Source organism: Streptomyces sp. NPDC060049 (assembly GCF_042736715.1).
Lineage (GTDB): Bacteria > Actinomycetota > Actinomycetes > Streptomycetales > Streptomycetaceae > Streptomyces.
Genome location: NZ_JBHWVV010000022.1, coordinates 1 through 56,057, shown reverse-complemented (window position 1 = coordinate 56,057; position 56,057 = coordinate 1). Strand labels below are relative to the sequence as shown.

The window sequence follows — 56,057 nt, the reverse complement described above, 5'->3', positions numbered from 1 at the left end:
GTCGGGCTCGGGGGCGCCGGCCCAGGCCTCGATCTCGCCGTGGCCCGCCACGCAGTGCTCGTACAGCGCGGAGAGGAAGGCGGACGGGCCGCGCGGCTTCTTCTGCGTCGGGCCCCACCAGTGGCCCGAGGCCAGGAGGAGCGAGCGGGGCCGGGTGAAGGTGACGTAGCCCAGGCGCAGCTCCTCGACGGCCTTGTGGGCCTTCAGGGCCGACTTGAACGCGCGAAGGCCCTGCGAGGTCCATTCCGGGGCGGGCGGGAGGGTCGGCGCGTCGCCGCGCAGGGCGTACGGCAGGACCTTGGCGTACGAGGTCCAGGCCTCCGGCGCCTTCTCCTTCGGGAAGGACCCGGCGCACAGGTCGGGGACCACCACCACGTCCCACTCCAGGCCCTTGGACTTGTGGGCGGTGAGCACTTTGACCGTGTTCTCCCCGCCGGGCAGCGCGTGGTCCAGGCCCTTCTCGTACTGGGCGGCCGTGCGCAGGAAGGCGAGGAAGGCCAGGAGGGACGCCTCGCCGTCGAGGGAGGCGAAGCCGGCCGCCACGTCCATGAAGCTCGACAGGGTCTCCCGGCGGCGGGCTGCCAGCGCGTGCGGGGACGCCGCCAGCTCCACGTCGAGGCCGGTCGCCGACAGCACCCGGTGCAGTACGTCCATCAGGGGGTCCGCGAGTGAACGCCGCAGGTCGCGCAGCTCCTGCGCCAGGTGTGCGAACCGGACCCGGGCGGCGGCCGAGAAGGGCAGCTCGTCGGGCGCGGAGCCGTGGTGGGAGCCGGAGCCCGAGCCGTCGAGGAACGTTTCGAGCGCGTCCGCCAGCGAGACGATCTCCGCCGGGTCGACGCCCTCCACCGCCGCCGCCAGGCGGTCGTCGTCGCCGTCGCCGCCGGCCGGCGCGCGGGCGGCCAGCGTGCGCGCCCGGCGGCCCAGCAGCGCCAGGTCCCGCGCGCCGATCCGCCAGCGCGGCCCGATGAGCAGCCGCACCAGGGAGGCGTTGGCGCCGGGGTCCTGCAGGACCTCGCAGACGGCGACGAGGTCCGCGACCTCCGGGAGGTGCAGGAGACCGGCGAGCCCGACCACCTCGACGGGGACGTCGCGCTCGACGAGCACGGCCTGGATGCGCGCGAAGTCGCCGGCCGAGCGGCACAGGACGGCGATCTCGCGCGGCTCCGTTCCCGTGCGGACCAGATGGGCGACGGAGTCCCCGAGCCAGTCCAGTTCCTGCGCGTGCGTCTCCAGCAGAGCGCAGCGCACCGTGCCGTCGTACTCGGCGCCCGGCCCGGGACGCAGGGCCTCGACGCCCTCGTGCATGGCGCGGAGCGGGGCGGCGAGCTCGTTGGCCAGTTCGAGGAGGCGGCCGCCGCTGCGCCGGTTCTCGCTGAGGGAGAAGCGCGTGGCGGGGCTCCCGTCTGCGTGCGGGAAGTGCTCGGGGAAGTCGTCCAGGTTGGCCACGGAGGCGCCCCGCCAGCCGTAGATGGCCTGGCAGGGGTCGCCGACGGCGGTCACCGCGTGCCCGGTGCCCGCGCCGAACAGCCCGGACAGCAGCAGCCGCTGCGCGACGGAGGTGTCCTGGTACTCGTCGAGCAGCACCACGCGGAACTCCTCGCGCAGCAGCGCTCCCACCTCGGGCCGGGTGGTGGCGAGCTGCGCGGAGAGGGCTATCTGGTCACTGAAGTCGAGGAGGTCGCGCGAGCGTTTGGCGGCGCGGTAGCGCTCGGTCAGCTCCAGCAGTTCGAGGCGGCCGCGCACGGCCTCGGGGACCTTGCGCAGGTCGTCGTTGCTCAGTTTGGTGTCGGCGAGGACGGACAGGAGCTCCGTGTCGTAGGCGCGCAGCCGCTCCGGCGGTACGAGGTGCTCGGAGAGCTCGCCGTCGAGCGCGAGCAGGTCGCTGACCAGGTCGGGAAAAGATTTGGTGAGCGCCGGATAGGGGCCGGGGGCCTCGCGGAGCACCCGGGCCGCGAGCTGGAAGCGGGTGGCGTCGGCGAGCAGCCGGGCGCTGGGCTCCAGCCCGATGCGCAGGCCGTGGTCCTTGAGGAGCTGTCCGGCGAAGGCGTGGTAAGTGGAGATGCGCGGCTCGCCGCCCGCCGAGTCGGCCTCGGCCGGGGAGGGGTCCGGATCGCTGATGCCGGCCCGCGCGAGGGCCCCGCGCACGCGCTCGGCGAGCTCGCCCGCGGCTTTGTTGGTGAAGGTCAGGCCCAGGACCTGCTCGGGGGCGACCGCGCCGGTGCCGACCAGCCACACGACGCGGGCGGCCATGACGGTGGTCTTGCCGGAGCCGGCGCCGGCCACGATGACCTGCGGGGCGGCCGGGGCGGTGACGCAGGCCATCTGTTCGGGCGTGAAGGGGATCCCCAGGAGCTCCTTGAGCTGCTCGGGATCGGTGAGTACCGGTGGGACGGGCGGACGCGCGGACACGTAAAAAGGCTAGCCGCCCCCACCGACAGTCCCCGCCGCCCCGGACATCGCTTCCGGATCGTGCCCGAGCCGCGGCTACTCCACGGTCTGGCGTCCCTCCGGCCGGGCGCTGCACGCGCCCCGGAAGGAGCAGTGGTCGCAGTGCTTGCCCGTGGCGGGCGCGAAGCGCTCCTCGAGGACCCGGCCGGCGGCGGTGGCGAGCAGGTCGCCGACCCATTCGCCGGAGGCACCGCCTTCCAGCGCCTGCTGCGCCTGGATCTTGGGGACCGTGTCGCCGCCCTCGCGCTGGGCGGCGCCCTGGCGCAGCTGCACGAGCTCGGCGCCGCCCGGTTCGGGGCGCAGTCCCTCGAAGACCTCGTCGACCGCGCCCTCGCGCACGGCGAGCTGGTAGACGGCGAGCTGCGGGTGGCGGGCCACCTCGTCCTTCGTCGGCGCGGACTTGCCGGTCTTGAAGTCGACGACGTACGCGCGCCCCTGCGGGTCCGCCTCGACCCGGTCCATGGAGCCCCGGACCCGGACGGCGTACTCGCCCGCTTCGAGGGTGACGTCGAAGTCGTGCTCCGTGGCCACGGCAGCCCGGCCGCCGCGGTCGGTGGCGTGCCAGCGCAGGAAGCGCTCCAGGGCGGCTCGGGCGTTGTCCTTCTCCTGCCTGGACTTCCAGGGGGCGTCGAAGGCGAGCGAGTCCCAGACGGTGTCGAGGCGTTCCATCAGGACGGCGAGGTCGGCGGGGGTGCGGCCGGAGGCGACCTCGTCGGCGAGGACGTGGACGACGTTGCCGAAGCCCTGGGCGGCGGTGGAGGGGGCATCGGCCTTGACCTCGCGGCCCAGGAACCACTGGAGGGAGCAGGTGTTGGCGAGCTGGTCGAGGGCGGAGCCGGACAGGGCGACGGGGCGGTCCCGGTCGCGGAGCGGAACGCTGCTGCGGGTGGGCTCGTACAGGCCCCACCAGCGCTGCGGGTGCGCGGCGGGGACGAGCGGACGGTCCTCGTCGTCGGTGAGCACGGCGAGGCGGGCCAGGCGCCGGGCGGCGGCCTCGCGCAGCGCGGGCGAGGCGGCCGGGTCCACGGTCGTGGCGCGGAGCTCGGCGACGAGCGCGGGGACGGCGAGGGGACGGCGGGGGCGGCCGGTGACGTCCTTGACCGGTACGCCGAGCTCGGTGAGGAAGCGGGATGGCTGGTCGCCGTCGTCGGCCGGGGCCTTGACGGCGGTGACGACGAGGCGGTCGCGGGCGCGGGTGGCGGCGACGTAGAAGAGACGGCGTTCCTCGGCGAGGAGGGCGCCGGGAGTGAGGGGCTCGGCGAGGCCGTCGCGGCCGATGCGGTCGGCTTCGAGGAGCGAGCCGCGGCGGCGCAGGTCCGGCCAGAGCCCTTCCTGCACTCCGGCGACGACGACGAGGGACCACTCCAGGCCCTTGGAGCGGTGCGCGGTCATGAGGCGGACGGCTTCGCGGCGGACGGCGCGCGGGGTGAGGGTGTCGCCGGCGATGTCCTCTGCTTCGAGCTGTTCGAGGAAGTTGAGCGCGCCCGCCCCGCCGGTGCGCTCCTCCGCGCGGGCGGCGGTGTCGAACAGCGCGCAGACGGCGTCGAGGTCGCGGTCGGCGTTGCGGCCGGCGGGACCGCCCCGGCGGGCGCCGCGCTCCAGGCGCTGCGGCCAGGGGGTGCCGTCCCAGAGGGTCCACAGGACCTCCTCGGCGGTGCCGCCGCCCGCGAGGAGTTCGCGGGCCTTGCGCAGCAGCAGGCCGAGGCGCTGCGCGCCGCGGGCGTAGGCCGGGTCGTGCGCGACGAGCCGCTCGGGCTCGGCGAGGGCGCGGGCGAGCAGTACGTCGGACGGCGCGGGCGTCTTGATCCCGGCCGCCCGCTCCTCGTCGCGCAGCGCGCGGCCGAGGCGGCGCAGATCGGCGGAGTCCATCCCGCCGAGCGGCGAGGCGAGCAGCACGAGCGCGGCCTCGACCCCGATCCACCCGGCGTCCTGGCGCCCGCCGACCTCGTCCGACGGGGCCGGAGAGGCCGCCTCGCCGGGTGCGGCCGCCTCGGCGGGTGCGGCCGCCGGCCCGGCGGCACCGGTCTCGACCGCGGCCGCCTCGTCCGGAGAGGCCGCCTCGGCGGGTGCGCCTGCCTCGGCGGGTGCGGCCGCCGGCCCGGCGGCACCGGTCTCGACCGCGGCGGGGGCGGAGGCTTCCCGCCCGTCCGTTCCCGGGGCCGCGTCGGCGCCCGGTTCCATGGCCGTGCCCGCGCCCGGAGCCGCCTGCGCGCCCGCCAGGGCGAGGGTGCGCAGGGCCGTCAGGAGGGGGGACACCGCGGGTTCGTGGCGCAGCGGGATGTCCGTGCCGTCCGTCTCGGCCGGGACGCCCGCCGCGATCAGGGCGCGGCGCATCTGCGGCAGGGTGCGTCCGCCGGCGCGGACCAGGACGGCCATGTCCTGCCACGGCACGCCCTCCTCGAGGTGTGCCCGGCGCAGGACGTCGGCGATGTTGTCGAGTTCCGCGCCGGCCGTCGGGTAGGTGAACACCTCGACCCGGCCGCCCTCGCGGGTCGGGGCGAGCGCGCGGTGGGCCCGGACGGCCGCCGAGGGCAGGCGCGGCATCGGCATGCGCGCGGTCAGCTGCCGGGTGGCGGCCAGGAGCACGGACGAGGAGCGGCGCGAGACGGTCAGGGCCCGGACGGCCGCGCCCTGGAAGGAGGTCTCGAAGTCCAGGATGTTGTTGATGTCCGCGCCGCGGAAGGCGTAGATCGACTGGTCCGGGTCGCCGAAGGCGGTCAGCCGGCCCGCCGGCCCGGCCAGCGCGCGCAGCAGGCGCAGCTGCGAGGCGTCCGTGTCCTGGTACTCGTCGACGTAGATCGCGTCGTACATGGACGACACCGCCGGCGTGCGCTCCGCCAGCAGCACCGCCCGGTGGAGGAGTTCGGCGTAGTCCAGGGTGCCCTGGAGGTCCAGGACGTCCAGGTACTCGGCGAGGAAGGCCGCGGCCGCCTTCCAGTCGGGCCGGCCGAGGCGGGAGGCGAAGTCGGAGAGGGCCGAGGGTCCGAGTCCCAGTTCGCGCGCACGGGCCAGCACGGCGCGGACCTCGTCGGCGAAACCGCGCGTGGTCAGCGCGGCCCGCAGGTCGTCCGGCCAGCGGATGGAGCGGATCCGGCGCTGGCCCTCCAGCAGGGTGCGGACCATGACGTCCTGCTCCGGACCGGACAGCAGCCGCAGCGGGTCCGCGAACAGATCGGTGTCCTGGTGGGCGCGGACCAGTCCGTAGCAGAAGGAGTGGAAGGTGGTGGCCTGCGGGGCGCGTGCGCCCCCGAGCCGCAGGGCGGTACGGTCGCGCAGTTCCACCGCGGCTTTGCGGCTGAAGGTGAGGATCAGGACGCGGGCGGGATCGGCGCCGGCCTCGACGCGGGCCGCGACCGTTTCGACCAGCGTGGTCGTCTTTCCGGTGCCGGGTCCGGCCAGGACCAGCAGCGGGCCGCCGGTGTGCTCAACCACCGCGCGCTGTGCTGCGTCCAGCACCAGGGGATCCACCCGCTGCGGCCCGGTACGCACGAGGCGGTACGCGTCCGGGGTCCGCGTACGCCGCCGCCCGGTGCGGGGGCCGTCGGAGGAAGAGGTGTTCACGTGGGGTGCCGGTCCTGGTGGGTCTGCCGTCGCAGCGGTCGCTGCCGTGGTGAGGGCGAGGGCCGAAGCCGAAGCCGAAGAGGCAACGCTACGGCAACCCGTGCGGCCCGTGCAGTCTCCTCCGCGGCCCGTGCGGTTCTCTGCGCGCCCGCGTCCCGACGGCGGCCGGAGGCGCCGTCCCGGCTGCCATCCGGTCCCAGGCATCCCTCGTACGGGGCTTCGTACGTCCCTTCGGCCGCCCGTTCGGGCCGCCCATGGCCGAAGCTGTCACATGTGACCTTCGTCCCGTCCGGCCGTCCCGTCCCAGCGCGCCCGCCGCATGTCCAGCCGCGGTTCTCCGCCGCCGGTCAGGCGCAGCGGGGTGGACTCGGCGCGGTAGTGCTCCAGCGCGCGCGGCTCGCTGCCGGGCAGCGGGCGGCCGTCGGCCCGCACCACGCGCCACCAGGGCGCGGCTCCCCCGTACAGCGCCATGACGCGGCCGACCTGGCGGGGTCCCCCCTCGCCGAGCCACTCCGCGACGTCGCCGTACGTCATCACCCGGCCGGGCGGAATCCCCTCGGCCGCCTCCAGCACCCGCTCCGCGTAAGCCGGCAGCTCTTCGCTCATTCGGCCCATGGTGCCGCACTGGAACGACGAGGGTGTGGAAGCTCGAGTTCCGCACCGGCTCGCACCCTGCTGCCCCGGGCCGCCGCCAGTCCGTGCCACCATCTTCCGGGCGGTGACGCGTGATACGTGATCAAGAAGAGACGGTAGTGACGGGAAGGGAGCAGGGTGTGAGCCCTCCGGACGGAGACTCCAGAGGCGCCGGCGACTCCAGGGGGGCCGCGGACGCCAAGGACTCCGCGGACGCCAAGGGCTCCACGGACGAGGGCTCAACGGACAAGGACTCCACCCACCGGGGCTCCACGGACGAGGTCTCCGGCGGCTCCACGGACAAGGACTCCACGGAGCAGGTCTCCACGGACAAGGACTCCATCGGCTCCGCGGACGCCGGGGTACCGCACGCCCACACCCCGGCGGCCGTCGACCAGGTAGAGGTGGACGAGCCGCTTCTGGCCGCCCGCGTGCACCGCCCCTCCGACCTCGTACGGCTCCTCGTCGGCATCTTGGGCATCGCCCTGGTCCTCGCCATCGCCGCCTTCGCCCAGCGGACCACGGCGGGCCTGGAGCAGGACATCAGCAACGGCACCGGCCAGGCGCCGGACGTGCTGATCAAGGTCGCCGGGCTCGTGTCCAGCATCGCCGTGCTCCTCGTGCCGGTGGCCTTCGCCATCGAGCGGCTGATCAAACGCGACGGGCTGCGCATCGCCGACGGCGTGCTCGCCGCCGTCCTCGCCCACGGCGTCACCCTCGCCACCGACCTGTGGGTCTCCGCGGCGGCCTCCGAGACCATCCAGGACGCCTTGACCCGTCCCACCGGAGCCGGCGGCGCCCTCACCGATCCGGTGCACGGCTACCTCGCGCCCGTGATCGCGTACATGACGGCCGTCGGGATGACACGGCGGCCGCGCTGGCGCGTCGCCCTGTGGGTGGTCCTGCTGCTGGACGCCTTCGCGATGCTCGTCAGCGGCTACACCACGCCCTTCTCGATCATCCTGACCGTGCTGATCGGCTGGAGCGTCGCGTACGGAACCCTGTACGCGGTCGGCTCGCCGAACGTCCGGCCCACCGGGCAGACCCTCCTCGCCGGACTGCGCCGGGTCGGCTTCCAGCCGGTCAGCGCGATGCGCGCCGAGTCCCCGGAGGGGCCCGACAGCACGGAGGTCAGCGACCGCGGCCGGCGCTACCACGTCACCTTGGAGGACGGCCCGCCGCTCGACGTCACCGTCGTGGACCGGGAGCAGCAGGCCCACGGCTTCTACTACCGGGTCTGGCGCCGCCTCACGCTGCGCGGCATCACCACCCGGCGCAGCCTGCAGTCGCTGCGCCAAGCCCTGGAGCAGGAGGCGCTGCTCGCGTACGCGGCCATCGCCGCCGGAGCCAACGCCCCCAAGCTCATCGCCACCTCCGAGCTGGGTCCGGACGCCGTGATGCTCGTCTACGAGCACCTGGGCGGCCGGAGCCTGGACCAGCTGGCCGACGAGGAGATCACCGACGGCCTGAGCCGCAACGCGTGGCAGCAGGTGCGCGCCCTGCAGTCGCGGCGGATCGCGCACCGGCGGCTGACCGGGGACGCGCTCGTGGTGGATCGTTCCGGCAGCATCACGCTGACCGACCTGCGGGGCGGCGAGATCGCGGCCGGCGACCTCGTGCTCCGCATGGACATCGCCCAGCTGCTCACCACCCTCGGCCTGCGGGTCGGCGCCGAGCGGTCGGTCGCCTCCGCGGTGTCGGTGCTCGGTCCGGACGCGGTGGCGGACTGCCTGCCGCTGCTCCAGCCGATCGCGCTGAGCCGCTCCACGCGGGCGACGCTGCGCAGGCTCGCGCGCGAGCGGGCGGACCGGGAACGGGAAGCGGTACTGGAGTCCTCGCGGGCGTCGAAGGCGGCCCGGGAGGCGGACTCCGCCTCGCCGACGGCGCGCTCGGCCGCCGACCGCAAGGCGGAGAAGAAGGCGCTGGACGACGCGCTCGACGGGGCCCTCGAGGAGGACCTGCTCAGCCAGATCCGCCAGCAGGTGCTGCTGATCCGCCCGCAGGCGCCGGTGGAGCCGGCGCGGCTGGAGCGGATCCGGCCGCGGACGCTGGTGTCGTTCATCGCGGGCGCCTTCGGCGCGTACTTCCTGCTGACGCAGCTCGCGCACGTGAACTTCGCGACGATCGTCTCCGAGGCGCGCTGGGGCTGGGTCGGGGCGGCGCTGGCCTTCTCGGCGCTCACCTACTTCGCGGCGGCGATGAGCCTGCTGGGCTTCGTTCCCGAGCGGGTGTCGTTCCTGCGGACGGTACTGGCGCAGGTCGCCGGATCCTTCGTCAAGCTCGTGGCGCCGGCGGCGGTGGGCGGTGTCGCGCTGAACACCCGCTTCCTGCAGCGGGCGGGCATCCGGCCGGGGCTGGCGGTGGCCAGTGTCGGCGCCTCCCAGCTCTTCGGACTGGCCAGCCACATCCTGCTGCTGCTGTCCTTCGGCTATCTGACGGGGACGGAGAAGACCCCGGAGATGACCCCGTCCAGGACGGTCATCGCGGGTCTGCTCACGGTCGCGGTGCTGGTGCTGGTCGTGACGGCGGTGCCGTTCCTGCGCAAGTTCGTCGCGACCCGGGTGCGGGCCCTGTTCGCGGGAGTGGTCCCGCGCATGCTGGACGTGCTCCAGCGTCCGCAGAAACTCACGACGGGCATCGGCGGGATGCTGCTGCTGACCGGCTGCTTCGTCATGTGCCTGGACGCCTCGATCCGCGCGTTCGGCGGGGGCGAGGACATCAGCTACGCGAGCATCGCCGTCGTCTTCCTGGCGGGCAACGCGCTGGGCTCGGCGGCGCCGACGCCGGGCGGCATCGGCGCGGTGGAGACGACCCTGACGCTGGGGCTGATCGCGGCGGGGCTGGAGAACCAGGTGGCGATCTCGGCGGTACTGCTGTTCCGGCTGATGACGTTCTGGCTGCCGGTGCTGCCGGGGTGGATCTCCTTCAACTTCCTGACGCGCAAAGAGGCGATCTGAGAGGGCCGCTCCGCGAGGGGCTCCGCGGGCGCCTTTCCGGCGGCTCCGCGCGCTCCGAAAACCGGGGACTTCGCCGGCGCCCCCTGCCTAGGGTGGCCGGATGAACGATATGAAGATCATCTCGGACCGGAGCGCGTGGCAGGTCGGCTTCGAGGAGCGGGTACTGGCCGGGTACCGGGCCGCCGGGTGCTCGGAGCCGCTGGCCCGGGCCCTGCTGGCACAGGAGACCCAGGGGATCGACGGCTGGACGCTCGCCACGGACGGCACCGGCTGGATCGCGGTCGCGGTGACGCGGGACAACGGGGCGACGGTGGGCAGGATCCACGACCTGACGGTGCCGGCGGGCCGCGAGTGGGCCGAGCAGTGGTGCGCCGAGCGGGGCGCGCGGCGGGTGGAGGTCCGGGTCACCGGCGGAGCGGGGGAGTTCGCCGACTACCCCGTACGGCAACAGATCCGGATGCGTGCGGCGGCCGAGCGGCCCGAGCTGCCGGCGGGTCTGACCGTCCGGCGGCTGACCGAGGCGGAGTACCCCGGCTGGTACGCCGGCGAGGAGGCCGGATACATCGCGGACATCGTCCGGGCAGGTGCCCTTACCCCGGAGCAGGCCAAGGCGAAGTCCGACGAGGACTTCGCGCGCTACCTGCCGCAGGGCTACCTGACACCGGGGCACGCCTTCTACGCCATGGAGGCCGGCGGGCAGGTGGTCGCCGCCGGCTGGGTCAACCACGGGTTCCTGCCGGGCGTGACCTTCGGGTTCTCGCTGGAGGTGTACGAGGAGCACCGCGGCAAGGGCTACGGCCGGGCGGCGATGGCCGTGGGCGAGTGGGCCGCCCGGCAGGGCGGTGACGAGGCGATGATGTTCAACGTCTTCGGCGGCAACGACGTCGCGATGGGCCTGTACGACAGCACGGGTTTCGTCGTGCTGAACGAGCTCCGCTCGATCGACCTCTGAACCGTCCGGCCGGGTGCTCTGGCCGCTCTGGGTGCTCCGGCCGCTCTGGCCGAAAGCATGAGGTGCCGACCCACAAGGGACCCATATGTTACATAAGGGGGAATATCGGCCACGGGCCAGCCAGGAGAGCACAATGCGTTCAGTGATCGTCATCGGTGGAGGGATCAGCGGTCTGGCCGCCGCGTGGCAGTTGCGCGGCCAGGCGGACGTGACCCTGTTGGAGAGCCACGCCAAGCTCGGCGGGAAGCTCCGTACCGGCACCATCGCCGGGATCACCGTCGACGAGGGCGCGGATTGCCTCACGGCCCTGCGCCCGGAGGCCGTCGAGCTGGCCACCGCCGTCGGACTGGGCGGCGACCTGTGCGACCCGGCGAAGGCGCCCACCACCCTCTGGACCAACGACGCCCTGCGCGCGCTGCCGGCGGCCCACGTGATGGGCGTCCCCACCGACCCCTCCTCACTGGTCGGCACCGGCCTGCTCTCCCCCGAAGGCATCGAGCGCTTCGCCGCCGAGGAGACGCTCCCGGCCACCCCGCTCACCGAGGACTGCTCGGTCAGCGCGTACCTGGCCGCCCGCTTCGGCCAGGAGGCCGTGGACCGCCTCGTCGAACCCCTGCTGGGCGCAGTCCACGCCGGCCTCGCCGACCGGCTCTCGCTGCGCGCGGCCATGCCCCGGATCGCGGCCCTCGCCGAACAGGGCACCCCGCTCCTGCCGGCTCTGCGCCGGATGCGCGCGGCGGGCGACCGGAGCCCGGCGGCCGTCCCCGTCCGGGGCGTCGCCGGCGGCGTCGGCCGCTTCCCGGCGGCGGTCGCGCAAGCCTGCGGCGCCCTCATCCTCACCGGTACGACGGCCCGCTCGCTCCAGCGCACCGCCGGCGACCGCTGGCGCGTCCAGGCGATGACCGGCGACGGCCCGCTGACGATGGAGGCGGACGCGGTCGTCCTCGCCCTGCCCGCCTTCGCGGCGGCGGAACTGCTGCGCCCCCACTCCCCCCTCGCCGAGGCCGAACTCTCCTCGATCGCGCACGCGTCGACGGCCGTGATCACCATGGCCTTCTCCCGCGCCCAGGCCCCGGTCCTCCCCGAGGGCAACGGCTTCCTGGTCCCCGCGGTCGACGGCCGCACCCTGAAGGCCGCGTCCTTCCTCTCCAACAAGTGGTCCTGGCTCGGCGACGCGGCCCCCGAGACCTTCGTGCTGCGCGCCTGCGTCGGCCGGGTCGGCGAGGACGAGCCGCTCGGCCGCCCCGACCGCCACCTGGTCCGCTCGGCCATCGCCGAACTGCACCACGCGGTGGGTCCGATGGGCGAACCCCTGGCCACCCGCGTCACCCGCTGGGACCGCGGCCTGCCCCAGTACGACGTCGGTCACCGCGACCGCGTCGCCCGCATCCACGAGGCCGCCGGCAAGTTGCCGGGCATCGCCCTGTGCGGCGCGGCCTACGAGGGCGTCGGCGTGGCCGCCTGCGTCGCGACGGGCCGCGCGGCGGCCGGTCGGGTACTGGCCCGGGCGTAGCGGGGGCAGTGACCCGGATGGGTCAGCGCGGGGGCGCACCGGACGGGCGGCCCACAGGATGGGGGCATGCCGACAAGAGTCCTCCGGGGCGCCGCTGCCGCCGTCACCGCCGCCGCGCTGCTCGCCGCCAGTGCCTGTTCCGACGGCGGCGGCAAGGAGAAGAGGGGCAAGGACGGCGCCGCGCAGGGGGCCAAGAAGCTCGAGTGGGGGGAATGCTCCGCCCCCTCCGCGGCTCAGGGCGGCGGGCCGGTGCCCGGCAAGGACTGGCAGTGCGCCGTCCTCGAAGTGCCCCTCGACTACGCCGACCCCGGGGGCGAGACGATCGAGCTCGCGCTCATCCGGGCCAAGGCCCGCGACAAGGACAAGCGGATCGGATCGCTCGTCTTCAACTTCGGCGGCCCCGGCGGTTCCGGCGTCAGTACCCTGCCCGGCGCGGCGAGCGAGTACGCGGCCCTGCGCCAGCGGTACGACCTGGTCGGCTTCGACCCGCGCGGGGTCGGCCGCAGCGCGCCCGTGCTGTGCGAGGACGACAAGCAGTTGGACGCGTACTACGCCTCCGACTCCACCCCCTCGACCCCGCAGGAGGAGAAGGCCTTCCTCGCCGGCACCGAGGGGTACCAGAAGGCCTGCGAGAAGAACTCCGGCAAGGTGCTGCCCCACGTGGGCACCGAGAACGCCGCCCGCGACCTGGACCGGATCCGTCAGGCCCTCGGTGACGAGAAGCTCCACTACTTCGGCATCTCCTACGGCACCGAGCTCGGCGGGGTCTACGCCCACCTCTTCCCCAAGAACGTCGGCCGAGCCGTCTTCGACGCCGTCGTCGACCCGACGAAGACCTCGGAGGAGGGGGCGCTCGGCCAGGCCAAGGGCTTCCAGCTCGCGCTCGGCAACTTCGCCCAGGACTGCGTGGACCGCGGCGACGCCTGCCGCCTGCAGGGCAGCACTGCCAAGGAGATCGAGGCGAACGTCATCAAACTGCAGAAGGACCTGGCGGCGAAGCCCATCGCCGGTATCGGCGACCGGCAGCTCACCGAGACCTCCGCCACCAACGGCATCGCCCAGGCCCTGTACTCCAAGGAGCTCTGGCCGCTGCTGGAACAGGGACTGGACGAGGCCGAGGGCGGGCAGGGACAGCTGCTCCTGGCCCTGTCGGACGCCCTCAACGGACGCAACGAGCAGGGCCGGTACAGCAACATCGGCGCCGCGAACACGGCCATCAACTGCGCTGACTCCAAAGAGCGTTACACCCTGGCGCAGACGAAGGCGAAGCTGCCGGACTTCCGCGCCGCCTCGCCCGTCTTCGGGAACTTCCTCGGCTGGGCCATGATGAGCTGCACCGACTGGCCCGTCGCGGGCGCCTGGAACACCCCGGACGTCTCCGCCCCGGGCTCGGCCCCGATCCTGGTGATCGGCAACACCGGTGACCCGGCGACCCCGTACGAGGGCGCGCGCAAGATGGTGGAGCGGCTCGGCCCCGGTGTCGGCGTCGAGCTCACCTACAAGGGCGAGGGGCACGGCGCGTACAACAGCGGCGACACGTGCGTGCAGCAGGCGGTGGACTCCTACCTGCTGGACGGGAAGGTGCCGCCCGCGAACACCGTCTGCACCGCCCCGTAGGAACGACGAAGGGGCCGTACCCCGGCGGCGGGGTACGGCCCCTTCGGTGACCGTTTAGTAGACCGGCTTCTCGGGCTCGATCTGGTGGACCCAGCCGATGACGCCGCCGCCGACGTGGACGGCGTCCGCGAAGCCCGCGGACTTCAGGACCGCGAGGACTTCCGCACTGCGGACACCCGTCTTGCAGTGCAAGACGATGCGCTTGTCCTGCGGCAGGTCCTGGAGGGCGGTACCCATCAGGAACTCGCCCTTGGGGATCAGCTTCGCGCCGGGGATCGAGACGATCTCGTACTCGTTGATCTCGCGGACGTCGATGATCTCGATCGGCTCGTCGTTGTCGATCCACTCCTTGAGCTGCTTGGGAGTGATCGTCGAGCCGAGCGCGGCCTCCTGGGCCTCCTCCGACACGACGCCGCAGAAGGCCTCGTAGTCGATGAGCTCGGTGACGGTCGCGTTCGGACCGCAGACCGCGCAGTCGGGGTCCTTGCGGACCTTGACCTGGCGGTACTGCATCTCCAGGGCGTCATAGATCATCAGGCGGCCGACCAGCGGCTCGCCGACGCCCGTGAGGACCTTGATGGCCTCGGTGACCTGGATGGACCCGATCGAGGCGCAGAGCACGCCCAGTACGCCGCCCTCGGCGCAGCTCGGGACCATGCCCGGCGGGGGCGGCTCCGGGTAGAGGCAGCGGTAGCACGGGCCGTGCTCGGACCAGAACACCGAGGCCTGGCCGTCGAAGCGGTAGATCGAACCCCACACGTACGGCTTGTTCAGCAGCACGCAGGCGTCGTTGACGAGGTAGCGCGTGGCGAAGTTGTCCGTGCCGTCGACGATGAGGTCGTACTGGCTGAAGATCTCCATCACGTTCTCGGCTTCGAGCCGCTCTTCGTGAAGGACCACGTTGACGTACGGGTTGATGCCCAGCACGCTGTCGCGGGCCGACGCGGCCTTGGAACGGCCGATGTCCGCCTGGCTGTGGATGATCTGGCGCTGCAGGTTCGACTCGTCGACCTCGTCGAACTCCACGATGCCCAGCGTGCCGACGCCGGCCGCGGCCAGGTACATGAGGGCGGGCGAGCCGAGGCCGCCCGCGCCCACGGCCAGCACCTTGGCGTTCTTCAGGCGCTTCTGGCCGTCCATCCCGACATCCGGGATGATCAGGTGCCGCGAGTACCGGCGGACCTCGTCAACGGTGAGCTCAGCAGCTGGCTCTACCAGCGGTGGCAGCGACACGGGCACTCCGTAGATGGGGAGCATCCCCGCAGAGCAGGGAGCAAACTGAATGGTTGTTCTCCCCGTAACACTGCCACGGCCGCCTTCATTCCAAGACACCCGTCCCGATGCGCGAGACGATTTCGTCCCAGTACCCGGGCATCGACGCCCAGGGATCCCGGTCGGCGGCCCCGCGCCGGTCGGTGAACCAGACGGTTCCCGCGCCCTGCCAGCGGGCGATCCGGACCGCCTCCTCCAAGTGCGTGCGCGGCACGCCGTGGACGAGGTGGCAGAACCGCTCCGGAGCATGGTCCGCCGTCCATTCCGCCACCTGCGACCAGCGGTAGTCGGCCCAGCTCCCGGAGAAGGTGACCAGCTGGTCGGCGCTCTCCACATAGCCCTCGTACGGCTGGGTGCCGTGCCCGAGAACGATCCGCAGGCCGTCCCCGAGCCCCCGCAGGGTGTCCGTGACCCGCCGCACGGAGGCCAGCTCCGCCTTTCCGCCCGGGACGTCCGCGAGGTAGAAGCCGCCGACGCCGTACCAGTCCCGGAAGCGGTGGGCGTCGGAGACGAGTTCCGCGAAGGAGCGTTCCCCGTCCCGCATCGCGAGATGGCCGAGGACCGCGCCGCCCGCGCCGCGGAGCTTCGCGGCGGCCTCCGTGCAGTGCGGGTCGGGCCGGCCGCCCGGCCCGTCCGCGACGTTGAGGACGGCCCAGTGCAGCGGAGTCCCGGGCCGCGTCAGCTCGGCCCACTCCGCCGGGGCCAGCAGCGGGTGCGCGTAGCCGGGGGCGCCGAGGCCGATGCGGCCCGTCCCGGTGGCCGGGCCGGCCGCCGGAGTGGTCAGATGCGGCACGCCGCCTCCATCCAGATGTCCGCGAGGGACTCCTCCAGATTGATCCGGGGCCGCCAGCCGAGCCGGTCGCGGGCTGTGCGGACATCCGCCTGCTGCCAGGCCCCGCAGCCGTCCGGGTAGGGGTACGGGGGCTGCGCCGCCGCCGCGGCCAGCTGCTCGGCCGTGGCCTCGGAGCGCGGGGAGCCGATGGCCGCGAGTCCCTGGGGCCGGCCGGGGTGGCCGTGCTGCTGGGGGTGCTGCCCGTGCTGTGGCACGTCGAGCTCGTGCAGCGAGCCGCCGTATCCGGCGACCCGCGCCAGCACGGAGGCCGCGTCGCGCAGCCGGACCGCGCGACCGGTGCCGATGTTGACGACGCCCTGGGCGGCCGACAGCGACGCGGCGTGCACCGCCCGCGCCACGTCCCGCACGTCGACGAAGTCGCGCTGGACGCCGAGCCCGCTGAGCTTCAGCTCGCCGTCCCCGGACTGCATCGCGCGCCGCATGGCCTCGGCGAGCCGGCCGAGCGGGGACCCGGCCGGGGTGCCGGGGCCGACGGGCGAGAAGACCCGTAGGACGACGGCGTCCAGCCCGGAACCCAGCACGAGCTCGGTGGCGGCCAGCTTGCTGACGCCGTACGGCCCGCCCGGTCTGGGCACGGCGTCCTCGGCCGTCGACGAACCGGGCTGGCTGGGCCCGTACTCGGCGGCGCAGCCGAGCTGGACGAGCCGGGCGCCGCAGCCGCTGCGGCGCAGCGACTCGCAGATGGTGGCGACGGCGACCGTGTTGTGCCGGGTGAGTTCCCGGGCGCCGCCGCGGGTGGCGCCCGCGCAGTTGATGACGACGCCGGGATGGACGGCGTCGAGGAACCGGGTGAGGGCGCCGGGACTGCCGGTGGCGAGGTCGAAGCGGACGTCGGCGTCGTCGCCGCGGCCGAGCGCGGTGAGCTGCACCGCGGGGTCGGCGAGCAGGCGGTCCGCGACGTAGCGCCCGAGGTAACCGTTGGCTCCGATCAGCAGCACCCTCATCGCGCGGCCCCTTGGTTGGTTGGCTGGCCGGTCATGTCCTGTTTCTCCTTGCTGGTGGGTCGGTACGGGGGGTCTGGTACTTCGGTGTCCGCTTCCGCCGGGCCCGAGCGGCTCAGGGCCGCGCGTGCGCGGAGGCCCGCGAGAGCGCGAGGGCGGCGGGTACGAGGAGTCCCGCGGCGGCGGCGAACGGAGCCGCCGGGAACGGGAGCAGGGCGAGGCCGAGGGCCAGTGACGCGGCGAGCGCTCCGCGCGGGGCGCCGTGGCCGAGCAGCAGCCGGGTCAGGAACAGCAGCACGGCGAGCGGTACGGCCACCGGCAGCGGCGCACCGGTCAGCGCGGCCGCTCCCGCGGCGGCGGCGGTGAACAGCGCGAGCGTGCCGAAGAGCAGCGGCCGCACCCCGTCGGCGAAGTCCTCCAGGGCCCTGCTCCCGGCCAGCCGGCGCCGCGCGCGGGCCGCGAAAACGGCGCCTGCCAGGTGCGCGGGGGCGACGGCCACGGCCAGGGCGAGCCCGAGCGGGGTCCCGTTCCGGTGGACGGCCCAGCCGAGGGCGGCCGCGGCGAGCAGGTACACCGGGGCCGGGAAGCGGCCCCCGGCGGCCCGGCCCGGCCGTCCGAGGGCGGCCACGGTGGCGAGCACCGCGGCGGCTCCGGCCCAGGGCATCGCGGCGCCGGCCGCGCCGAGGGCGAGGGCCCCGGGCAGCAGGGCGTAGCCGAAGCCCCGTACCGCCTCGGGGCCGACCGCGATCCCGGTGTGCGGGGCGGGCGGGCTCTGCGCGCGGGGGGTCCGGGCGTAGAGCTCCTCCGCGAGGGAGAAGACGTCCCGGTGGCGGAACCGGGCGGCGGTGCGGTCGGTGATGCCGTGCGCCTCCAGCCCGGCGGCGATCTCCAGCGGATCCACGGCGCGCTCGCAGAGTTCACGGTGGCGGTGCAGCAGTGCTTTGACGGGATCCACGCCGACCCGGCGGTGCGGCGCGGGGCCGGCGGGAACGGCTTCGTCCAGGGGCGGGGACGTCATACGGCGGCCTCCGGACTCGCGACGGGTCCGGCGCCCGGGCCCGTGGCCGACGCGACGGCCGCCGAGGTCTGGACGGCGGCCCACGTGGGGGTGGCCCAGTGGCCGGGGACCCTGGCCTCCGGGGGCTGCGCGAACGGCACTGCGGCGTCGGCCCCGTCGGGGCGGGCGGGGCCCCGGGCGAGCAGCCACAGGTAGGACTCGTTGAAGGCGGTGACGTTCTGCTCGACGGTGAAGAGCTCCATGGCCCGCGCCCGGGCGGCCGCCCCGAGCCGCTGGGCCCGCTCGGGGTCCCCCAGCAGCGCGACGCAGGCTTCGGCGAGCGCGCGCGGATTGCGCGGTGGCACCACGAGCCCGGTCCCGCCGATCACCTCGCAGACGGCGCCGACGTCGGTGGACACGGTGGCCCGGCCGCAGAACATGGCCTCGGCCAGGGCGACGGGGAAGCCTTCGATGACGGAGGAGAGCACCACCACCCGCCCGGCGCCGTACGCGTCGGCCGGGGTGGGGGCCTCGGGTCCGCCGATCTCCTCGAAGGTGACCGGGCTCTCGCCGACCGCGTGGGCGTCGGCGGCCTCGTCGGGGAAGAGCTGCGCGGCGAGCGAGCGGCAGTCCGCGAGGTACTGGACGGCCGTCGCCCCCGCGGCGACGGCCGTCGAGAAGACGCGCAGCCGGGTGCGCGGAGCGGCCTTGCGCACGTCGACGAAGGCGTGGAGCAGGGCGATCAGGTCCTTGGCGGGCTCGATCCGGCCCACCCACACGAGCGTGTCGGGGTCCCCGGAGGCCGGGTCCTCGCCGACGGCGGCGAATCGGTCCGCCTCCATCCCGGGGTAGACGGTGCGCAGCCGCTCGCGCGAGGCTCCGCAGCGCTCCTGCCAGCGCCGGGCGTGGGCGTTGCCGGGGGTGAGCAGATCGGCCTCGGTGTAGATCTCGCCGGCCAGCCGGGTGTGGAAGGCGGCGAGCAGGGCCCGTACGGCCGGACGCTCGTCCTGCGAGGAGTGCTCCAGGTAGTGGGCCCGGAGCTGGACGCCGTACTCGGTGACGAGGAGCGGCACTCCGAAGAAGCGTTTGGCCAGCAGTCCGGGCAGCGCCGCCACTCCGCCGGCCGCCGCGTGGCAGACGTCGACCTCGCGCAGGCCCTCGTACCAGTCCAGGGACAACGGCCGCAGCAGTCGCTCGAGTTCGTCGACGAACTCGAGCAGGTCCGCCACCTGCGCCCGCTGTACGGTCCTGCTCGCACCCGGGGCCCGACAGGCGGACTCCACGGCCCGCACGGCCGTCTCGGAACGCAGCGCCGCGCACAACCCGCCCTGGTCCCAGGCGAGTTCGGCCAGACCGTACAACCCGTCGGCGAACCGCCCGGCGTCGGCCCCGCAGATCCCCCGGACCAGTTCGGTGAAGGCGGCGGTGAAGCGGCGGCGCTCGCGGCGCCCGTAGCTGCGCCCGTCATCGGCCGGCGCCCACAGCGGGGCGGTGCTGACGCGGGTGACGTGGGCGGGGAGCGGCACCCGGCCGCCCTCCTCCTGTCCGGCGCTGCGGCTCAGGGCGTAGAGCTCGAACTCGTGCTGCGGGAGTCCGCGCACCAGCCGGTCGCACCACAGCCTGGCCTCTCCCGTCGCATACGGATAACCACCTTCCGTCAGCAGTCCGATCCGCACGAGTGGCACCCCCGATCTCCCGTTGCAGGCGGTCTCCGTAGGTCCGGCGACCCGCCGGGTACGAACTCAAGCGGATATGCCGAAGGCGCGGCGGACGGTTGTCCGCCGCGCCACCGGAAGGGGTGAAGAGTCGTAACTTTCCCGTACGGTTCGCGTTCGAGCACGCTAAGACTGGGGGAAGCCGCCAGGAGCCCGCGAGCGCCCTGTCGGAACCGGGTGCGTCGAGCGGGCGCCGGCCGGTTCGGCGCTCGGCGCCGGACGCCGGATCCCCGCCGGGACGGCGGCCGCCCCTGCGCACCGCCGGGAGGATCGGTCAACTACCGGGGAACACCCAGGGGTTGGGCTTGCACTGGATGTCGTTGATGTTCAGGGACTTCGTCTGCTGCTGCATGATCGGCGCGAGCGCGCCCGGTGTCCGGCAGTTCGCGTGCCCGTGTCCGAGCCGGTGGCCGACTTCGTGGTTGATCAGCATCTGCCGGTAGGCGAACATCTCGTCCGCGCCGAACGTCGCCGAGCCCTGAGCCCAGCGGTACGCGTTGATCATCACGCGGTCGGTCGAAGCGGAGTCGCAGGAGACGTTGTCGACGGTGGTGTCCAGCCCTGACTTCGCGCACCAGACTCCGGTGGTCCCGGGACTGGCGAGCGTGATCACGAAGTCGGCCTCGCCGCCCGGCACCCGCTCGAAGGTCATCGCACCGCCGTGCCCCCAGCTGCGGTCGTCGCTCAGGGTGCGGTGGACGGCCTCGGCGAACAGCTGCGGGTCCAGGCCGAGCCCTTGCTCGACGTCGACGCGGTAGCGGACCTTGCGGCCCTTGCCGGTCGCCGGCGCCAGCCCGGGCACGGTGTCGAAGACCCCCGACCCCTTGGCCTTCTCGTCGATGGGGAGCTGCTGCGCCATCTTCTGCTCGTACGAAAGTTCCGGCGCGGCCTGGACCGCTCCGGAGGCCTGCGGCGTCGGGCGGCCGTCGGAGCGGGAGACGGCGGAGTTCCCCTGGGCGGAGTGCCTGTTGGCGTCGTCGGAGGCGCGCGCGGCGGTCTTGCCGCCGTCGTCCTCGGAGATCGCCTGGCCCGCGACGACGACGGCGAGCACGGTGGTGACGGCCGCGGCGGCCATGCCGGTGTAGGTGCGGACCTTCACGCCCCGGCCGGAGCGCGGCTCCGGAACGGCGGCGGGGGCCGGGGCTGGGGTTGGGGCGGCGACAGTGGCGGGGGCCGGGGAGAGCGGCTGACGGGGCCCGGGGATCCGGCGGTGGGACCCCGTCGAGGTGACCGGGTCGGCCGGGGCGAAAGCCCCGCCGGGGCCGGGCACCGGGATCCGGCGGTGCGAACCGGTGGCGGTGCGGGCGTCCTCGGCCACGGAGATCCGGCGGTGCGAGCCCGTGGCGGTGACCTGCGGTTCCAGGGTGACCTGCGGGAAGCCGACTGCCGGGGTGCCGAAGGCCGGGGTGTCGCTCTCGCGCACCGGCCACGGGGCGTACCCGCCGGCGCCCCAGCCGCCGCCGGGCTCGTACTGCTCCGGGTGTCCGCCGCGCGCGCCGGTCACCGGCTCGGGTCGGGGCGATGGCACGTACCCCTGATGGGTGACGGCGGGTTCGGCCCACGCGGGGGCGGCGGCGCCCGGAGCCGCGGCCGTCCGCGCGTCCGGTCGCGGATGACCGGGGCCTGGAGCCGGCGCCGGCTCCTTGCGACTATGTCGTCCCACGGTCCTCAGCCCTTGCCGTCTTCGTCGGTGTCCACGTCCGGTACCGGCTCGGTGCCGCGCACGTCACCGGCATCCTCCAGCAGCTCCCGGAAGGCGGCCGCGACCACCTCGGGGTACTCCATCATCGCCACGTGCCCGGCCTCGGGCAGGCACACCAGCCGCGAGTGGCGGAAGGCCGCCGCGGCCTTGCGCGCCATACGGTACGAGACCAGTTGGTCCCGGCCACCGTAGACCAGGAGCGTCGGAGCGAGAACCCGCTGCGCCTGGCGCCACAGCCCGTGCTGTCCGCCGAGGGTGTAGGCGTCGACGATGCCGCGCGAGGAACGGGTCATGGCGTCCCAGAAGTACGGGAGCGCGAGCCGGCGCTCCATCTCCTCGACGGCGGCCGCGAAGGCCTCGGACGTCACCCGCGAGGGGTCTCCGTAGCAGAGGGCCGTCACCCCCCGGGTGCGCTGCTCGGCGCTCATTTTGCGGGTGAGGCGGTCGAGGAGCCCGGCCACGCCGGGTACGGCGAGCAGCGCGGTCGGCACGGCCGTCCTCTGCACGCGCAGCTCGGGCAGGGCCGGGGACACCAGCGTCAGCGTGCGCACCAGGTCCGGCCGGCCGGCCGCGACCCGCGTGGAGACCGCTCCGCCGAGGGAGTTCCCGAACAGGTGCACCGGCCCGCGCCCGGCGGCGTCGAGGTGGCGGATGACGGAGCGCGCGAGACCGGTCACGGAGTAGTCCCGGTCGGCGGGCGGCGGGGACCAGCCGAATCCGGGCAGGTCGAGCGCCTCGCCGTCGACGGAGTCGGCGAGCTGGGCCATGAGGGCGGACCAGTTCTGCGAGGACCCGCCGAGCCCGTGGACGAAAAGAGCGGCCGGCAGGCCGGCGCGCACCGGCGGGCGGACCCGTACGTGCATTTCCAGCCCGGGCAGCCGGTCGGTGCGCAGCTGCTCCCCTTCGGCCACCCGCACCACTCCCACCTGGGAAGACGACGCGGCGGTGGACCGTACACCCGGCAGCTCGGTCGAAGACATGGGGGCAATGTTACGAGACGATCACGCCGCTCCTCTTGTGTTCGCCGTCACACGCGCTTATCGGGCCGCCTAGCGGGGTATCCGCGATCCTCCTAGGCTCATAAGTACGGAAAGGGGAGTCCCATGACCGTCGACCCTGCGGAACCGGAAACCTTCCAGGCAGAGCAGCCGGAATCCCTCGACCCGGAGGCTCCCGAGGCGGACGCGGCGGAGCAGCACGCGGAGTTGAACCCGCGCGAGGACGACCCGCTGACCGAGGTGGACGTCGACGGAGCCGCCGACGGGGACGCCGTGGAGCAGGCCCGGGTGGTGGCCCTGGACGAGGAGGACTACCGCTGAAGCGCCGTCGGGCCGGCGCCGGGCCACCGCTGACCAGCGTCTCCGGGGGTAACCGGCGGTCCGTACCGCGAGAAAAGTCGGCTTGGACCCTCCAGATTCGGTTACCGAAAAGTACGATGGCGGGCGCGGCGTAAGGCGCACTGTGTTCTAAAGAAAGTGGGAGGCGGCGTGACAGCCATCGAGCAGACCGAGGCAGCGCGTCCGCGGGGCACGCGACTTCCGCGCCGGGCCCGGCGCAACCAGCTCCTGGGCGCGGCCCAGGAGGTGTTCGTCGCGCAGGGTTACCACGCCGCGGCGATGGACGACATCGCCGAGCGCGCCGGGGTCAGCAAGCCGGTGCTGTACCAGCACTTCCCGGGGAAGCTCGACCTCTACCTGGCGCTGCTCGACCAGCACTGCGAGGCACTCCTGCTCGCCGTGCGCACCGCGCTGGCGTCGACGAGCGACAACAAGATGCGCGTCGCCGCGACCATGGACGCCTACTTCGCCTACGTCGAGGACGAGGGCGGCGCCTTCCGGCTGGTCTTCGAGTCGGACCTGACGAACGAGCCGGCGGTGCGCGAGCGCGTGGACCGCGTCTCGCTCCAGTGCGCCGAGGCCATCTCCGACGTCATCGCCGAGGACACGGGCCTGTCGAAGGACGAGTCGATGCTGCTGGCCGTGGGTCTGGGCGGGGTGTCGCAGGTCGTGGCCCGATACTGGCTCTCCAGCGAGAGCCCGGTCGCGCGCGACACCGCGGTGGGGCTGCTGACCTCCCTGGCGTGGCGCGGAATCGCCGGGTTCCCGCTGCACCCGACGGACGTCTGAGCCGCGCTGACCGGGGGCTGTTCGCTGCGAGCGTTTCCGCCGCGCGGCGGACACGTCGCCTCTCCGGGCTAATGTGGACCGGGTAACGGCGCGGCTGATCGCGCGAACCGGACCGTCGGAGGGACAAGGCCGTGGAGGTCAAGATCGGCGTGCAGCACGCACCCCGGGAGATCGTGCTCGAGAGCGACCTGAGTGCCGAGGAGCTGGAGAGCATCGTCACCGCCGCCCTGTCCGGCTCGGCGCCGCTGCTCACCCTCACGGACATCAAGGGCCGCAAGGTCCTCGTGCCGTCCGACCGCCTGTCGTACGTCGACCTGGGCGAGCCCAACGTGCGCAAGGTCGGTTTCGGAGCGCTCTGAGAAGCGCACCGCAGATCGTCGGAACGGCCCGGTGGATGACTCCGCCGGGCCGTTTCCGTGCCCTCCGCTTCGGGTAGGACCGCAGTGGGACAACACCCCGGTACGCCCCTGTCACTTTGAGAGGAACCCGCATGCTGCTGATCGAGGCGCTCGGCTCCGCTCTCCTGGGCCTGGCCCTGTCCGGAGCGGCCGTGCGGTACTTCGCCCGGCGGCTGCCCTCGGCACGGACGGTGCTGGTGAGCGGGGTGTCGGGAGCGCTCTTCGGGGCCTATCTGACGCACACCTCGCTGGGCCCGGGACACAACACCCTGCTCGCGACGTTCATCGGCGGCGTCCTGGTCTCCGCGGTGGTCCTGTCGCTGCTGCTACGGCCTGCCCAGCGCATCGGGAGGCCGTCCCCCCGGGGTCCGTTTTCGGTTCCGACGCGGGGCTGAGCGGCGCCGCTGAGCGGCCTGACCGGCCCCCTGACGACTCGGCACGACATGCGTCGGCCCCCGCGCGTAAAGATCCCGCGCGGGGGCCGACGCATGTGCGGGGGCGGCGCTACGCCGCGAGGCCCAGGGCCGCCATGCGCTTGGTGTGCGCCTTGGTGATCCGGGCGAACATCTCGCCGACGGCGGCGAGGTCGAAGCCGGCCGCCATGCCGTCGACGCCGCCGACCAGCATGGTGGAGAGCGCGTCGCGCTCGGCGACCACGCGCTGCGCCTGCGAGAGCGCCTCGCCCATCAGCCGGCGGGCCCACAGCGCGAGCCGGCCGCCGCAGCGCGGGTCGGCCTCGATCGCGGCGCGCACCTTCTCGACGGCGAAGCCGCCGTGGCCGGTGTCGTCGAGCACGCTCACGACCAGTCCGCGGGTGTCCGTGTCCAGGTGGGTGGCGACCTCACGGTAGAAGTCGCTGGCGATCGAGTCCCCGACGTAGGCCTTGACCAGGCCCTCCAGCCAGTCGGAGGGAGCGGTCTGACGGTGAAAGTCGTCGACGCCCTTCGCGAAGGGCTCCATGGAGGCGGTGGGGTCGGCGTCGATCGCGGCGAGGCGGTCGCGCAGCCGCTCGAAGTGGTGGAATTCGGCGGAGGCCATCTTCGCGAGCTCGGCCTTGTCCCCGAGCGTGGGCGCGAGTTTCGCGTCCTCCGCGAGGCGCTCGAAGGCCGCGAGTTCGCCGTACGCGAGCGCCCCGAGGAGGTCCACCACGGCGGCGCGGTACTGCGGCGAGGCGGAGGCCGTGGCCCAGTCCTGGGCGGCGATTCCGGCTGCCCCGGAGGGGGCGCTCTCGTCGGCGGGCGATGCGTTTTCAACGGTCGACATGCTCCGCACAATAGCTCGCCGAAACGCACCACGAACCACCTGCTCAGTCCACGTAAACGCGCCTACCTGGTGAATTCACCCGACACAGCTGCGAGATTCCGGGGTACAGTGGTAATGCGCCTGCCGAACACTCGGCGGGCCATCCGAATGAGGATGCCCGGTCGGTGGCCCGATCGGCTCCACCCGACCGCCCTCGGCGAGATGCGTGCGTTCATACGCACCGCGTCCCGCGAGGGGCCCCCTCAGCGGCATAAAGCGCCTGAGCGAAGGCTCGTGGTCCCGCGCAGCTTTGCACGGCCCTCCCGAAATCTGGGCGGGCGCAGTCCTGCAAGCCCGGCACGGTACGACCCCCCTCGCCGCCTCGCGCCGCGTCTCACAGAAGAGGCAGCACCCTGACTACGTTCCGAGACCTCGGGATCTTTCCCGAGACGGCCGAAGCCCTCGAGGCCGTCGGCATTGTGACCCCCTTCCCGATCCAGGAGATGACCCTCCCCGTCGCCCTCACCGGCACGGACGTCATCGGCCAGGCCAAGACCGGTACCGGCAAGACGCTCGGTTTCGGCCTTCCCCTGCTGGAGCGGGTCGTCGTCCCCGCGGACGTCGAGGCGGGCCGGGCCAAGCCCGAGCAGCTGACCGACGCCCCGCAGGCCCTCGTGGTGGTTCCGACCCGCGAGCTGTGCACCCAGGTGACCAACGACCTCCTCACCGCGGGCAAGGTCCGCAACGTCCGCGTCCTCGCCATATACGGCGGCCGCGCGTACGAGCCGCAGGTCGAGGCGCTCAAGAAGGGCGTCGACGTCATCGTCGGCACCCCGGGCCGCCTGCTCGACCTGGCCGGACAGAAGAAGCTCGACCTGTCCAAGGTGAAGGCCCTCGTCCTGGACGAGGCCGACGAGATGCTCGACCTGGGCTTCCTGCCCGACGTCGAGAAGATCATCAACTACCTGCCGCCGAAGCGCCAGACCATGCTGTTCTCGGCGACCATGCCGGGCGCGGTCATCGGCCTGGCCCGCCGGTACATGACGCAGCCGACGCACATCCGCGCCACCTCGCCGGAGGGCGAGGGCGTCACGGTGGCGAACATCGCGCAGCACGTCTTCCGCGCGCACAACATGGACAAGCCGGAGCTCGTCTCCCGCATCCTGCAGGCCGATGGCCGCGGGCTCGCCATGATCTTCTGCCGCACCAAGCGCACCGCCGCCGACATCGCCGAGCAGCTGGAGAAGCGCGGCTTCGCGTCCGGCGCCGTCCACGGCGACCTCGGCCAGGGCGCCCGCGAGCAGGCGCTGCGCGCCTTCCGCAACGGCAAGGTCGACGTGCTCGTCTGCACCGACGTCGCCGCGCGCGGCATCGATGTCGAGGGCGTCACCCACGTGATCAACTACCAGACGCCGGAGGACGAGAAGACCTTCCTGCACCGCGTGGGCCGCACGGGCCGCGCGGGCAAGAAGGGCATCGCCGTCACCCTGGTCGACTGGGACGACATCCCGCGCTGGCAGCTGATCAACAAGGCGCTGGAGCTGGACTTCCACGACCCGGTGGAGACGTACTCCACGTCCCCGCACCTGTACGAGCAGATGAACATCCCGGCCGGCACCAAGGGCATCCTGCCGCGCGCCGAGCGCACGCGGGCCGGCCTGAAGGCCGAGAACCTGGAAGACCTGGGCGAAACCGGCGGCCGCGGTGGCCGTGGCGGCCGCGACGGCGGCCGCGACCATGGTCGTGACAGCAGTCGTGACAGCAGTCGTGACAGCAGTCGTGACGGCGGTCGTGACGGCGGTCGTGACGGCCGCGGTGCCGCCGCCCCGGCTGCCGAGGAGCGTCCCGCCCGTACGCCGCGCCAGCGCCGCCGTACCCGTGGTGGTTCGGAGCAGGACGCCGAGGTCATGGCCCCGGTGGCCGCGCAGGCCGCCCCGGTCGTCGCCCCCGCCGTCGAGGTTCCCGCGGCCCCCGGCGCCGACGAGGCCCGCAAGCCGCGCCGCCGCCGGACCCGGTCGGTCGCTCCGGCCGCCACCTTCGTCGCCGCCGCGGCCCCGGCCGGCCTGGTTCCCCTGGCGCCGTTCGTCACGGAGCCTGAGCCGGACTTCCAGATGGCCCCGTTGGTGGAGCCGGTCCGGGCACGTCGTACCGTCCGCCCGCCCCGCAAGGCCGTGGCCGCCCCCGCCCCGGTGGCCGAGGTCGTCGCCCAGGCGGCCGTGGTCGAGGCGGCGGTGGCCGAGGCCGTCGTCGCCGAGGAGGCTCCGGCCAAGCCGAAGCGCACCCGGACCCGCAAGGCCGCCGTCGCCGCCCCGACGGCCGACGTGGTCGCCGAGGCCGCCGCACCGGTCGCCGAGGAGGCCCCGGTCAAGCCGAAGCGCACCCGGACCCGCAAGGTCGCCGTCGCCGCCCCGGAGGCTCCGGTCGCCGAGGCCGCCGCACCGGTCGCCGAGGAGGCTCCGGCCAAGCCGAAGCGCACCCGGACCCGCAAGGTCGCCGTCGCGGTGGAGACCCCGCAGGCGTAACGCCCTGCCGATGGCCCCGACCCCCCTTTCCCGGGGGTCGGGGCCATCGGCGTACCCGGGACCGCGCGCGGGCCCCTCGACGACCGCCCGTACGGTTGTACGGGCCGGTAACCTCGGGCACATGAGCAAGCCGCCGATCCTGATACTCCCGCCCGTGGCCCGCGCGTACCGCCTGACCACCGCCCGCGGCGAGTTCGCCGTGCACGAGGCCGCTCCCGGCGGGCGGCTCCGCGGCACGGCCCTGCTGGTCCCCGGCTACACCGGCAGCAAGGAGGACTTCATCGGCCTCCTCGCGCCGCTGGCGGCCGCCGGATACCGGGTCGTCGCCGTCGACGGGCGCGGCCAGCACGAGAGCGGCGGCCCGCGCACGCAGGCCCCGTACGCCCTGGAGGAGCTCGCGCGCGACGTCCTCGCCCAAACGGCCGCCCTCGGCGCCGGACCGGTGCACCTGCTCGGGCACTCGCTGGGCGGGCTCGTCACCCGGGCGGCCGTGGTGCGCGATCCGGCTCCGTACGCCAGCCTCACGCTGCTGAGCAGCGGGCCGGGTGCGGTCTGTGAGGAGCAGCGGGCCCGTACGAAGCTGCTGGTCTCGGCGCTGGAGGCGATGGGCGACGACATGCCGGGCATCTGGGCGGCGATGCGGTCCATGGACCCGCGCGACCAGGCTCCCGACTCCGCCGAGCTCGCCGCGTTCCTGCGCGCGCGGTGGCTGGGGACGGTCCCGGAGCAGCTGATCACCACCGGCCGGGCCCTGATCGACGAGCCGGACCGGATCGACGAGCTGACCGCGGCGGCGCCCGGGCTGGCCACGCTGGTGCTCTCGGGGGCGTCGGACCCGGTGTGGCCGGTGGAGTGCATGGACGACATGGCACGGCGGCTGGGGGCGCTGCGGGTGGTGATCCCGGGGACGGAGCACTCCCCGAACGCCGAGGATCCGGCGGCCACGGCGGCGGCGCTGATCCGGTTCTGGGACTCTTCCGGCGAGGTTCCGACGGCCGTCTGACGACTCCGGTACCCGTTAGTAGTTAGGCAAGGAAAAAATTTCCTTAGCGTAGGGAATGTTTGCGGGCTTGCTCTTCGTTAACCCTGTACAAGGAGAAACACTGACGAAGGGAGAAGCCCCATGCGCTTCGAGATTCTGCGCCTGGACGACGTCGACGGGATCGCCGTGGACAGCACCGTCGTGGACGCGGCCTCCGTCAACCGGATCGTGCAGCAGGCCGCGGCCATCGGCCAGCGCATCCTGATCCGACCGGCCGAGACCGCGTCCATCTGACGAACGCCGCCCGCCCGCCATACACACGAATGCCCCCGCACCGGGACCGGTGCGGGGGCGTTCGCATGCGCGGGACGAACCAGTGCCGTGACCGCGCTAGGAAGTGCGGATCACCTGGAGCACGCCGTTGATGATCTGCTGGACGGCGATCGCGGACAGCATCATGCCGGCCAGCCGGGTCACGAGGACGACGCCGCCGTCCTTGATCACGCGGATGATGACGAGCGAGTACCGCATCACCACCCACAGCACGACGTGCATCGCGACGATCGCGGACCAGACGGACAGCTGGGCGGAGGGGCCGTCGGCCTTCTGCACGGCCAGGATCACCGACACGATCGCGCCCGGCCCGGCGAGCAGCGGCATGCCGAGCGGGACGAGCGCGACGTTCACGTCCTTGGTCTGCTGCGGCTCGTCGGCCTTGCCCGTCAGCAGGTCGAGCGCGATGAGCAGGAGCAGCAGACCGCCCGCGATCATCAGGGCCGGCACGGAGACGTGCAGGTAGTCCAGGATCTGCTGGCCGCAGAGGCCGAAGACCGCGATGACGCCGAAGGCGACGCAGACGGCCTGCCAGGCCATGCGGCGCTGCACCTTGGCGGGACGGCCGGAGGTCAGGGCGAGGAAGATCGGTGTGATCCCCGGCGGGTCCATAATCACAAAAAGCGTGAGAAAGAGGGATCCGAAGACGGCGAAATCGAGCACAGTGATGCCTTGCAGGAGAGGGGTGTCACGAAAAGGGGGCGGTGTGGGGCGGAGCGGCGGGCAGCGGTCAGCCGCGCGGGCGTCCACCGGCGCCGGGAACCGGGAACGCCCCGGTGGCACGGCGTGTGATCTCGCCGTAGATCTCGGGGTCGGTCGTGTACTCCCCGAGGCGGCAGGTCTTGCGGCTGCCGTGGTAGTCGCTGGACCCGGTGGCCAGCAGCCCGAGGTCGCCGGCCAGGCCGCGCAGGCGCGCCCGGGTGGCTTCGTCGTGGTCCATGTGGTCGACCTCGATGCCGTCGAGCCCGGCGGCGGCGAGCGCCGCCAGCGCGTCCTCGGGGACGCACCGGCCGCGCTTGACGGCGGCGGGGTGCGCGAAGACGGTGACCCCGCCGGCCGCCTTGACCAGACGGATCGCGTCGAAGGGGTCGAGCTCGTGCTTCTCGGCGTACGCCCGGCCGCCGTCGGCGAGCCAGAGCGGCGTGAAGGCTTCGGAGACGGTGGGGACGACGCCGAGCTCGACGAGCGCGGCGGCGATGTGCGGACGCCCGACGGAACCCGCGCCGGCGATCCGGTCCACCTGCTCCCAGGTGATGTCCACCCCGAGGCCCCGCAGCTTGCCGACCATGGCCTGCGCGCGCGGAGTGCGGTCGTCGCGCACGAGCTCCCGCTCGCGGGACAGCTCCGGCTCCTCGGGATCGAAGAGGTAGGCGAGCATGTGCACACCGACGCCGTCGAGGCGGCAGCTCAGCTCGGCGCCGGTGACGAGGGTCAGCCCCTCGGGAAGCGCGCCGATCGCCTCCTGGTGGCCGGCGACCGTGTCGTGGTCGGTCAGCGCGACCACGTCGAGCCCATCGGCGGCCGCGGCACGCACGAGCTCGGCGGGGGTGTCCGTACCGTCCGAGGCCGTGGAGTGCGCGTGCAGATCGATGCGCACAGCCGAGCTCCAGGGTGGTTCGTTCGAACGGGGGACACTCCAGGATACCGCCCGCGTGTCCCGACGTGGGCCCCATCGACCTGGGCGGCGAGCCGCGCGAGCGGCGCGTCAAGGGGAGAGGATGCGCGGGCTCAGGGCACCGCAGGGCAGCAGCTCGACCTCGGCTCCCGCTTCGCGCAGGTCGGTCAGGACGAGCTCGTCGTACATGAGGAGGCCCGACTGCTCCGGCCAGACGACGGCCCACAGCCACAACCCCCGGGCCTCCCCCGCGAAGACGGCCCGGTCGTCGGGGACTCCGGTGACGTGCCAGAGCGGTGTGGGGCGGCCCGCCGCGACGACCTTGGCGTGCGGCGGTGCGGAGACGTTCATGAACGGGCCCGGATCGGGGGCGTCGAGGCCCGCGAACCGCGCGCCGAGCCCGACGCCCAGCTCCTCGGCGATCAGCACGAGCTCGCCGATGCCGCCCAGCGGGCCGGGACCGGAGCAGGCCACCGCGGTCCCCCGGCCGCCGCTGCGGTCGTCACCGGCCGCCGCCACCCCGGTGAAGAGCCATCCCACGGGCAGCGGCCAGGGCATCCAGACCGGCACCTGCGCCCGGTTCACCACCACGCTGAGGCCTTCGACGCTCGGCGGGATCACGGGCTGCAGGGGATGCACGGTGCCGTGCGCCGCGCACTGCCAGGAGTCGGCGAAGAGGCCGGGCGCCCTGACCCTGCCACCGCACTTCGGGCAACTCGGTTCGCCCCTCATAGGAAGCCACGCTCCTCCCCGCCGCGCGCCCCGTCAAGACGCGATCACCCGTCCGGGCGGCCACGGCGGCCGGACGGTCAGTCCAGTGCGACTGCCGTACGCAGAGGGTCCCGCAGATCCGTGCCGCGCGCGAGCCAGCGTTCCTGCAGGGCGGCCGCGCCGTGCACCCGCTTCCACGCCGCCTCGTTCGCCGTCATCGGCAGGAGGGGGAAGAAGGAGACCGGGTCCATCGGGTCCGCCAGTTCGACGTCCTCCACCAGGCCGCCCGGCTCCGCCACCAGCACGGAGGTGAACGGCGCCCCGTCCCACAGGGGTTCCCCCACGTCCAGCGAAGCCCCGGGGGCCACGATGAGCCCCTCCACCTGGGGCGCCGACGCCAGCACCGCGAGCGGCCGCAGCAGCTTGTCGGTGGGCGCGAGACCGCCGCGGACGGTCAGTACGAGCTCGGCGCGCGGGCCCCGCACCGGATCGGCGACCACCGCCGTCGGGTCGGTCATCGGATGGGCGGACATGCCGAGGGTCGCGTACCGCACGAGGTCACCGTCGGTGAAGCGCAGGACTTCGATGCGGTCGGTGCCCAGGAAGGTGACGGCGGCGCGGGCGTCGGGCTCGCCGAGCGCACCACGCAGCCGGGCTTCCACAAGGGCCAGAATTTCTGCCATGGAACGAGCATAGAACTCGTATCAGCCGGGTAAAGCGCGGGTCTTGACCATCCGTCGGCTGATATCGTTGACCGTTGGTCGGGGACGCTCTCAGAAGAGAAGTTTCAGTGCCCCGGCGACAGGACGTCCCCCACGGGGGACCGGCCGGAGGAGGTGGGGCTGCGGTGGATCGAAGTCGATCGTGCAGTACCAATCGCTCTTCCACTTCCCTGACGGGCGCCCCGCGTCCCCTTTGATCCGCACGCTCGGATCAGTCGAAGAGCGACGGCAGAACGTTGTCCTCCCGTCCTGTCTCCTTCCGCCCGCCCCGGCCTGCCCGCCGCGGCGGACCGCGCTCCGCGGAAGGACCTCCCACCCGTACGGTCCGCAGCCGTGCGCGCGAAGGAGCCTGCCATGTCGATGCTGCCCTATCTCCGTGCCGCCGTCCGTCCGGCGCTGCGCAGGTCCACTCCCGTCCAGCCCGGCTACGACACGACCCGCGACCCCTCCGCCAACAGCGCGGTGGTCGACTGCGCGGTCTACCGCGACGGCCGGCGCGCCCTGGGCCGCGACCGCCTGACGCCCCGTGAGGCGATGCGTCACGTCCGCGAGGACGGCGGTTTCGCGTGGATCGGCCTGCACGAGCCGACCGAGGACGAGTTCGCGGGGATCGCGGCCGTGTTCGGGCTCCACCCGCTCGCCGTGGAGGACGCGGTGCACGCGCACCAGCGGCCGAAGCTGGAGCGCTACGACGACACCCTCTTCACCGTCTTCAAGACGATCCACTACGTCGAGCACGCCGAACTCACCGCGACCAGCGAGGTGGTGGAGACCGGCGAGGTGATGTGCTTCACCGGCCCCGACTTCGTCATCACCGTCCGGCACGGCGGCCAGGGCTCCCTGCGGGGACTGCGCCACCGCCTCCAGGGCGACCCGGCGCTCCTGGCCAGAGGGCCGTCCGCCGTCCTGCACTCCCTCGCCGACCACGTCGTCGACGGCTACATCGCCGTCGCCTCGGCCGTCCAGGACGACATCGACGAGGTGGAGAGCGAGGTCTTCGCCGCCCCGGCCAAAGGCGGTGCGCGCGGCGGCGACGCGGGCCGCATCTACCAGCTCAAGCGCGAGGTCCTGGAGTTCAAGCGGGCCGTCTCCCCGCTGCTGCGGCCCATGGAGCTGCTCAGCGAGCGGCCGATGCGGCTGGTGGACCCGGACATCCAGAAGTACTTCCGCGACGTCGCCGACCACTTGGCGCGCGTCCACGAGCAGGTCGTCGGCTTCGACGAGCTGCTGAACTCCATCCTCCAGGCCAACCTGGCGCAGGCGACCGTCGCCCAGAACGAGGACATGCGCAAGATCACCTCTTGGGCGGCGATCATCGCCGTGCCGACGATGATCTGCGGGGTGTACGGGATGAACTTCCAGTACATGCCGGAACTTCACTGGCGCTACGGCTACCCGATGGTGATGGCCGCCATCGCCGGGAGCTGTTTCACCATCCACCGCGCGCTGCGCCGTCACGGCTGGCTGTAGCGGCGCACGCGCCGCTGGCTACCCTGTGCGCATGACTCTCAGCGCGCTCGATCTGGCCCTCGTCGAGGAGGCCACCAAGAAGTCCGGCCTCATCTGGGTCCGCGGCACCGGGGCCGACCGCGGCCTGTGGCACGCGTGGGTGGACGGCGCGGCGCACGTGCTCGGGGACGGCCCCGGAGAACAGCCCTTCCCGGGGCTCGCGGACGGGGCGGCCGCCGAGGTGACCGTGCGCAGCAAGGACAAGGGGGGCCGTCTCGTCTCCTGGACGGCGGCCGTACGCGAGCTCGTGCCCGGGAGCGAGCCGTGGCAGGCCGCCGTGGCCGAACTCAAGGGCAAGCGGCTCAACGCGCCCGATTCGGAGCGGATGACCGAGCGTTGGGCGCGGGAGTGCCGGCTGCTGCGCCTGGAGCCGCTGTCCGTGCGGGGCGATCTCCCCGGGGGCTCGCTGGCCGCCGCTCCGCTGGGATCCCCGGCGACGACCCGCCGGCCCCAGCCCGCCGGGCTGCCGAAGCTGCTGTTCAAGCGGAAGAAGGCGGCCCGCTAGGCCGTCTCTCGATCTTGTCGGGCCCGGGGGTCAGCGCTTCGGGGCGGTGCCCTGGCCGGAGCCCTTGGGCGCGGGCTGGGTGGAGTCCGCCCCCTGCTCCTTGGTGGTCGGCAGCTGGGAGCCGTAGTCCACCGTCTGGTCCTGCGCGGGCGCGGTGAGCTCGACCGGCTTGCCCCATTCCGCGAGGACCACCCGGCCGGCGCCGCCCGCGCGTTCCATGAGCAGCGGGTAGGGCGTGCCCTCCAGGGAGACGGAGAGCTTGCCGCCCTTGCCCTCGTCCGCCGTCACCTGGACCGCCCGGGTGTGCCCGACCTTCGTGTAGTCGCCCTTGGCGAGCGCCCCGTCGAGCCCGAGCAGCCCGTCCAGCAGGACGTGCATGTCGGTGAACCCGCGGAACTGTTTGTACGAGGGGTCTCCCTCGGGCACCTTGACGAACTTGTCACCGAGCTTGCCTGCCGCCTCGGACTGGCCCCAGAAGGCCGCGCCCGCCTTGACGTACAGCTGCTCGCCCACCCGCAGCAGCTGGAAGGTGGTGTCGTCCGGCGCCTTCACCTCGCCGGATCCGCCGTCGGCGCCGAGCCGCATGTCGAGGGCGAAGGACTTGCCGCCGGTGACGAGGGTGCCGGACAGGTGGACCGACTTCGCCCCGGTGACGGCCGCCTTGGCCTTGTCCTCGATCTGGTCGGCGGGCAGCTTGCCGACGCCGTTCGTGCCCTCGTCGGGGTCTGCCCCGCACCCTGCGGCGGCGATCGCCAAGCCCGCGCACAGGGCACCGACGACGGCGGCCCGGCGCAGCCGTACGGCGGGGGAATAGGCGGTCACGGGCAGGTGCCTCTCGTCGGTCCTCTACGAGCAGCTGGCAGCGTACCCGCCCGTAGGAGCGCCCCGCGCGGCACCCGCACAGGGGCTCCGCGGGCGCCCGTGCGGACGGCCCCACCAGGAGGTTGTGCGCGGCACGGGCTAACCTGAGGGACGGCAGTACCGGTGATCGACGGATGACGCACGCTCGTAGGAGGCGCTCGGATGGCGGCAGGCGCCCCACGGATCTTCGTCTCGCATCTGTCGGGTGTGCCCGTCTTCGACCCCAACGGCGACCAGGTGGGCCGCGTGCGCGACCTCGTCGCGATGCTCCGCGTCGGCGGCCGGCCGCCGCGGCTGCTCGGTCTCGTGGTCGAGGTCGTCAGCCGGCGCCGGATCTTCCTGCCGATGACCCGGGTGACGGGCGTCGAGTCCGGCCAGGTCATCACCACGGGCGTCGTCAACATGCGGCGCTTCGAACAGCGGCCCACCGAGCGGCTGATCCTCGGCGAACTGCTGGACCGGCGCGTGAACCTGGTCGCCGACGGCGAGGAGGTCACCGTCCTCGACGTGGCCATCCAGCAGCTGCCGGCCCGCCGCGACTGGGAGATCGACCGGATCTTCGTGCGCAAGGGCAAGGCGGGAGCGCTGCGCCGCCGCGGCGAGACCCTGACCGTGGAGTGGTCCGCGGTCACGGGCTTCTCGCTGGAGGAGCACGGGCAGGGCGCCGAGAACCTCGTCGCCACCTTCGAGCAGATGCGCCCGGCCGACGTCGCGAACGTGCTGCACCACCTGACTCCGAAGCGGCGCGCCGAGGTGGCCAGCGCCCTCGACGACGACCGGCTCGCGGACGTCATGGAGGAGCTGCCCGAGGACGAGCAGGTGGAGATCCTCGGGAAGCTGAAGGAGGAGCGCGCGGCCGACGTCCTGGAGGCGATGGACCCGGACGACGCCGCCGACCTGCTGTCCGAGCTGCCGGAGGACGACAAGGAGCGGCTGCTCACGCTGATGCAGCCCGACGACGCGGCCGACGTGCGGCGTCTCATGTCGTACGAGGAGAACACCGCGGGCGGTCTGATGACCACGGAGCCGATCGTGCTGCGGCCCGACGCGACGGTCGCCGACGCGCTGGCCCGCGTACGGCAGGCGGACCTGTCGCCGGCGCTGGCGGCGCAGGTGTACGTGTGCCGGCCGCCGGACGAGACCCCGACGGGCAAGTACCTGGGCACGGTGCACTTCCAGCGGCTGCTGCGCGATCCGCCCTTCACACTGGTCAGCTCGATCGTGGACACCGGGCTGCCGCCGCTGCGCCCGGACGCCTCGCTGCCGGTGGTGACCAGCTACCTGGCCGCGTACAACATGGTCGCGGTGCCCGTCGTCGACGAGAGCGGCTCGCTGCTCGGTGCGGTGACCGTCGACGACGTCCTGGACCACCTGCTGCCGGACGACTGGCGGGAGACGGACTTCCACTCCGAGGGCCCCGAGGGCCCCGAGGACTTCGAGCGCGCGGAAGGGGCCGTACGTGGGCACTGAACGGGGGCGCGGCGAGCAGGCGCGCGAGCGGCGCCGGGAGCAGATCCGGGAGCGCCGCGAACAGGCGCGTGCCCAGGGTCGCGAGTTCGGGCTGGCGGAGGCCGCCGCGGAGCGGGCGGAACGTTCCTCGTTCGAGCGCGGCGAACGCGCGAAGGCCGGCCAGTTCGCCGGGTCGAGCGCGCTGACGCGCTCGCGCGCGCGGCTGGACCTGCCGCGCGCGGCGCGCCGGCGGCTGCTGCCCGAATACGACCCGGAGGCCTTCGGACGCCTGTCGGAGCGGGTGGCGCGGTTCCTCGGCACGGGCCGGTTCATCGTCTGGATGACCGTCGTCATCATCCTCTGGGTGCTGTGGAACATCTTCGCGCCGACCGACCTGCGGTGGGACGAGTACCCCTTCATCTTCCTGACGCTGATGCTGTCGCTCCAGGCCTCTTACGCGGCCCCGCTGATCCTGCTCGCGCAGAACCGGCAGGACGACCGGGACCGGGTCAACCTGGAGCAGGACCGCAAACAGAACGAGCGCTCCCTGGCCGACACCGAGTACCTGACGCGGGAGATCGCGGCCCTGCGGATGGGCCTGGGCGAGGTCGCCACCCGCGACTGGATCCGCTCGGAGTTCCAGGACCTGATCAAAGAGATGGACGAGCGGCGGCTATTCCCCGCCGAGAGTGACGAAGGCGACCGCTGACGGCCTTTCCCGAGGCCCGCCACCGCGCCGTACCATCGGGGCATGGCTACCGACACAAGCTCCGCCAACGCCGCTGCCGTACCCGAGCAGGACTCGATCCTGGACGCGCTGGCGACGGTGAACGACCCCGAGATCCACCGGCCGATCACCGAGCTGGGCATGGTCAAATCGGTGGACATCGGGGACGACGGCGCGATCGCCGTGACCGTGTACCTGACCGTGTCGGGCTGCCCCATGCGCGAGACGATCACCAATCTCGTCACCGAGGCCGTGCAGCGCGTCCCGGGCGTCACCTCGGTCGCCGTCACGCTGGACGTGATGAGCGACGAGCAGCGCAAGGAGCTCGCGACGACCCTGCGCGGCGGCACCGCCGAGCGCGAGGTCCCCTTCGCCCAGCCCGGCTCGCTGACCCGCGTCTACGCGGTCGCCTCCGGCAAGGGCGGTGTCGGCAAGTCCTCGGTCACCGTCAACCTGGCGGCGGCGATGGCCGCGGACGGCCTGAAGGTCGGCGTCGTCGACGCCGACATCTACGGCCACAGCGTGCCGCGCATGCTCGGCGTGGAGGGCCGCCCCACCCAGGTCGAGAACATGATCATGCCGCCGTCCGCCCACGGCGTGAAGGTCATCTCCATCGGCATGTTCACCCCGGGCAACGCGCCGGTGGTGTGGCGCGGCCCGATGCTGCACCGGGCCCTCCAGCAGTTCCTGGCGGACGTGTTCTGGGGCGACCTGGACGTGCTCCTGCTCGACCTGCCGCCGGGTACGGGCGACATCGCGATCTCCGTGGCCCAGCTGGTGCCCAATGCCGAGATCCTCGTCGTGACCACCCCGCAGCAGGCGGCGGCCGAGGTCGCGGAGCGGGCCGGCTCGATCGCCGTGCAGACGCACCAGAAGATCGTCGGCGTCGTCGAGAACATGTCCGGGCTGCCGTGCCCGCACTGCGACGAGATGGTCGACGTGTTCGGCTCGGGCGGTGGCCAGAAGGTGGCCGACGGCCTGACCAAGACGGTCGGCGCGACGGTTCCGGTGCTCGGCTCGATCCCGATCGACGTCCGCCTGCGCGAGGGCGGCGACGAGGGCAAGCCCGTCGTCCTGTCCGACCCCGACTCCCCCGCCGGCGCGGCACTGCGCTCGATCGCGGGCAAGCTGGGCGGCCGCGCCCGGGGCCTGGCGGGCATGTCCCTGGGAATCACCCCGCGCAACAAGTTCTGACACGGGCACCACAGGCGGCCCGCAGGGGCCGCGAGCGCGAAGGGCACCGCGAACAGCGGTGCCCTTCCGCGTCCCGGCTACTCGTACGCCCCGAAGTCCCCGATCACCGAGAAGCCGAGCCCGTACGCGCTCATCCCCCGGCCGTACGCGCCCAGGTGGACGCCGCTACCGGTGGAACCCGCGAGCACCCACCCGAACTCCGACTCGCGGTAGTGGAACGGCGTCGGCTCCCCGTCCACCGGAAGGGACAGCGTCGACCAGTCCTCTCCGTCGAGCGCGTCGGCCAGCTCCCACGCGGCCTCCGTCTGCTGGTCGAGCCAGTCGTCGCGCAGGCTGTGGTCCATCTGCCCGGGCCAGCTGTAGGCCAGCAGGCCGGAGCCGGCCAGCCATGCCGCCGAGGAGACCGAGGTGGCCTCCAGGACGCCGGTGCCGTCGCCGCTGTGGCGCAGGGGGTTGCTGGCGACGGTGACGACCACCGCGAAGCGCTCCTTCTCGCCGGTGGCGATCTCGCCCCGGGCGGAGGGTTCGTCTCCGTGGCCGGTGGAGCCGTGCTCCACGCTGCCGTCGGCGCCGGCGGCGACCTGCATGAGCCAGCGCGGGCCGGTGAAGGCGCCGTCCAGCCCGTACCAGGGGAAGTCGGCCCGCAGGTAGCCCTCCACGGCCCGGCGCGCGGCCGGGACCGGTGGGGCAGCCGCCTCATGGGGCCGTGGATGCCCCTGGGCGTCGGTCTGCTCGGGTGCGGGCGCCTCGGCGGGCTGTGCGCCTACCCGGCTACTGCTCGTCGTCTCCATCTGAGCGGCCTCTCGTTCCGTGGGGTCCGGAACGGCCCTCCCCCTCGCTTCGCTGGGGGGACCCCCTCGCTCGGGCGTCCTGGGTCCGGACTCATGGAGGATAGCCATCCGACCCCGGATCGCCGGGCAGGCAGGCGCGCGAGTGGTACGGGTGGCGTCAGGTCGCGTCGGCGTCGAAGGGCGCGCGCTGGTCCTGCGCCGGGGCGGCGGACTTCTTCACCATGTCGGGTCCGGCGCTCTGCGCCGGCGCGGCGGAGCTGCCGGCGGCCGGTGCCGGATCGGGCTCCTTGCCGTTCACCGCGTCGGTGACGTCCGTGAGCTCCTTGCGGAGGTCGAAGCTGCTCCGGATCTCCTTGAGGTCCTCGTTCTCCGTCAGCTGCTTGCGGATGAAGTTCTTCGGATTCAGATCCTCGAACTCGAAGTCCTTGAACTCCGGGCCGAGTTCGGAGCGGATGTCCTGCTTCGCGCTGTCCGAGAACGCGCGGATCTTCCGGATGACGTTCGTGACGTCCTGGATGACCTTGGGCAGCTTGTCCGGGCCGAAGATGAGAATGGCGAGCACCACGATCGTGACCAGCTCGAGTGCGCCTATGTCGTTGAACACCTTGCCCGCTCCTCGGCTCTCTTCACGTCCGGCCGGACCAACGGTACCCGGCCGCGTCCGCAGGCCAATACACCAGGACCGGCTGATTACCGGACCGGCCCTGCTTTCACCCGCCCGTCACGATCCGTTCGCCGAGCCGAGGACCACTTCCAGCGTGCGCTCCCGGCCCTCGCGCAGCACGGTGAGGGTGAGCGGATCGCCCGGCCGGTGGGCCCGGATCTTGATGACGAGCTCGTCGCCGCCGTGTACGCGCACGCCGTCGACCTTGGTGATCACGTCGCCGGGCTTGATCCCCGCGCGGGCACCCGGCCCGCCGGCGGTGACGGCCGGCTTGCCGCCCTCGCCCTCGTCCCCGACGCGGGCCCCGTCCCCGGAGTACTCCATGTCGAGGGTGACGCCGATGACGGGGTGGGTGGCGTGGCCGGTGCGGATGAGCTCCTCGGCGACGCGCTTGCCCTGGTTGACGGGGATGGCGAAGCCGAGGCCGATGCTGCCGCGCTGCTGCCCCGACCCCTCGCCGCCGCCGTCGGCGCCGTCCCCGCCGCCGCGGATGGCGCTGTTGATGCCGATGACCTGGGCCTTGGCGTCGAGGAGCGGGCCGCCCGAGTTGCCCGGATTGATGGGGGCGTCGGTCTGGAGCGCGTCGACATAGCTGACGTCGCTGCCGTCGCCCTTGTCCCCGCCGGCGGTGATGGGGCGGCCGGTGGCGCTGATGATGCCGGCGGTGACGGTGTTGGAGAGGTCGAAGGGGGCGCCGATGGCCACGACCGGGTCGCCCACCTTGACGTTCTCGGAGTTGCCGAGCGCGAGGGGGCGCAGGCCCCGGACGCCGGTGACCTTGACGACGGCCAGGTCGTAGCCGGTGTCGCCGCCGACCAGCTCGGCGGCGACGCTCTCGCCGGTACTGAAGGTGACCGTTATCTTCTGGGCGCCGTTGACGACGTGGTGGTTGGTGAGGATGTGGCCCTGCCCGTCGAGGACGAAGCCGGTGCCCGTCGAACTGCTCTGCGCGCCCTTGACGTGCAGGGTGACCACGCCGGGCAGCGCGGTGGCGGCGATCCCGGCGACGCTCTCGGGGGCCCGGCCCATGTCGGGGGCGGAGGCCGCCTGCGGGAGCTGGAGGCGCGTGCCGGCCTGCCGCTCGGCGAGGACGCCGAGGTAGCCGCCGACGCCGCCGGCGAGGAGAGCCGCCGCGATGCCGAGAGCGAGGCTCCGGCGCAGCCGGATCCGGCGGGGTCCGGCCTTGCCCCGGTCCACCGTCTGCAGCGGCCCGGCGGCCCAGGGGTCGTACGTCGGCCCGGTCTCGGGGTCCTTGCCGGACGCGGCGCGCGGGGCCGGTACGGGCGCCTCGCGCAGTGCGACGGGCCCGTCGGGCCGGCTCCACCACAGGGGCACGGGTGCCGGGGCGGCCTGGCGGATCTCCTGGCCGCTGTCCCGGCCGTTGTCCTGGTCCGCGTCCGATCCGGCGCGCGGGGCCGGTACGGATGCCTCGCGGGCCTCCGCGGGCTCCTCGGGCCGGCTCCACCAGCGGGGCACCGGGGCCGCAGCCGGGACCGGGGCCGGGTCGGGCTGCTGACTGTCGGACATTGGGCGCTCCCCGCCTACCTGGCTCCGCCGGCCACCGGGACGGCATGTGCCGCCGATTCAACCAGGTCCCGCCCGCACCCCACCGGCGGGGCGCACACAACGGCCTGCCCCACTCCCGGCGCGTGCCACGGCCCCCGACGTCCTCGCGGATCACCGGGGGCCGGTCCGCGGGACACCAGCGGGGACGCAGGGCGTCAGCGCGACAAGGACACCGGCCGGGCCGAGGGCGACGGCGACGGGGAGACCGGGGCCGAGGCCACGGGCAGGGCCGGGCGCAGCGTCGGGACGGCGCCCGGGGTCGGCAGCCGGTTCTCCCGGACCACCGCGTCGAACACCGGCACCACCGGGCCGGGGCGCGCGGCGGGGGCCTCGCCCCGGGCGTTGGGCTCGATCGCCTCCATCGGCAGCGAGCCGCCCAGCGCGATCGCGGCGAGCGAGACCGCTCCGGCGGCCACGAAGGCGAAGCGGCGCCGGGGACGACCCATTTCGTGTATCCGGAAGCCCGGCCGCGGCGCGGCGGCCGCAGCGGAGGGCGCGTAGCCGAAGGAGGCGAACGGGTCGGAGCCCGGCGGCGGGCCGAAGGGGCCCGACGGACCTTCGGGACCGCCCCCCGGCAGCCCCTGCAACCGCGCCAGCAGCCCGGCGGACAGCGGCGGCGGCGCGCTCTCGACGAACATGGCCTTCAGGCGCCGCTGCGCGTCGGCCTCGGCCTTGCACTTGGGACACGTCGCCAGGTGCGCCTGCACCCGCTCGCGCGCGTCGTGGCTCAATTCCCCGTCCACGAGGGCGGCGAGCCGATCGCCCAGGTGCTGTTCGGCAGGCGACGGGGAGGGACTGATCCCGCTCACTCGGCTCCGCCCTCTCCCCCGGTGCCGGGCGCGCCCACGGCCGCTCCCGCCAGCGCGCGCTGCTCCGCACGCGCCTGCGGAGACCGGTGCTTGAGCGCCTTGCGCAGGTGTGAACGGCCCCGGTGGATGCGGCTGCGCACGGTGCCGAGCTTCACGCCCAGCGTGGCGGCGATCTCCTCGTACGACAGGCCTTCGATGTCACACAGCACCACGGCCGCGCGGAACTCGGGCGCGAGGGTGTCCAGCGCCTGCTGCACGTCGGCGTCGAAGTGGGTGTCGTGCAGCGCCTGCTGCGGGGAGGGCTCACGGCTCGGCAGCCGCTCGGCGGCGTCGTCGCCGAGCGCGTCGAAGCGGATGCGCTGCTTGCGGCGGACCATGTCCAGGAAGAGGTTCGTGGTGATCCGGTGCAGCCAGCCCTCGAAGGTGCCGGGCGTGTACGTGGACAGCGAGCGGAAGACGCGGACGAAGACTTCCTGCGTCAGGTCCTCGGCGTCGTGCTGGTTGCCCGTCAGCCGGTAGGCCAGGCGGTAGACCCGCGCACTGTGCGTGCTGACGATCTCCTCCCACGAGGGAGGGGTCCACGCCTGGGAGCCCGCATCGGCGGCAAAGCTCGCGGTGGTTGCGGTGTCTGCGGTGCGGAAGCGGTCAGCAATGTAGGTCACGGATTTCGGCTCACCGGCCGACCAGAAGAGGCGTCTGAGAGCACCCCCACGATCCACAGGCGCAGCCGCACCTCCCCTGTCGGCTCTGGTGGTGTCCAGCGGATTCCCTACCATAGCCACCCCTCCCGTCAGCTCCGGATAAGCATTTTTGCAGTAACTTTGCACGGGCCTGGGGTCCTGGACCGCCTTTGGGCCTCTAGTGCACTCAACGCCCGGTCCCATCTGCGGGTTCCCGACTCCAGCGGATACAGTCACCGTTGCGCCAACTATGGGGACAGGAGAGGGTCATTACCGGCAACCGGCAGACGAGCTGGGCGTTCGCCGACGCGTTTGTCGCCGAAGACGACGCTCTGCGATGGGCCCGCGACCGGTCCAGGGAAGCGGGACTGCGCTCCGTCTCCCCCGGCACCGGGGCCGCGCTGCGCCTGCTCGCCGCCACCGCGGACGCCAAGGCGGTCGCCGAGATCGGCACCGGAACCGGCGTGTCCGGCATCCACCTCCTGCACGGAATGCGCGCGGACGGGGTGCTGACCACCGTGGATCCCGAAGCCGACCGGCAGGCCTTCGCCCGCCAGGCCTTCCGCGCCGCGGGCTTCGCCGGCAACCGCGCCCGTTTCATTCCGGGCCGCGCGCTCGACGTGCTGCCCCGGCTGGCGGACGGCGGATACGACCTGGTCTTCTGCGACGGCGACCCGTCCGAGTCCCTCGACTACCTCGCTGAATCGTTGCGCCTGCTGCGGCCCGGCGGACTGGTCTGCTTCGAGGGGGTCTTCTCCGACGGCCGTACGGTCGACTCCGCGGCCCAGCCGGTAGAGGTGCTCCGCGTCCGCGAGCTGCTGCGCAGCGTCCGCGAGAGCCCGGCCCTGGAGGCCGCCCTGCTGCCGGTGGGCGACGGCCTGCTGTGCGCGGTCCGGCGCTGAGCTCGGACCGGCGCTGAGCTCGGACCGGCGCTGAGCTCGGTACGGCGCTGAGCTCGGACCGGCGCTGAGCTCGGACCCGGGCGGCGCGCCCCGCGGGCACGCGGCCCCACAGGGGCCCGGCCCCGCCCGTGGACACGCGACTCACGAGGTCCCCGGGTGCGCGATGCCCCGGGATCGCGGACCGGATGCGGGTCCGCGGACAACACTGCCCCGGGCGCGGTGAGCGACCGGGGCAGTGCAGAGATTTCAGTCGGTGCGTCAGTACCCTCGCGAGGGCTAGCCGACGACCTTCTTCAGGGCGTCACCCAGGGCGTCCGCCTCGTCCGGAGTCAGCTCGACGACAAGCCGACCGCCGCCCTCGAGCGGTACGCGCATGACGATGCCCCGCCCCTCCTTGGTGACCTCGAGCGGGCCGTCGCCCGTCCGCGGCTTCATGGCCGCCATGCTCGTTCCCCTTCCTGAAACCAGCTCATCGTCAGCCGACGGCCCCGTTCAGGCGCCTAGTACCCGGCATCGAACACATTGCTTCCAGGCCATTATCCCGCATGTCAGGACCCGATGACCAACATCGGCCGGGAACGCTTGTGCAACGCGCTCGGCCAAAACCACTCATTTCGGGGATCCGCCTGCGATACTTCGCCGCCGCACCCCGCGCCGGACGTCCGGTTTGTTTGACGCACATCACATGTGCGAGCGAGGTCCGGTCCGCCATGCTGACCCTTGCACCGGCCGATACCGGCCGGTAGCCAGCCCGCGACGAAGGGGGACCCCCGCCATGGCCGACAGCGTGCTCTACGAAGTGACCGACGGACTCGCGACCATCACGATCAACCGTCCGGAAGCCATGAACGCCATGAACACCGAGACCAAGGTCGCCCTGCGCGACGCGGTCCTGGCGGCGGCCTCGGACACGGCGGTACGGGCGGTCCTGCTCACCGCCGCCGGCAACCGGGCGTTCTGCGTCGGCCAGGACCTCAAGGAGCACATCGGCTCCCTCGCGGCCGACCGCGAGAACGGCACCTCGGTCACCATGAGCACGGTCTCGGAGCACTACAACCCGATCGTCCGCGCCCTGACGGAGATGCCGAAGCCCGTCGTGGCCGGCGTGAACGGCGTCGCGGCGGGCGCCGGCTTCGGCTTCGCGCTGGCGGCGGACTTCCGGGTGGTCGCGGACACCGCGTCCTTCAACACCTCGTTCGCGGGGGTCGCCCTCACCGCGGACTCCGGCGTCTCCTGGACGCTCCCTCGGCTGATCGGGGGATCGCGCGCCGCCGATCTGCTGCTCTTCCCCCGCTCCGTGAAGGCCCAGGAGGCCCTCGACCTCGGCATCGCCAACCGCGTCGTCCCCTCGGAGCAGCTCGCCGGGGAGGCCGCGGCGGTGGCCCGGCAGCTGGCACAGGGCCCGACGGTCGCGTACGCGGCCCTGAAGGAGTCCCTGACGTACGGGTCCTCGCGGTCGCTCGAAGAGGCGCTGGGCCACGAGGACACCCTCCAGGCCCGCGCAGGAGCCTCCGAGGACCACGGCATCGCCGTCGCCGCGTTCCTGGCGAAGCAGGCCCCCCGGTACCTGGGCCGCTAGGCCGTCCCTGTCGGATCGTGCCGGGTCCGGCCCGGCGTCCCGGTCCCCGTCCCGCGGGGGCCGGGCGCGGTCAGGACGGACCGCGCGCCACGCAGTGGACCAGGTGGTCGTCGACCAGGCCGCAGGCCTGCATGAGCGCATAAGCCGTGGTCGGGCCGACGAAGCGGATGCCGGCCTTCTTCAGCGCCTTGGCCAGGGCCGTCGACTCCGCCGTCACGGCCGGGATCTCCGAGGTGTCCTTCGGCGCGGCGCGTCCCGGCGCCGGGGCGTGGGACCAGATCATCGCGTCGAGTTCTCCCGGCTCCCACCCGGCCAGGGTCTTCGCGTTGGCCAGGGTCGCCTCGATCTTCGACCGGTTGCGGATGATCCGCTCGTCGCCGAGGAGCCGTTCCACGTCCGCCGCGCCGAACTCGGCCACCTTGCCGATCTCGAAGCCGGCGAACGCCGCCCGGAACCCCTCGCGCCTGCGCAGGATCGTCAGCCACGACAGCCCCGACTGGAACGCCTCCAGGCACAGGCGCTCGTAGAGGGCGTCGTCGCCGTGGAGCGGCCGCCCCCACTCGGTGTCGTGGTAGGCGGTGTAGGCCTCGGTGGCCAGCCCCCAGGGGCACCTCAGCCCCCCGTCGGGCCCGGCGAGGACCCCGGTCACTGCTCGGCGTCCTTGGTCAGGCTCACGGGGGCGTCCCCGGCCGCGACGGCGGCGCTGAGCTCCGCGATCCGCGCGTCCCGCTCGGCCAGCTCCGCCGCCAGCCGCTCCAGTACGTCGTCCACCTCGGCCATCCGGTACCCGCGCGGAGCGACCGGGAGCCGCAGCTCGTCGATGTCCGCCCGGACGACGGGACGGTTCTCCGGCAGGGCGTCGGACACGCGGTCCGGCTCGGCCTCCGGCAGGACGGCCTCGGATCCGCCGCCGGCCACCGCCAGGGTGACCGCAGCCACGACCACGACCAGCGCGATGAGCAAGAACGCGAACACGATCAACTCCCCAGAGAGATTCCGGCCACCAGGTTAAGGTCGCAGGCGAGGCGCAAGGGCCGCCGAAGGAGGAATGAGCAGGATGCTGCGACTGGGCAGGCGCGAGTTCGACACCCACGAGCCGGTGATCATGGCCATCGTGAACCGGACCCCTGACTCCTTCTACGACCAGGGTGCGACCTTCCGCGACGAGCCGGCCCTGGACCGGGTCGAGCGGGCGGTGGCCGAGGGCGCGGCGATCATCGACATCGGCGGGGTCAAGGCGGGGCCCGGCGAGCACGTGGACGCGGCCGAGGAGGCCCGGCGCACGGTCGGCTTCGTCGCCGACGTGCGCCGCCGCCACCCCGATGTGGTGATCAGCGTCGACACCTGGCGGCACGAGGTCGGCGAGGCCGTCTGCGAGGCCGGGGCGGACGTGCTGAACGACGCGTGGGGCGGCGTCGACCCGAAGCTCGCGGAGGTCGCCGCGCGCTACGGCGCGGGCATCGTCTGCACCCACGCGGGCGGGGTCGAGCCGCGGACCCGGCCGCACCGGACCGAGTACGAGGACGTGACGGCCGACATCCTGCGGGTCACGGTCGGTCTCGCCGAACGCGCGGCGGCGCTCGGTGTCCGCCGCGACGCGATCATGATCGACCCGGGCCACGACTTCGGGAAGAACACCCGCCACTCGCTGGAGGCCACGCGCCGGCTCGGAGAGATGACCGGGACGGGCTGGCCGGTCCTGGTCTCCCTGTCGAACAAGGACTTCGTCGGCGAGACCCTCGACAAGCCCGTCAAGGAACGCCTCCTGGGCACCCTGGCCACCACGGCCGTCTCGGCCTGGCTCGGCGCCCAGGTCTACCGCGTCCACGAAGTCGCGGAAACGAAGCAGGTCCTGGACATGGTCCGCTCCATCCAGGGCCACCGCCCGCCGGCCGTAGCCCGCCGCGGCCTGGCCTGAGCCCCCGGCCGGGGGCCGGGGGCCCGCCCGGCCCGGCGGTGCCCCTACGTACGGGCTACTTGCCGACTTCCTTCGTCACCAGCGCGATGGCCTCGTCCACGTCGTCCGTGACGTGGAAGAGGTAGAGGTCGCGCTCCGAGGCCTTGCCCTGGGCGATGACCGTGTTCCGCAGCCAGTCGATGAGCCCGCTCCAGTACTCCGTGCCGAACAGCACGATCGGGAAGCGGGTGATCTTCTGCGTCTGGACCAGGGTCAGGGCCTCGAAGAGCTCGTCGAGCGTGCCGAGGCCTCCCGGCAGGACGACGAAGCCCTGCGAGTACTTCACGAACATCGTCTTGCGGACGAAGAAGTAGCGGAAGTTCAGGCCCAGGTCCACGTGCTGGTTGAGCCCCTGCTCGAAGGGGAGCTCGATGCCCAGGCCCACCGAGATGCCGTTGGCCTCCCGCGCGCCCTTGTTGGCCGCCTCCATCGCCCCCGGGCCGCCGCCCGTGATCACCGCGAAGCCCGCGTCGACGAGCGCGCTGCCGATCCGCACGCCCGCGTCGTACTCCGGCGAGCCCGCCGGGGTCCGGGCCGAGCCGAAGACGCTGATCGCCGGCGGCAGCTCGGCCAGCGTGCCGAATCCCTCGATGAACTCGGACTGGATGCGCAGGACCCGCCAGGGATCGGTGTGCACCCACTCGGAGGGCCCGGCCGAATCCAGCAGCCGCTGGTCCGTCGTACTGCCCGCCTGCACCTGGCTCCGCCTCCTCAGCACCGGCCCGAGCTGCTGCTCCTCGGGCCGACGACGAGCGCCCCCGTCGGGATTGGCGTGGTTGCCCATGATGTGCTCCCTCCTGCTGATCGTTGGATCAGGGTAGGCGCACAAAGGTGACGAGAAGCGGAATTCAGGAGGTCAGCCAGGCGCGGAGTCGTTCCTCGCAGTGGAGGATCGCCTTCGTCTCCACGCGCTCGTCGACCTTGTGGGCCAGCAGGGCGTCGCCCGGGCCGTAGTTGACGGCCGGGACGCCCAGCGCGCTGAAGCGGGAGACGTCCGTCCAGCCGAACTTCGGCATGGCGCGGCCGCCGACCGCCTCCATGAAGGCCGCCGCCGCCGGGTGGCCGAGGCCCGGGAGGGCGCCGCCCGAGGAGTCGTCGACCACGATCTCGGCGATGTCGCAGTCGGCGAACACCTCCCGTACGTGGGCGAGCGCCTCGGCCTCGGTGCGGTCGGGTGCGTAGCGGAAGTTGACCGTCACGGTGCACGCGTCGGGGATGACGTTGTTGGCGACGCCGCCCTCGATGCGGACCGCGTTGAGGCCCTCGTGGTATTCGAGTCCGTCGATCACGGGCCTGCGGGGCTCGTACGCCGCGAGGGTGGCCAGGATCGGGCCCGCCGCGTGGATGGCGTTGGAGCCCATCCAGCTGCGCGCGGAGTGGGCGCGCTCGCCTGCCGTGCGGAGCAGGACGCGCAGGGTGCCCTGGCAGCCGCCCTCGACCTCGGCGTTCGACGGTTCCAGCAGGACGGCGAAGTCGCCGGTCAGCCAGTCGGGGTGGGCCGCGGCGACCTTGCCGAGGCCGTTGAGGTCGGCGGCGACCTCCTCTTGGTCGTAGAAGACGAAGGTGAGGTCGCGGTTGGGCTCCGGCACGGTCGCGGCGATGCGCAGCTGCACGGCGACGCCCGACTTCATGTCGGTGGTGCCGCAGCCCCACAGGACGTCGTTCTCGTCGAGGCGGGAGGGCACGTTGCCGGCGATCGGCACGGTGTCGAGGTGCCCGGCCAGTACGACGCGTTCGGCGCGTCCCAGACGGGTGCGCGCGACGACGTTGTTGCCGAAGCGGTCCACGGTCAGGTGCGGGAGGCCGCGCAGCGCGTGTTCCACGAGGTCGGCGAGTACCTTCTCGTCGCCGCTCACGGAGGGGATGTCGACGAGCCGGGCGGTCAGCTCGGCGGCGTCCAGGGTGAGGTCCAGCTCGGATGGGGACATGAAACCGACCCTAACCCCACGGGCCGCGGCGAAGCCCCGTCCGTCCGCCCGATGGACCTGCGGGGCGGCTCCAGTACGGTGGGCGGCGTGCCGCAGACCGATCATTCCCGCCCCCGCCGCCGTCGGCGTCCGCTCCGCTGGACCGCCGGTTTCCTGGTGCTGCTGGCGGTCGCCGGCTACTTCGTCGTGCAGCGCGCGTCGAACGGCGGCGGCGGTGCGCCGTACTGCACGGCCTCGGTCAACGCCATGGGCGGCGGCAAGGGCGGCACGGGCCAGTACTACGAGATGACCCCGGAGCAGGCGGCGAACGCGGCGACGATAGCCGCCGTCGGGGTCTTGCGGGGCATGCCGGACCGGGCGGTGACGATCGCGCTGGCCACGGCCATGCAGGAGTCGGCGCTGCGCAACCTCGACCACGGCGACCGGGACTCGCTCGGCCTGTTCCAGCAGCGTCCCTCACAGGGCTGGGGCACGCCGGCGCAGATCATGGACCCGGTGTACTCGGCCGGGATCTTCTACGAGCGGCTGGCCGAGGTCAAGGGGTACTCGCGGCTCCCGCTGACGGTGGCGGCGCAGAAGGTGCAGCTGAGCGGCTTCCCGCAGGCCTACGCGAAGCACGAGCCGGACGCGACGGTCCTGACGGCCGCCTTCACCGGCGGCGGGAACCTGGCCTGCGCCGGGCCCGCGCCCGTCACGGCCGGCGATCCGGCCGCGGTCCGGGCGGAGCTGTCCCGGCTGATCGGCGAGAAGGGGCCGCACACCATGCCCGCGGAGCCGGCCGGGACCGCGGGCGGCCGGGCGGCGGCCGACGGGGCGGAGGTGACCCTGGTCGCGAGGAAGGACGGCGGCGAGGAGGCCGCCCGCTCCGGGCAGGTGCTCTCGCAGTGGGCGGTGGCCCACTCCCGTGAGCTGCGGATCGCGCGGGTCTCGTACCTCTCCGGTGCCTGGATCGCGGGCGCGGACGGCGGCGGTTGGCAGCTCAGGGGCGGTTCGGGGGCCAAGGAAGGTGCCGTCGATCCCCGCGACGCGGGTCCCGGCCGGATAAGGATCTTCCTGCGCGGCTGAGCCGCCCGCCCGGCCCTGTTCGGGGGCCCGCCACGGTGTCCGCTCGGGCGTGCGAAGCGTCCCCCGTGCGGGGGTGACCCGTCCACCGGTCCCGGGGGCCCTGAAGGGCGTACATGCGCAGGTCGGCGCGGATCCGATGCGGTTGTCGCGGAAGCCGATTAAACGATGCGTTACCGATCCTTTACCTACCGGCTCCGCAACTCACCACCCCCCGTGAGCGGTTGTACCGGCGTACTCAGCCGCTACCGCTTAGGAGCAACATGTCCCTCCCCCTGACCCGCCGGATCGCCCGTACCGCGCTGCTCCTCGCAGCCGGGGCAGCTCCCGTGGTCGGTGCGGCCGGCGCGGCCAGCGCCGCGGGCCTGGAGTCCGTGCCGCAGCTGGGCGCGCTCACCGCACAGGACGCGCCGGCCGCCGCGAGTGACGCCGCCGGTGATGTCACGGGCGACGCCGCCACGACCGCCACGGAGACCGCGGGCACCGCCACCAAGGCCCTCCCGGCCGTCCCGGCCGCCCCCGGCGACCTGACCGGCACCGCGGGCGCCCTCCTCGGCGGGCTCCCCGCGGGCCTGCCCGGAGGCCTCCCGGGCGGACTGCCCGGCGGTGTGCCGCTCGGCTAGCAGCCGTCCGTACGGACACCGAGGGGGCCGGGAGCACGAACTCCCGGCCCCCTCGGGCGTTGCCCGGCCCGTTGACGGCGCGAGCCGAAAGAGACGGACAGGGCCTAGAGCGCCAGCCGCTTGACGGCCGCCTCGACGCGTTCGTCCGTGGCGGTGAGCGCCACGCGGACGAAGCGCGCGCCCGCCTCGCCGTAGAAGTCCCCCGGCGCGACCAGGATGCCCAGCTCCGCGAGGTGGGCGACGGTGTCCCAGCAGGGCTCGTCCCGGGTCACCCACAGGTACAGGCTCGCCTCGCTGTGCTCGATGCGGAAGCCGTGCGCCAGAAGGGCCGTGCGCAGCGCCTCGCGGCGGGCCGCGTAGCGCGCCCGCTGCTCCTCGACGTGCGTGTCGTCGCCCAGTGCCGCCACCGTGGCCGCCTGTACCGGGGCCGGGGTCATCATGCCGCCGTGCTTGCGGATCTGCAGGAGCTCGCCCAGTACGCGTTCGTCACCGGCGATGAAGGCTGCCCGGTATCCCGCCAGGTTGGACCGCTTCGAGAGCGAGTGCACGCTCACGATGCCCTCGTACGAGCCCCCGCAGACGTCGTCGTGCAGGACGGACACGGGCTCGGCCTCCCAGCCCAGCTCCAGGTAGCACTCGTCGCTGAAGAGCAGGATCCCGTGCTCGCGCGCCCAGGCCACGATCCGGACGAGCTCCTCCTTGGGGAGGACCTCACCGGTGGGGTTGGACGGGGAGTTGAGCCACAGCAGCTTCACCCGGGCCGGGTCGAGATCGGTGACCGGGTCGTCGTAGACCACGGGCTCGGCGCCGCACAGCCGCGCCCCGACCTCGTAGGTCGGGTAGGCGAGCCGGGGGTACGCCACCTGGTCCCTCGACGTCCCCGTGCCGGCGCCGAGGCCCAGCTGGGTCGGCAGCCAGGCCACCAGCTCCTTGGAGCCGACGACGGGCAGGACGTTGCGGTGCCCGGCGGCGCTCGCGCCGAGGCGGCCGCGCACCCAGCCGGTGATCGCGTCGCGCAGTGCGGCCGTGCCCCACACCGTGGGGTAGCCCGGGGAGTCCGCGGCCTCGACCAGGGCGCGCTGGATCAGCTGCGGCACCGGGTCGACGGGAGTGCCGACCGACAGGTCGACGATGCCGTCCGGGTGGGCCGCCGCCGTCGCCTTGTACGGCTCCAGCTTGTCCCAGGGGAAGACGGGAAGACGGGCTGAGACTGCGGCCACGATGCGCTCTTTTCGCTTTCCAGGTGTTCCGTGCGGGTGTTCGTTGCGTGGGCAAACGCCTCGGTCCCGTCCGGCTGCGAGCCGGACGGGACCGAGGTGGCGGTTGCGGCGGTACCGACCGTCAGTGGCTCGGGTTGATGTCCGCCGGAAGCGCTGCGATGAAGGGGTGGTCGCGCTCGATCAGGCCGAGCTTGGAAGCACCACCGGGCGAACCGAGCTCGTCGAAGAACTCGACGTTCGCCTTGTAGTAGTCCTTCCACTCCTCCGGAGTGTCGTCCTCGTAGAAGATGGCCTCGACCGGGCAGACCGGCTCACACGCACCACAGTCGACGCACTCGTCCGGGTGGATGTACAAGGACCGCTGGCCCTCGTAGATGCAGTCGACGGGGCACTCTTCGATGCATGCCTTGTCCTTGACGTCGACACAAGGCTCCGCGATGACGTAGGTCACGCTCTCGTTCCTCCTCGGTAGGGCTTTCCATATCGCGCGGGAGCGCGGCGTCGTCGATGCCCGCCTCTAGTATCTCCGTTCCCGGGCACGATCCGAACAGGAGGGGCGGACAGAGCTGTGGAAATCACTGCCGGTGGACGGCTGGAGATCCGGATCACACCTGCTGACGTGGGGAAACGAGTCTCCGTACGACAGGTGGAGGGCGGGTCCGGCGGGGCCTTCGCGTTCACGGACACGGTAGGGGTTCTCACATCCTGGAACGGGGGTGTGCTGACGATCACACGAAAGACCGGCGAGTCCGTCCGCATCGCGGAATCCGCGCTGGTCGCGGGCAAGGTCGTGCCGGCCGCGCCGGCCCGGCGCAGGGGTCCGGCAGCCTCCTTCGAGGAGCTCGCGCGGGCTGCCGCGCGGGCCTGGGTGCCGCTGGAGAGCGAGCCGCTGGGCGAGTGGACGCTGCGCGCGGCCGCGGGGTTCACGCGGCGGGCCAACTCCGTTCTGCCCCTCGGTGATCCGGGGACACCGCTGGACGAAGCACTCGCGCGAGTGACCTCCTGGTACACGGAAAGGGGACTTCCGCCCTACGTCCAGGCCGCCACGGGGGCAGCGGGCACGCAGGAGGTGCTGTGCGCCGCGCTGGAGGACCGGGGTTGGGTCCGCGAGGTGTCCGCCCAGGTGACGACCGGCGCACTGGCGGCGCTGGCCGACGTGGACGACGCGGCTCACCCCGCCCTCGGGGAGGTACGTCTGACCCGCGCCCCGGACGAGGAGTGGCTCGGCCGCTACGGGCGGGTCGGCGACCCGGAGACGGCCCGCCGGGTCCTGACCGCGGGGCCCTCGGTGTGGTTCGCGGTGCTGCCGGGGCGGGCGATCGGGCGGGTCGTGGTGGACGGCAGGTGGGCCGGCTTCGCCGCGGTCGAGGTCGAGCCGGAGCACCGGCGCCGGGGCCTGGCGACGGCCGTGATGGCGGCGCTGGCGCGGCGCGCGCTCCAGGAGGGCGCGTCGGCGGCGTGGCTCCAGGTGGAGAGCGACAACACGGGTGCGCTGGCGCTGTACGGCGGGATGGGCTTCTCGGCTCACCACAGCTACCACCACTACCGCCGGGCGGCGGCGTGACCTCGCCGTGGCGCGAGCGGTTCGCCGCGGAGGCGCGGGCGGAGCGGCCGGACCTGGCCGTGCTGTGCCTGCTGCTCGCCGCGGAGGGGGACCCCGATCTCGACGAACGGGTCATGGACTGGGCGCAGATAGAGCTGGACCGGCTGGCGGGGATGCTGCCGTACGGCCTGCGGGACGCCCGCGCGTGGGCCTCGGCGGTGACCGGACTGCTGGGCGGCCGGCTGGCGTTCCACGGGACCCCGGCCGACTACGACCGGCTCTCGTCCTCGTTCCTGCACGAGGTGCTGAGGCGCCGCCGGGGGCTGCCGATCCTGCTGTCCGTGGTCTGGCTGGAGGTGGCCCGGCGGGCCGGGGCGCCGGTGTACGGGCTGGCTCTGCCGGGCCACTTCGTGGTGGGCTTCGGGGATCCGGAGGAGGGTGTGGTCGTCGACCCCTTCGCGGGCGGCGCCTCGCTGGGCGCGGGTCCGGCGGAACTGGCGGCCGGGCCGCGGACCGCCGCGCGGACGCTGGACATCGTCCTGCGGATCCTGAACAACATCCGGGCGTGGGCCTCGACGCGGCCCGAGCACTCGGCGGTGGCGCTGTGGGCCCTGGACCTGGCACTGCTCCTGCCGTCGCATCCGGCGGCGCTGCGGTACGAGCACGCCAAGCTGCTCGTGGAGCGGGGTGAATTCGCCCGCGGGGCGGTGGAGATGGAGTCCTACGCGTTGATCGTGGACGTCATCGACCCGCCGGCGGCTGCCCGTATCCGCGCGGAGGCGATGTCGGCGAGGGCCCTGCTCAACTAGGGAAGGCCCAGGGCCGATGCGCCGCAGCCCCTCCCCGGGTTTCCGGGAAGGGGCTGCGGCGCGTTTGCGATGCGGTCGGATCCTCTCGGATCCGGAGCCGGTCCGGAGCCGGTCCGGATCCGGCCCGGATCCGGTCCGGCTCAGCTCGCGTTGGTGTCGACGACCACCGTGCGCTCGGCGGGGGTCTTGCCGCGCAGCGCCTTGCCGAGGGCTCCGGCGACGTCCTGCGGGGTGACGGCGGTCTTCTCGCCGGTGCCGCGCGTGATCAGGATGCCGTCCCAGGTGTTCCCGTAGGTCGACTTGAGCGCTTCCAGGTCGTACTTCTCGACGAGGTGCCCGTCCACGACCTGCATGCTCAGGATCTTGGGCAGGGACTTGGCGCCGAAGGCGATGGGCTTGGTGCCGATCTTGACCGTGGCGTTGGCGGACATGGCGGGCTCGGCGAACTCCTTCATCGCCCGGTCCAGTTCGGCCTGGTCCACGACCGGCTCCTTGGTGGTGACCGGGAGTTCGACCGGGTCGGACGTGCCGGTGGCGACCATGGCGCGGAAGGCCTTGACGACCAGGTCGGTGGAACCGTCCACGTCGAGCGTGGAGCCCGGCTTGCCGGGGACGGCGACGGCCTTGCCGGTGTCGAAGGTGATGGTGCCCTCGGTGGCGGAACCGGCGGCGCCGGCCAGCTCCTGGAGGGCGACCTGCAGCTTCTCCTCGTCGGTGGGCATGACGGGTTCGGCGGCGCGCTCGCTGCCGAAGAGGGAGCCGATGACCGTGACGGGGTTGTAGTCGCTCCCGGCCGCGTTGCGGACGGTGGTCTGGCCGTCCAGGCTCAGGCCGGCCTTCTCGGGCTTGAGCTCGACCGTCTTGCCGCCCACCATGAGCTGGAGCGGGGCGGCGGCACGGTTGCCGAAGGCCGTCTGGAGCTTGGAGACGGCTTCGTCGCGGGTGCCGCTGATGTCGACGCCCAGGACGGTGGTGCCCTTGGGGACGTCGGAGTGGTTGAGGAGCAGGCCCGCGCCGTAGGCCACGCCGAAGAGCGCGAAGAGGCCGCCGCAGGCGAGGACGAGCTTGTTGCGGCCCTTCTTCTTGGCGGGCTTGGCGGGGACCTTGCGCTTCGCGGCCGGGAGGGGCGCGCCCTCTCCCAGGGCGGGGCGCGGGGCGGGAGCGGGCACCGCCGCCGGGTGCCCGGCGGCGTCCTGCTCGGGGCCGGGCCAGCCGGCCTCCCGCGAGTCGCCCACGGGTACGGTCCCCAGCGCGGGTCCGCCGGTCGGCCCGGCGGGGCCGGAGCCGTATCCGGGCATCCCGGGACCGGTGGCGGTGCCCCCGGGCGGGGTGGCGGGTCCGCCCTCGCCTGGCCAGGCCTGGGCGCCCGGAGCCGGGGGGACGGGTCCGGAGCCGTACGAGGCGCCCGCGCCGGGCTGCTGCGGCCCGCCGGGACGCGGACCCTGACCGGGGCCGGGACCCTGGCCGGGAGCGCGGCCGGGACCCTGCCCGTAGCCGGGACCCTGGCCCGGACCCTGCCCGTAGCCGGGACCCTGGCCCGGACCCTGGCCGTAGCCGGGACCCTGACCGGGGCCCTGCCCGTAGCCGGGGCCGGGGCCGCCCGGAGCACCCGGACGCGGACCGCCGGAGCCGGCCGGCAGCGCGGCGAAGCCGGAGCCGCCGCCCGGGGCGGAGCCGACGCCGGGTCCGCGGCCGCCGCCGGGGCCCGCGGGGGCCGGCGGGCGCGGACCCGGCGCGCGCCGGGCACGCCTACAACTCGGGCGCGCTCACACCCGTACGAGTGAGGGCGTCGACCACCGCGTCCACCACGGCCTCCACGTCGGGCACCCAGGGCGAGGCGGAGCCGGGCAACGGCGCCCGTTCCCAG

52 protein-coding genes and 1 pseudogene (1 of these 53 running past the window's edge) are annotated in these 56,057 nt (G+C 73.4%); 23 read left to right on the top strand and 30 right to left on the bottom strand.

The genetic code is table 11. The features are described from left to right. The 3 genes from ACFWBY_RS31595 to ACFWBY_RS31585 form a co-directional block, all read right to left on the bottom strand. Positions 1–2,409 carry the 5' portion of a UvrD-helicase domain-containing protein gene (locus ACFWBY_RS31595; RefSeq protein ID WP_385335573.1) on the bottom strand. The gene continues 1,203 nt to the left of window position 1, outside the view, so 2,409 of the gene's 3,612 nt are visible here — the first part of the coding sequence; the start codon lies at positions 2,407–2,409; its stop codon lies beyond the left edge, outside the window. Positions 2,410–2,484: 75 nt separating this feature from the next. Further along, positions 2,485–6,009 carry an ATP-dependent helicase gene (locus ACFWBY_RS31590; protein ID WP_385335571.1) on the bottom strand — a complete coding sequence of 1,175 codons (3,525 nt, stop codon included), beginning with the start codon at positions 6,007–6,009 and terminating at the stop codon, positions 2,485–2,487. A gap of 267 nt (positions 6,010–6,276) precedes the next feature. After that, entirely contained in the window at positions 6,277–6,624 is a 348-nt protein-coding gene (locus tag ACFWBY_RS31585; protein WP_385335569.1) for an MGMT family protein, read from the bottom strand. A 158-nt stretch (positions 6,625–6,782) separates the two neighbouring features. On the opposite strand from ACFWBY_RS31585, the gene ACFWBY_RS31580 reads away from it, so the two are divergent. From ACFWBY_RS31580 to ACFWBY_RS31565, 4 genes are all read left to right on the top strand, one after another. Then, a complete protein-coding gene (locus ACFWBY_RS31580) occupies positions 6,783–9,599 on the top strand; it encodes a YbhN family protein (RefSeq protein ID WP_385335567.1) in 2,817 nt (938 codons plus the stop codon). Positions 9,600–9,699: 100 nt separating this feature from the next. Further along, the gene (locus ACFWBY_RS31575; RefSeq protein ID WP_385335565.1) at positions 9,700–10,551 is read left to right on the top strand and encodes a GNAT family N-acetyltransferase; all 852 of its coding nucleotides are present in this window, start codon (positions 9,700–9,702) and stop codon (positions 10,549–10,551) included. A 133-nt stretch (positions 10,552–10,684) separates the two neighbouring features. Continuing rightward, complete coding sequence (gene hemG / locus ACFWBY_RS31570) at positions 10,685–12,064, top strand: protoporphyrinogen oxidase (protein ID WP_385335563.1); 1,380 nt, start codon at positions 10,685–10,687, stop codon at positions 12,062–12,064. Between the two features lie 66 nt (positions 12,065–12,130). Then, positions 12,131–13,681, top strand: coding sequence for an alpha/beta hydrolase (locus ACFWBY_RS31565; protein WP_385335561.1), 1,551 nt, complete (start codon positions 12,131–12,133; stop codon positions 13,679–13,681). 54 nt (positions 13,682–13,735) lie between these two features. On the opposite strand, the gene moeZ is transcribed toward ACFWBY_RS31565, so the two are convergent. The 7 genes from moeZ to ACFWBY_RS31530 form a co-directional block, all read right to left on the bottom strand. After that, positions 13,736–14,914, bottom strand: coding sequence for an adenylyltransferase/sulfurtransferase MoeZ (gene moeZ / locus ACFWBY_RS31560; protein ID WP_385335646.1), 1,179 nt, complete (start codon positions 14,912–14,914; stop codon positions 13,736–13,738). An 85-nt stretch (positions 14,915–14,999) separates the two neighbouring features. Then, on the bottom strand, positions 15,000–15,746 hold the full coding sequence (locus ACFWBY_RS31555; protein WP_385335559.1) for a spherulation-specific family 4 protein: 747 nt from the start codon (positions 15,744–15,746) through the stop codon (positions 15,000–15,002). After that, complete coding sequence (locus tag ACFWBY_RS31550) at positions 15,734–16,750, bottom strand: NAD-dependent epimerase/dehydratase family protein (protein WP_385335557.1); 1,017 nt, start codon at positions 16,748–16,750, stop codon at positions 15,734–15,736. Before ACFWBY_RS31550 ends, ACFWBY_RS31555 begins: the two co-directional genes overlap by 13 nt. A gap of 112 nt (positions 16,751–16,862) precedes the next feature. Next, positions 16,863–17,765: a hypothetical protein gene (locus tag ACFWBY_RS31545; RefSeq protein ID WP_385335555.1), complete on the bottom strand. Its 903-nt coding sequence runs from the start codon at positions 17,763–17,765 to the stop codon at positions 16,863–16,865. Further along, positions 17,762–19,420: a DUF3492 domain-containing protein gene (locus ACFWBY_RS31540; RefSeq protein ID WP_385335644.1), complete on the bottom strand. Its 1,659-nt coding sequence runs from the start codon at positions 19,418–19,420 to the stop codon at positions 17,762–17,764. The genes ACFWBY_RS31545 and ACFWBY_RS31540 overlap by 4 nt, the downstream gene beginning before the upstream one ends. A gap of 313 nt (positions 19,421–19,733) precedes the next feature. After that, positions 19,734–20,987 (bottom strand): DUF3152 domain-containing protein, encoded by a 1,254-nt coding sequence (locus ACFWBY_RS31535; protein ID WP_385335553.1) that lies wholly within the window; start codon positions 20,985–20,987, stop codon positions 19,734–19,736. A 140-nt stretch (positions 20,988–21,127) separates the two neighbouring features. Then, on the bottom strand, positions 21,128–22,141 hold the full coding sequence (locus tag ACFWBY_RS31530; RefSeq protein WP_385335551.1) for an alpha/beta fold hydrolase: 1,014 nt from the start codon (positions 22,139–22,141) through the stop codon (positions 21,128–21,130). A 123-nt stretch (positions 22,142–22,264) separates the two neighbouring features. Here ACFWBY_RS31530 and ACFWBY_RS31525 point away from each other — a divergent pair, with 123 nt between their 5' ends. The 4 genes from ACFWBY_RS31525 to ACFWBY_RS31510 all read left to right on the top strand — a co-directional run bounded on the left by ACFWBY_RS31525 (position 22,265) and on the right by ACFWBY_RS31510 (position 24,080). After that, on the top strand, positions 22,265–22,480 hold the full coding sequence (locus ACFWBY_RS31525) for a hypothetical protein (RefSeq protein WP_385335549.1): 216 nt from the start codon (positions 22,265–22,267) through the stop codon (positions 22,478–22,480). A gap of 168 nt (positions 22,481–22,648) precedes the next feature. Continuing rightward, a complete protein-coding gene (locus ACFWBY_RS31520; RefSeq protein ID WP_266904787.1) occupies positions 22,649–23,287 on the top strand; it encodes a TetR/AcrR family transcriptional regulator in 639 nt (212 codons plus the stop codon). 131 nt (positions 23,288–23,418) lie between these two features. Then, positions 23,419–23,646, top strand: a complete 228-nt coding sequence (locus ACFWBY_RS31515; RefSeq protein ID WP_385335547.1) for a DUF3107 domain-containing protein — start codon at positions 23,419–23,421, stop codon at positions 23,644–23,646. A gap of 131 nt (positions 23,647–23,777) precedes the next feature. Further along, the gene (locus tag ACFWBY_RS31510; protein WP_385335545.1) at positions 23,778–24,080 is read left to right on the top strand and encodes a hypothetical protein; all 303 of its coding nucleotides are present in this window, start codon (positions 23,778–23,780) and stop codon (positions 24,078–24,080) included. A 109-nt stretch (positions 24,081–24,189) separates the two neighbouring features. Here ACFWBY_RS31510 and ACFWBY_RS31505 read toward each other — a convergent pair whose 3' ends face one another. After that, a complete protein-coding gene (locus ACFWBY_RS31505) occupies positions 24,190–24,948 on the bottom strand; it encodes a ferritin-like fold-containing protein (RefSeq protein ID WP_385335543.1) in 759 nt (252 codons plus the stop codon). Positions 24,949–25,430: 482 nt separating this feature from the next. On the opposite strand from ACFWBY_RS31505, the gene ACFWBY_RS31500 reads away from it, so the two are divergent. From ACFWBY_RS31500 to ACFWBY_RS31490, 3 genes are all read left to right on the top strand, one after another. Continuing rightward, positions 25,431–27,449 (top strand): DEAD/DEAH box helicase, encoded by a 2,019-nt coding sequence (locus tag ACFWBY_RS31500; protein ID WP_385335541.1) that lies wholly within the window; start codon positions 25,431–25,433, stop codon positions 27,447–27,449. Between the two features lie 121 nt (positions 27,450–27,570). Then, the gene (locus ACFWBY_RS31495; protein ID WP_385335539.1) at positions 27,571–28,452 is read left to right on the top strand and encodes an alpha/beta fold hydrolase; all 882 of its coding nucleotides are present in this window, start codon (positions 27,571–27,573) and stop codon (positions 28,450–28,452) included. A 120-nt stretch (positions 28,453–28,572) separates the two neighbouring features. Continuing rightward, on the top strand, positions 28,573–28,725 hold the full coding sequence (locus ACFWBY_RS31490) for a hypothetical protein (RefSeq protein WP_204357714.1): 153 nt from the start codon (positions 28,573–28,575) through the stop codon (positions 28,723–28,725). Between the two features lie 96 nt (positions 28,726–28,821). Here the strand turns inward: ACFWBY_RS31490 and ACFWBY_RS31485 are convergent, their stop codons facing one another. From ACFWBY_RS31485 to ACFWBY_RS31470, 4 genes are all read right to left on the bottom strand, one after another. Beyond that, positions 28,822–29,427, bottom strand: coding sequence for a MarC family protein (locus ACFWBY_RS31485; protein ID WP_385335536.1), 606 nt, complete (start codon positions 29,425–29,427; stop codon positions 28,822–28,824). A gap of 67 nt (positions 29,428–29,494) precedes the next feature. Next, a complete protein-coding gene (locus ACFWBY_RS31480) occupies positions 29,495–30,361 on the bottom strand; it encodes a PHP domain-containing protein (RefSeq protein WP_385335534.1) in 867 nt (288 codons plus the stop codon). A gap of 108 nt (positions 30,362–30,469) precedes the next feature. Next, a complete protein-coding gene (locus ACFWBY_RS31475; protein WP_385335532.1) occupies positions 30,470–31,111 on the bottom strand; it encodes a DUF6758 family protein in 642 nt (213 codons plus the stop codon). Positions 31,112–31,188: 77 nt separating this feature from the next. Next, positions 31,189–31,773, bottom strand: coding sequence for a suppressor of fused domain protein (locus tag ACFWBY_RS31470; protein ID WP_385335530.1), 585 nt, complete (start codon positions 31,771–31,773; stop codon positions 31,189–31,191). A gap of 393 nt (positions 31,774–32,166) precedes the next feature. On the opposite strand from ACFWBY_RS31470, the gene ACFWBY_RS31465 reads away from it, so the two are divergent. Continuing rightward, a complete protein-coding gene (locus ACFWBY_RS31465; RefSeq protein ID WP_385335528.1) occupies positions 32,167–33,282 on the top strand; it encodes a magnesium and cobalt transport protein CorA in 1,116 nt (371 codons plus the stop codon). A 31-nt stretch (positions 33,283–33,313) separates the two neighbouring features. Beyond that, positions 33,314–33,826: a hypothetical protein gene (locus tag ACFWBY_RS31460; RefSeq protein ID WP_385335526.1), complete on the top strand. Its 513-nt coding sequence runs from the start codon at positions 33,314–33,316 to the stop codon at positions 33,824–33,826. 30 nt (positions 33,827–33,856) lie between these two features. On the opposite strand, the gene ACFWBY_RS31455 is transcribed toward ACFWBY_RS31460, so the two are convergent. After that, positions 33,857–34,648, bottom strand: a complete 792-nt coding sequence (locus ACFWBY_RS31455) for a hypothetical protein (RefSeq protein WP_385335524.1) — start codon at positions 34,646–34,648, stop codon at positions 33,857–33,859. Between the two features lie 201 nt (positions 34,649–34,849). Between ACFWBY_RS31455 and ACFWBY_RS31450 the strand changes: the two genes are divergently transcribed. The 3 genes from ACFWBY_RS31450 (at position 34,850) to ACFWBY_RS31440 (ending at position 38,057) form a co-directional block, all read left to right on the top strand. Next, on the top strand, positions 34,850–36,157 hold the full coding sequence (locus ACFWBY_RS31450; RefSeq protein ID WP_385335522.1) for a magnesium transporter MgtE N-terminal domain-containing protein: 1,308 nt from the start codon (positions 34,850–34,852) through the stop codon (positions 36,155–36,157). A 181-nt stretch (positions 36,158–36,338) separates the two neighbouring features. After that, positions 36,339–36,845, top strand: coding sequence for a DUF1003 domain-containing protein (locus tag ACFWBY_RS31445; RefSeq protein ID WP_385335642.1), 507 nt, complete (start codon positions 36,339–36,341; stop codon positions 36,843–36,845). A 96-nt stretch (positions 36,846–36,941) separates the two neighbouring features. Then, the gene (locus tag ACFWBY_RS31440) at positions 36,942–38,057 is read left to right on the top strand and encodes an Mrp/NBP35 family ATP-binding protein (protein ID WP_385335640.1); all 1,116 of its coding nucleotides are present in this window, start codon (positions 36,942–36,944) and stop codon (positions 38,055–38,057) included. 77 nt (positions 38,058–38,134) lie between these two features. On the opposite strand, the gene ACFWBY_RS31435 is transcribed toward ACFWBY_RS31440, so the two are convergent. The 5 genes from ACFWBY_RS31435 to sigE form a co-directional block, all read right to left on the bottom strand. Further along, positions 38,135–38,848, bottom strand: a complete 714-nt coding sequence (locus tag ACFWBY_RS31435) for a hypothetical protein (RefSeq protein ID WP_385335520.1) — start codon at positions 38,846–38,848, stop codon at positions 38,135–38,137. A gap of 157 nt (positions 38,849–39,005) precedes the next feature. Further along, on the bottom strand, positions 39,006–39,452 hold the full coding sequence (locus tag ACFWBY_RS31430; RefSeq protein ID WP_385335518.1) for a sec-independent translocase: 447 nt from the start codon (positions 39,450–39,452) through the stop codon (positions 39,006–39,008). 117 nt (positions 39,453–39,569) lie between these two features. Then, positions 39,570–41,039, bottom strand: coding sequence for a trypsin-like peptidase domain-containing protein (locus ACFWBY_RS31425; RefSeq protein ID WP_385335516.1), 1,470 nt, complete (start codon positions 41,037–41,039; stop codon positions 39,570–39,572). Positions 41,040–41,233: 194 nt separating this feature from the next. Next, positions 41,234–41,887: an anti-sigma factor family protein gene (locus tag ACFWBY_RS31420; protein ID WP_385335514.1), complete on the bottom strand. Its 654-nt coding sequence runs from the start codon at positions 41,885–41,887 to the stop codon at positions 41,234–41,236. After that, positions 41,884–42,663, bottom strand: a complete 780-nt coding sequence (gene sigE, locus ACFWBY_RS31415; protein WP_385335512.1) for an RNA polymerase sigma factor SigE — start codon at positions 42,661–42,663, stop codon at positions 41,884–41,886. The genes ACFWBY_RS31420 and sigE overlap by 4 nt, the downstream gene beginning before the upstream one ends. Positions 42,664–42,806: 143 nt before the next feature. Between sigE and ACFWBY_RS31410 the strand changes: the two genes are divergently transcribed. Then, a complete protein-coding gene (locus ACFWBY_RS31410; RefSeq protein WP_243335946.1) occupies positions 42,807–43,469 on the top strand; it encodes an O-methyltransferase in 663 nt (220 codons plus the stop codon). A 276-nt stretch (positions 43,470–43,745) separates the two neighbouring features. On the opposite strand, the gene ACFWBY_RS31405 is transcribed toward ACFWBY_RS31410, so the two are convergent. Beyond that, positions 43,746–43,913 carry a DUF3117 domain-containing protein gene (locus ACFWBY_RS31405; RefSeq protein ID WP_003966491.1) on the bottom strand — a complete coding sequence of 56 codons (168 nt, stop codon included), beginning with the start codon at positions 43,911–43,913 and terminating at the stop codon, positions 43,746–43,748. Positions 43,914–44,244: 331 nt separating this feature from the next. On the opposite strand from ACFWBY_RS31405, the gene ACFWBY_RS31400 reads away from it, so the two are divergent. Beyond that, positions 44,245–45,048, top strand: coding sequence for an enoyl-CoA hydratase/isomerase family protein (locus ACFWBY_RS31400; protein ID WP_385335508.1), 804 nt, complete (start codon positions 44,245–44,247; stop codon positions 45,046–45,048). 70 nt (positions 45,049–45,118) lie between these two features. On the opposite strand, the gene ACFWBY_RS31395 is transcribed toward ACFWBY_RS31400, so the two are convergent. Together ACFWBY_RS31395 and ACFWBY_RS31390 are read right to left on the bottom strand one after the other, a co-directional pair. Next, positions 45,119–45,697, bottom strand: coding sequence for a DNA-3-methyladenine glycosylase I (locus tag ACFWBY_RS31395; RefSeq protein ID WP_385335506.1), 579 nt, complete (start codon positions 45,695–45,697; stop codon positions 45,119–45,121). Then, the gene (locus tag ACFWBY_RS31390; RefSeq protein ID WP_385335504.1) at positions 45,694–46,029 is read right to left on the bottom strand and encodes a DivIVA domain-containing protein; all 336 of its coding nucleotides are present in this window, start codon (positions 46,027–46,029) and stop codon (positions 45,694–45,696) included. The genes ACFWBY_RS31395 and ACFWBY_RS31390 overlap by 4 nt, the downstream gene beginning before the upstream one ends. A gap of 76 nt (positions 46,030–46,105) precedes the next feature. Between ACFWBY_RS31390 and folP the strand changes: the two genes are divergently transcribed. Continuing rightward, a complete protein-coding gene (gene folP, locus ACFWBY_RS31385; protein ID WP_385335638.1) occupies positions 46,106–46,966 on the top strand; it encodes a dihydropteroate synthase in 861 nt (286 codons plus the stop codon). 55 nt (positions 46,967–47,021) lie between these two features. Here folP and ACFWBY_RS31380 read toward each other — a convergent pair whose 3' ends face one another. Continuing rightward, a complete protein-coding gene (locus ACFWBY_RS31380) occupies positions 47,022–47,789 on the bottom strand; it encodes a TIGR00730 family Rossman fold protein (protein WP_385335502.1) in 768 nt (255 codons plus the stop codon). Between the two features lie 64 nt (positions 47,790–47,853). Continuing rightward, positions 47,854–48,933, bottom strand: a complete 1,080-nt coding sequence (gene dapE, locus ACFWBY_RS31375; RefSeq protein ID WP_385335500.1) for a succinyl-diaminopimelate desuccinylase — start codon at positions 48,931–48,933, stop codon at positions 47,854–47,856. A 78-nt stretch (positions 48,934–49,011) separates the two neighbouring features. Here dapE and ACFWBY_RS31370 point away from each other — a divergent pair, with 78 nt between their 5' ends. Both ACFWBY_RS31370 and ACFWBY_RS31365 read left to right on the top strand, forming a co-directional pair. After that, positions 49,012–49,998, top strand: coding sequence for a hypothetical protein (locus ACFWBY_RS31370; protein ID WP_385335636.1), 987 nt, complete (start codon positions 49,012–49,014; stop codon positions 49,996–49,998). Between the two features lie 260 nt (positions 49,999–50,258). Continuing rightward, positions 50,259–50,618, top strand: coding sequence for an ATP-binding protein (locus tag ACFWBY_RS31365; RefSeq protein ID WP_385335498.1), 360 nt, complete (start codon positions 50,259–50,261; stop codon positions 50,616–50,618). A gap of 104 nt (positions 50,619–50,722) precedes the next feature. On the opposite strand, the gene dapC is transcribed toward ACFWBY_RS31365, so the two are convergent. Further along, on the bottom strand, positions 50,723–51,838 hold the full coding sequence (dapC, locus tag ACFWBY_RS31360) for a succinyldiaminopimelate transaminase (protein ID WP_385335496.1): 1,116 nt from the start codon (positions 51,836–51,838) through the stop codon (positions 50,723–50,725). A 121-nt stretch (positions 51,839–51,959) separates the two neighbouring features. After that, on the bottom strand, positions 51,960–52,289 hold the full coding sequence (gene fdxA / locus ACFWBY_RS31355; protein ID WP_030868357.1) for a ferredoxin: 330 nt from the start codon (positions 52,287–52,289) through the stop codon (positions 51,960–51,962). A 117-nt stretch (positions 52,290–52,406) separates the two neighbouring features. On the opposite strand from fdxA, the gene ACFWBY_RS31350 reads away from it, so the two are divergent. Together ACFWBY_RS31350 and ACFWBY_RS31345 are read left to right on the top strand one after the other, a co-directional pair. Continuing rightward, positions 52,407–53,402 carry a GNAT family N-acetyltransferase gene (locus ACFWBY_RS31350; protein ID WP_385335493.1) on the top strand — a complete coding sequence of 332 codons (996 nt, stop codon included), beginning with the start codon at positions 52,407–52,409 and terminating at the stop codon, positions 53,400–53,402. Then, on the top strand, positions 53,399–54,190 hold the full coding sequence (locus ACFWBY_RS31345; protein WP_385335491.1) for a transglutaminase family protein: 792 nt from the start codon (positions 53,399–53,401) through the stop codon (positions 54,188–54,190). Before ACFWBY_RS31350 ends, ACFWBY_RS31345 begins: the two co-directional genes overlap by 4 nt. A 140-nt stretch (positions 54,191–54,330) precedes the next feature. Here the strand turns inward: ACFWBY_RS31345 and ACFWBY_RS31340 are convergent, their stop codons facing one another. Both ACFWBY_RS31340 and ACFWBY_RS31335 read right to left on the bottom strand, forming a co-directional pair. After that, positions 54,331–55,488 carry a hypothetical protein gene (locus ACFWBY_RS31340; RefSeq protein WP_385409731.1) on the bottom strand — a complete coding sequence of 386 codons (1,158 nt, stop codon included), beginning with the start codon at positions 55,486–55,488 and terminating at the stop codon, positions 54,331–54,333. Between the two features lie 451 nt (positions 55,489–55,939). Continuing rightward, positions 55,940–56,057 (bottom strand): annotated as a pseudogene (locus ACFWBY_RS31335) (DNA primase); the annotation flags it as partial.

Coding starts and splice junctions, on each gene's coding strand:
- ACFWBY_RS31585 (WP_385335569.1), bottom strand. CDS start 6,624: ATGGGCCGAATGAGCGAAGAGCTGCCGGCTTACGCGGAGCGGGTGCTG.
- ACFWBY_RS31575 (WP_385335565.1), top strand. CDS start 9,700: ATGAACGATATGAAGATCATCTCGGACCGGAGCGCGTGGCAGGTCGGC.
- hemG (WP_385335563.1), top strand. CDS start 10,685: ATGCGTTCAGTGATCGTCATCGGTGGAGGGATCAGCGGTCTGGCCGCC.
- ACFWBY_RS31565 (WP_385335561.1), top strand. CDS start 12,131: ATGCCGACAAGAGTCCTCCGGGGCGCCGCTGCCGCCGTCACCGCCGCC.
- ACFWBY_RS31550 (WP_385335557.1), bottom strand. CDS start 16,750: ATGAGGGTGCTGCTGATCGGAGCCAACGGTTACCTCGGGCGCTACGTC.
- ACFWBY_RS31545 (WP_385335555.1), bottom strand. CDS start 17,765: ATGACGTCCCCGCCCCTGGACGAAGCCGTTCCCGCCGGCCCCGCGCCG.
- ACFWBY_RS31530 (WP_385335551.1), bottom strand. CDS start 22,141: ATGTCTTCGACCGAGCTGCCGGGTGTACGGTCCACCGCCGCGTCGTCT.
- ACFWBY_RS31525 (WP_385335549.1), top strand. CDS start 22,265: ATGACCGTCGACCCTGCGGAACCGGAAACCTTCCAGGCAGAGCAGCCG.
- ACFWBY_RS31510 (WP_385335545.1), top strand. CDS start 23,778: ATGCTGCTGATCGAGGCGCTCGGCTCCGCTCTCCTGGGCCTGGCCCTG.
- ACFWBY_RS31505 (WP_385335543.1), bottom strand. CDS start 24,948: ATGTCGACCGTTGAAAACGCATCGCCCGCCGACGAGAGCGCCCCCTCC.
- ACFWBY_RS31500 (WP_385335541.1), top strand. CDS start 25,431: ATGACCCTCCCCGTCGCCCTCACCGGCACGGACGTCATCGGCCAGGCC.
- ACFWBY_RS31495 (WP_385335539.1), top strand. CDS start 27,571: ATGAGCAAGCCGCCGATCCTGATACTCCCGCCCGTGGCCCGCGCGTAC.
- ACFWBY_RS31490 (WP_204357714.1), top strand. CDS start 28,573: ATGCGCTTCGAGATTCTGCGCCTGGACGACGTCGACGGGATCGCCGTG.
- ACFWBY_RS31475 (WP_385335532.1), bottom strand. CDS start 31,111: ATGAGGGGCGAACCGAGTTGCCCGAAGTGCGGTGGCAGGGTCAGGGCG.
- ACFWBY_RS31470 (WP_385335530.1), bottom strand. CDS start 31,773: ATGGCAGAAATTCTGGCCCTTGTGGAAGCCCGGCTGCGTGGTGCGCTC.
- ACFWBY_RS31465 (WP_385335528.1), top strand. CDS start 32,167: ATGTCGATGCTGCCCTATCTCCGTGCCGCCGTCCGTCCGGCGCTGCGC.
- ACFWBY_RS31460 (WP_385335526.1), top strand. CDS start 33,314: ATGACTCTCAGCGCGCTCGATCTGGCCCTCGTCGAGGAGGCCACCAAG.
- ACFWBY_RS31450 (WP_385335522.1), top strand. CDS start 34,850: ATGGCGGCAGGCGCCCCACGGATCTTCGTCTCGCATCTGTCGGGTGTG.
- ACFWBY_RS31435 (WP_385335520.1), bottom strand. CDS start 38,848: ATGGAGACGACGAGCAGTAGCCGGGTAGGCGCACAGCCCGCCGAGGCG.
- ACFWBY_RS31425 (WP_385335516.1), bottom strand. CDS start 41,039: ATGTCCGACAGTCAGCAGCCCGACCCGGCCCCGGTCCCGGCTGCGGCC.
- sigE (WP_385335512.1), bottom strand. CDS start 42,663: ATGGTAGGGAATCCGCTGGACACCACCAGAGCCGACAGGGGAGGTGCG.
- ACFWBY_RS31405 (WP_003966491.1), bottom strand. CDS start 43,913: ATGGCGGCCATGAAGCCGCGGACGGGCGACGGCCCGCTCGAGGTCACC.
- ACFWBY_RS31400 (WP_385335508.1), top strand. CDS start 44,245: ATGGCCGACAGCGTGCTCTACGAAGTGACCGACGGACTCGCGACCATC.
- folP (WP_385335638.1), top strand. CDS start 46,106: ATGCTGCGACTGGGCAGGCGCGAGTTCGACACCCACGAGCCGGTGATC.
- ACFWBY_RS31380 (WP_385335502.1), bottom strand. CDS start 47,789: ATGGGCAACCACGCCAATCCCGACGGGGGCGCTCGTCGTCGGCCCGAG.
- dapE (WP_385335500.1), bottom strand. CDS start 48,933: ATGTCCCCATCCGAGCTGGACCTCACCCTGGACGCCGCCGAGCTGACC.
- ACFWBY_RS31365 (WP_385335498.1), top strand. CDS start 50,259: ATGTCCCTCCCCCTGACCCGCCGGATCGCCCGTACCGCGCTGCTCCTC.
- ACFWBY_RS31340 (WP_385409731.1), bottom strand. CDS start 55,488: ATGCCCGGATACGGCTCCGGCCCCGCCGGGCCGACCGGCGGACCCGCG.